39 protein-coding genes and 1 tRNA gene (1 of these 40 running past the window's edge) are annotated in these 41,614 nt (G+C 61.9%); 16 read left to right on the top strand and 24 right to left on the bottom strand.

From position 1 onward, the window contains the following. Positions 1-80 precede the first annotated feature (80 nt). Positions 81-153, bottom strand: a tRNA-Ala gene (locus CQ015_RS13305). Between the two features lie 193 nt (positions 154-346). Between CQ015_RS13305 and CQ015_RS13300 the strand changes: the two genes are divergently transcribed. Then, positions 347-781, top strand: a complete 435-nt coding sequence (locus tag CQ015_RS13300) for a VOC family protein (RefSeq protein WP_105552947.1) — start codon at positions 347-349, stop codon at positions 779-781. A 67-nt stretch (positions 782-848) separates the two neighbouring features. Here CQ015_RS13300 and CQ015_RS13295 read toward each other — a convergent pair whose 3' ends face one another. After that, positions 849-2,093: an MFS transporter gene (locus CQ015_RS13295; RefSeq protein ID WP_105552946.1), complete on the bottom strand. Its 1,245-nt coding sequence runs from the start codon at positions 2,091-2,093 to the stop codon at positions 849-851. Positions 2,094-2,263: 170 nt separating this feature from the next. Here CQ015_RS13295 and CQ015_RS13290 point away from each other — a divergent pair, with 170 nt between their 5' ends. Further along, positions 2,264-3,208 carry an endonuclease/exonuclease/phosphatase family protein gene (locus CQ015_RS13290; protein ID WP_181148404.1) on the top strand — a complete coding sequence of 315 codons (945 nt, stop codon included), beginning with the start codon at positions 2,264-2,266 and terminating at the stop codon, positions 3,206-3,208. Positions 3,209-3,212: 4 nt separating this feature from the next. On the opposite strand, the gene CQ015_RS13285 is transcribed toward CQ015_RS13290, so the two are convergent. Continuing rightward, positions 3,213-3,881, bottom strand: coding sequence for an alpha-ketoglutarate-dependent dioxygenase AlkB (locus CQ015_RS13285; protein WP_105552944.1), 669 nt, complete (start codon positions 3,879-3,881; stop codon positions 3,213-3,215). A gap of 56 nt (positions 3,882-3,937) precedes the next feature. After that, positions 3,938-4,660 carry a sirohydrochlorin chelatase gene (locus CQ015_RS13280; protein ID WP_105552943.1) on the bottom strand — a complete coding sequence of 241 codons (723 nt, stop codon included), beginning with the start codon at positions 4,658-4,660 and terminating at the stop codon, positions 3,938-3,940. A 501-nt stretch (positions 4,661-5,161) separates the two neighbouring features. Here CQ015_RS13280 and cobA point away from each other — a divergent pair. The 6 genes from cobA (at position 5,162) to CQ015_RS13250 (ending at position 11,848) form a co-directional block, all read left to right on the top strand. Beyond that, positions 5,162-6,175, top strand: coding sequence for a uroporphyrinogen-III C-methyltransferase (cobA, locus tag CQ015_RS13275; protein ID WP_105650321.1), 1,014 nt, complete (start codon positions 5,162-5,164; stop codon positions 6,173-6,175). Next, complete coding sequence (locus tag CQ015_RS13270; RefSeq protein WP_105650320.1) at positions 6,172-7,293, top strand: uroporphyrinogen-III synthase; 1,122 nt, start codon at positions 6,172-6,174, stop codon at positions 7,291-7,293. The genes cobA and CQ015_RS13270 overlap by 4 nt, the downstream gene beginning before the upstream one ends. 242 nt (positions 7,294-7,535) lie before the next feature. Next, complete coding sequence (locus CQ015_RS13265; protein ID WP_105650319.1) at positions 7,536-8,450, top strand: carbohydrate kinase; 915 nt, start codon at positions 7,536-7,538, stop codon at positions 8,448-8,450. 76 nt (positions 8,451-8,526) lie between these two features. Beyond that, positions 8,527-9,315 (top strand): IclR family transcriptional regulator, encoded by a 789-nt coding sequence (locus tag CQ015_RS13260; protein ID WP_105552939.1) that lies wholly within the window; start codon positions 8,527-8,529, stop codon positions 9,313-9,315. A gap of 101 nt (positions 9,316-9,416) precedes the next feature. After that, positions 9,417-11,087 (top strand): urocanate hydratase, encoded by a 1,671-nt coding sequence (gene hutU, locus CQ015_RS13255; RefSeq protein WP_105552938.1) that lies wholly within the window; start codon positions 9,417-9,419, stop codon positions 11,085-11,087. Positions 11,088-11,323: 236 nt separating this feature from the next. Next, complete coding sequence (locus CQ015_RS13250) at positions 11,324-11,848, top strand: hypothetical protein (RefSeq protein WP_105650318.1); 525 nt, start codon at positions 11,324-11,326, stop codon at positions 11,846-11,848. An 825-nt stretch (positions 11,849-12,673) separates the two neighbouring features. Here CQ015_RS13250 and CQ015_RS19025 read toward each other — a convergent pair. The 4 genes from CQ015_RS19025 to CQ015_RS13230 form a co-directional block, all read right to left on the bottom strand. Continuing rightward, the gene (locus CQ015_RS19025) at positions 12,674-12,826 is read right to left on the bottom strand and encodes a hypothetical protein (protein ID WP_181148400.1); all 153 of its coding nucleotides are present in this window, start codon (positions 12,824-12,826) and stop codon (positions 12,674-12,676) included. A gap of 20 nt (positions 12,827-12,846) precedes the next feature. Then, complete coding sequence (locus CQ015_RS13240) at positions 12,847-13,116, bottom strand: Rho termination factor (RefSeq protein WP_105552935.1); 270 nt, start codon at positions 13,114-13,116, stop codon at positions 12,847-12,849. Positions 13,117-13,289: 173 nt separating this feature from the next. After that, positions 13,290-13,799, bottom strand: coding sequence for a Dps family protein (locus CQ015_RS13235; protein ID WP_105650317.1), 510 nt, complete (start codon positions 13,797-13,799; stop codon positions 13,290-13,292). Between the two features lie 235 nt (positions 13,800-14,034). Next, on the bottom strand, positions 14,035-16,770 hold the full coding sequence (locus tag CQ015_RS13230) for an aminotransferase class I/II-fold pyridoxal phosphate-dependent enzyme (protein WP_258138506.1): 2,736 nt from the start codon (positions 16,768-16,770) through the stop codon (positions 14,035-14,037). A gap of 388 nt (positions 16,771-17,158) precedes the next feature. Here CQ015_RS13230 and hutH point away from each other — a divergent pair, with 388 nt between their 5' ends. Beyond that, entirely contained in the window at positions 17,159-18,703 is a 1,545-nt protein-coding gene (hutH, locus tag CQ015_RS13225; protein ID WP_105552932.1) for a histidine ammonia-lyase, read from the top strand. A 72-nt stretch (positions 18,704-18,775) separates the two neighbouring features. After that, the gene (gene panD, locus CQ015_RS13220) at positions 18,776-19,198 is read left to right on the top strand and encodes an aspartate 1-decarboxylase (RefSeq protein ID WP_096283085.1); all 423 of its coding nucleotides are present in this window, start codon (positions 18,776-18,778) and stop codon (positions 19,196-19,198) included. On the opposite strand, the gene CQ015_RS13215 is transcribed toward panD, so the two are convergent. Beyond that, positions 19,199-21,664 carry an excinuclease ABC subunit UvrA gene (locus CQ015_RS13215; protein WP_105650315.1) on the bottom strand — a complete coding sequence of 822 codons (2,466 nt, stop codon included), beginning with the start codon at positions 21,662-21,664 and terminating at the stop codon, positions 19,199-19,201. Between the two features lie 99 nt (positions 21,665-21,763). Next, positions 21,764-22,132 (bottom strand): hypothetical protein, encoded by a 369-nt coding sequence (locus CQ015_RS13210; protein ID WP_105650314.1) that lies wholly within the window; start codon positions 22,130-22,132, stop codon positions 21,764-21,766. Between the two features lie 165 nt (positions 22,133-22,297). On the opposite strand from CQ015_RS13210, the gene CQ015_RS13205 reads away from it, so the two are divergent. Continuing rightward, a complete protein-coding gene (locus CQ015_RS13205; RefSeq protein WP_096283087.1) occupies positions 22,298-22,795 on the top strand; it encodes a DUF6328 family protein in 498 nt (165 codons plus the stop codon). Here CQ015_RS13205 and CQ015_RS13200 read toward each other — a convergent pair. From CQ015_RS13200 to CQ015_RS13165, 8 genes are all read right to left on the bottom strand, one after another. Further along, positions 22,792-23,601: an oxygenase MpaB family protein gene (locus tag CQ015_RS13200; protein WP_105552930.1), complete on the bottom strand. Its 810-nt coding sequence runs from the start codon at positions 23,599-23,601 to the stop codon at positions 22,792-22,794. The genes CQ015_RS13205 and CQ015_RS13200 overlap by 4 nt on opposite strands. A gap of 101 nt (positions 23,602-23,702) precedes the next feature. Further along, the gene (locus tag CQ015_RS13195; RefSeq protein WP_105552929.1) at positions 23,703-23,894 is read right to left on the bottom strand and encodes a hypothetical protein; all 192 of its coding nucleotides are present in this window, start codon (positions 23,892-23,894) and stop codon (positions 23,703-23,705) included. A gap of 290 nt (positions 23,895-24,184) precedes the next feature. Beyond that, on the bottom strand, positions 24,185-24,568 hold the full coding sequence (gene rbsD / locus CQ015_RS13190) for a D-ribose pyranase (protein WP_096283090.1): 384 nt from the start codon (positions 24,566-24,568) through the stop codon (positions 24,185-24,187). Positions 24,569-24,600: 32 nt separating this feature from the next. Beyond that, the gene (locus CQ015_RS13185; RefSeq protein WP_105552928.1) at positions 24,601-25,524 is read right to left on the bottom strand and encodes a ribokinase; all 924 of its coding nucleotides are present in this window, start codon (positions 25,522-25,524) and stop codon (positions 24,601-24,603) included. Positions 25,525-25,588: 64 nt separating this feature from the next. Next, on the bottom strand, positions 25,589-26,527 hold the full coding sequence (locus CQ015_RS13180; protein WP_105650313.1) for a substrate-binding domain-containing protein: 939 nt from the start codon (positions 26,525-26,527) through the stop codon (positions 25,589-25,591). A gap of 47 nt (positions 26,528-26,574) precedes the next feature. Next, positions 26,575-27,543, bottom strand: a complete 969-nt coding sequence (locus CQ015_RS13175; RefSeq protein ID WP_105552926.1) for an ABC transporter permease — start codon at positions 27,541-27,543, stop codon at positions 26,575-26,577. Continuing rightward, entirely contained in the window at positions 27,543-29,057 is a 1,515-nt protein-coding gene (locus tag CQ015_RS13170; RefSeq protein ID WP_105650312.1) for a sugar ABC transporter ATP-binding protein, read from the bottom strand. The genes CQ015_RS13175 and CQ015_RS13170 overlap by 1 nt, the downstream gene beginning before the upstream one ends. Continuing rightward, positions 29,054-30,130, bottom strand: coding sequence for a LacI family DNA-binding transcriptional regulator (locus CQ015_RS13165; RefSeq protein WP_105650311.1), 1,077 nt, complete (start codon positions 30,128-30,130; stop codon positions 29,054-29,056). The genes CQ015_RS13170 and CQ015_RS13165 overlap by 4 nt, the downstream gene beginning before the upstream one ends. A gap of 225 nt (positions 30,131-30,355) precedes the next feature. Here CQ015_RS13165 and CQ015_RS13160 point away from each other — a divergent pair, with 225 nt between their 5' ends. Next, entirely contained in the window at positions 30,356-31,033 is a 678-nt protein-coding gene (locus CQ015_RS13160) for a metal-dependent transcriptional regulator (protein ID WP_105552994.1), read from the top strand. 19 nt (positions 31,034-31,052) lie between these two features. On the opposite strand, the gene CQ015_RS13155 is transcribed toward CQ015_RS13160, so the two are convergent. The 6 genes from CQ015_RS13155 to CQ015_RS13130 all read right to left on the bottom strand — a co-directional run bounded on the left by CQ015_RS13155 (position 31,053) and on the right by CQ015_RS13130 (position 37,843). Beyond that, entirely contained in the window at positions 31,053-31,931 is an 879-nt protein-coding gene (locus CQ015_RS13155; RefSeq protein ID WP_105552923.1) for a metal ABC transporter permease, read from the bottom strand. Further along, positions 31,928-32,668, bottom strand: coding sequence for a metal ABC transporter ATP-binding protein (locus CQ015_RS13150; protein ID WP_105552922.1), 741 nt, complete (start codon positions 32,666-32,668; stop codon positions 31,928-31,930). The genes CQ015_RS13155 and CQ015_RS13150 overlap by 4 nt, the downstream gene beginning before the upstream one ends. Then, a complete protein-coding gene (locus tag CQ015_RS13145; protein ID WP_105650310.1) occupies positions 32,665-33,633 on the bottom strand; it encodes a metal ABC transporter substrate-binding protein in 969 nt (322 codons plus the stop codon). The genes CQ015_RS13150 and CQ015_RS13145 overlap by 4 nt, the downstream gene beginning before the upstream one ends. 104 nt (positions 33,634-33,737) lie before the next feature. After that, positions 33,738-34,718, bottom strand: coding sequence for a formimidoylglutamase (hutG, locus tag CQ015_RS13140; protein ID WP_105650309.1), 981 nt, complete (start codon positions 34,716-34,718; stop codon positions 33,738-33,740). Between the two features lie 156 nt (positions 34,719-34,874). Beyond that, on the bottom strand, positions 34,875-37,037 hold the full coding sequence (locus tag CQ015_RS13135; protein WP_105650308.1) for an SH3 domain-containing protein: 2,163 nt from the start codon (positions 37,035-37,037) through the stop codon (positions 34,875-34,877). 152 nt (positions 37,038-37,189) lie between these two features. Beyond that, positions 37,190-37,843 carry a peptidyl-tRNA hydrolase gene (locus CQ015_RS13130; RefSeq protein WP_105552919.1) on the bottom strand — a complete coding sequence of 218 codons (654 nt, stop codon included), beginning with the start codon at positions 37,841-37,843 and terminating at the stop codon, positions 37,190-37,192. Positions 37,844-38,063: 220 nt separating this feature from the next. Between CQ015_RS13130 and CQ015_RS13125 the strand changes: the two genes are divergently transcribed. The 4 genes in view from CQ015_RS13125 to CQ015_RS13110 are tightly spaced (at most 2 nt apart) and all read left to right on the top strand, a layout consistent with a single transcriptional unit that may run on beyond the window. Beyond that, positions 38,064-39,533, top strand: coding sequence for a S8/S53 family peptidase (locus tag CQ015_RS13125; protein ID WP_105650307.1), 1,470 nt, complete (start codon positions 38,064-38,066; stop codon positions 39,531-39,533). Beyond that, positions 39,530-40,117, top strand: a complete 588-nt coding sequence (locus tag CQ015_RS13120) for an RNA polymerase sigma factor (RefSeq protein ID WP_105569635.1) — start codon at positions 39,530-39,532, stop codon at positions 40,115-40,117. Before CQ015_RS13125 ends, CQ015_RS13120 begins: the two co-directional genes overlap by 4 nt. Then, positions 40,114-40,596, top strand: coding sequence for a hypothetical protein (locus CQ015_RS13115; protein ID WP_105552917.1), 483 nt, complete (start codon positions 40,114-40,116; stop codon positions 40,594-40,596). Before CQ015_RS13120 ends, CQ015_RS13115 begins: the two co-directional genes overlap by 4 nt. 2 nt (positions 40,597-40,598) lie before the next feature. After that, positions 40,599-41,614, top strand: partial view of a CHAT domain-containing tetratricopeptide repeat protein gene (locus CQ015_RS13110; RefSeq protein ID WP_105650306.1) — the beginning only. 1,477 nt of this gene lie beyond the right edge of the window; the window shows 1,016 of its 2,493 coding nt (coding positions 1-1,016); the start codon lies at positions 40,599-40,601; its stop codon lies beyond the right edge, outside the window.

Below are 41,614 nucleotides of genomic sequence, written 5' to 3'. Positions count from 1 at the left end.
CGATGGCCGAGGGAATCCGATAAAAATTTGTAAAGCATGTCGCGACTCATCTGTAAACGATGTCTCGACTCTTCACACTGTGGAGGTAAGGGGATTCGAACCCCTGACCTTCTGCATGCCATGCAGACGCGCTACCAACTGCGCCATACCCCCAGATGAAGGTTTAGTTCTTGCGATCTTTTGGACCTCCGAACCGAGATATAACTCTACCGGAGCCTGCAGATAAATACCAATCGGGATTCCGAGAGGCTAATCACAGCGCCTCTTCCCATCCTCGAGTTCCGGTGGAAGAATGTGCCTCGTGGACGGATCAGTCCTACGAACTTCGGCGAAAGGTAACTTCCCAATGTCCGTTGCTATGACCCCTTATCTGCAATTTGGCGGCGTCGCCCGCGAGGCAATGGAGTACTACCACTCCGTTTTCGGCGGAGAATACTCCGCCATGACATTCAAAGAAGGAATGGATGACGGCAATCCCGCCACCGCCGACCTGATCATGCACTCTTCCTTATTCGTCGATCGCGGACTGCACCTGATGGGTTCCGATGCCATGCCGGAAATGAATGTGACCGGAAACGGCACCATTGCCCTGAGCAACGATGCCACCGACCCCGCAGATGAAGCGAAGCTCACCGCCTGGTGGGAGAAGCTTTCCGACGGTTCGCGCATCGATGAACCGCTGGCCAAGGCCCCGTGGGGTGACTCGTTCGGAATGCTGACCGACAAGTTCGGGGTGTGTTGGATGTTCAATATCGGTGCCGTAGGAAGCCAAGAGGGCTAACCAGTACAGATGAGTGCGGGGCGTGGATCCAATGGATCCACGCCCCGCACCTAGTTGCATTTGTTGTTTAGTGTTGTTCCGGCGCGTCGACCCGCTCGAGAACCGCTGCCGCGCCGATAACCAGGCCAAGCTTTTGGGCTCGGAGCTGGGTAATCCACGCGATCAATAAGCCCAAGGCCGCAAGTCCGGCCCCGACCACCGACGGCGCACGGTAGCCCAGGCCCGCGCTGATCACGATCGCGCCGAGCGCAGCGCCGAGGGCATTGGCCACGTTGAGCGCCGAGTGGTTCAGCGACGCAGCCAACGACTGCGCATGTGGGGCCGAATCCATCAGCAGCGTCTGCAGGCTCGGGATCAGCAGCGAACCGACGCTGCCCAGGACGAACACCATGATGAGTGTTGGGATCACCCACGAGGCAACGGCGGCAAACACCAGCATGCTGATAACCATGAGCACACTGGCCAGCTTGATCGCTCCGAACACCGACCAGTCGGCCAGCCGTCCTCCGATCAACGAGCCGACCACCATGCCCACCCCGTAGAGCGCCAGGGCCAGTGGAACCAGCACAATATCCAGCCCGGTTTCGTCGGTGAGGGTTGGAGAAATATAGGAGTAGACCGCGAAGAACCCACCGAAGCCTACGATGCCGGTTGCCATGGCCAACCAGACTTGCAGGCTTTTAAGCGCCGAAAGTTCGCGGCGCATACTTGCTCCCGCTTCGGCCCTGCGCAGCGGGACGAAAATAGTGATCAAGGCAAAGGTGAGCAGCCCCACCGCGGTGACCACAAGGAACATCGAACGCCATCCGACTTCCTGGCCCAGCAAGGTCACCAAGGGGACACCGCCGACGTTTGCCACCGACAGGCCCAGCATTACCCACGCGATGGCTCGCCCACGCATGCTGCCGGGCACCAAATTACCTGCCAGCACACCTGCCAACCCGAAGTAGGCCCCGTGCGGCAGTCCGGAAAGGAACCGGGTGAACAGCATGGTTCCGTAATCCGGAGCGAAGAATGAGGAAAGATTTGCCACGGCAAAGAGCAGGATCAGTAGCTGCACCGCACGCTTTTTCGGGATTTTTGCGGCGACCGCGGTCAACAGCGGCGCACCGACAACCACGCCGATCGCGTAGGTGCTGATCACGAGCCCCATCTGGGAATTCGTGACGTTCAGGTCCTCAGCGCCTTCCTGGAGCAGGCCCATCATGGCGAACTCGGTCACACCGATGCCAAAGCCACCCATGCCTAGGGCAATAATTGCGAAGAGCAGTGTCCTGCCTTCTAAATACCGCGGGGGCGCTAAACGGTTCATTGGGGGCCTCTTACTTTGCTGCGATTCGGGTGTGTTCATGGCACGGCTACGTTGGCGCCCGTATCAATCGTAATGACAATACCTCTCGGGTACCCAACAGAGAACGCGGCGCGGGTATTCCACGCTCAATCCACGGCTGGGCGAGGAACATGTGGCACTGTGGAATTCTCATGTCCCATGCAGCTCATAAACGCCTCACCGCCGGCCGGATGGCCGCCCGGTTATTGATAGTTCTTTTGTCATTGGCACTGACCATAGTGCTAGTTGCCCACCGCAGCTTCCCCGAACGCGGTGGGCTCGGACTGTTTCTGGACAATTTGGCTCCCTGGCTAGGCCTCGGCGTGCCCTTGTTGTTCTGCTGGGCGCTGGCGGCGCGTGGCCGCATCTCTTTTTTGGTGCTCCTGCTTCCGTTGGTGGCTTGGTCGTGGATCTTTGGCGCGGCGTTCCTGCCGGCCAATGCCCCCGAACCGGCCGCCAAATTTATTGTCGCCACGCAGAATGTGCACGAAGACGGGGCGCACAGCTCCGCACAGGGTCTCCTCGCCACGGGCGCAGATCTGATAAGCCTGCAGGAACTGGGTGAAGGACAGGCCCAGGAAGTCGCTGCACTGCTGGAAGAAACCCACCCGCACCAGTACACCGTGGGAACCGTGGGGGTCTACAGCAAGTATCCGATCCTCGACGAAGAGCCGCTGGACCTTGGGTTGGGTTGGTCCCGGGCGGTGAAGCTGCGCGTTCGAACCGACGCCGGGGATGTGACGGTGTACGCGGTCCACGTGGCTTCGGCCCGGCCCCTGGAGCATGCGGAACGCGACCTGATGCTAAGCAATCTTGGACGCACGCTCGCCGCCGATCGGAGCGCGAAAATTATTGCCTTGGGCGATTTTAATGCGACCAATGCCGACCGCCATTTCTCGCCGGTCTCGGAGCAGCTCAACAAGGTGCCGCATGAGGGCTGGGGGTTCGGGATGACCTGGCCGAACCGTCCGATGCCCATGTTGGGCATCGACCACGTGCTGGTTCGCGGCCTCGATACCGGCTCCTCGGACACGTTGGCGGTGGGAGATTCCGACCACCGGGCGGTCATTGCCACCCTCGATCTGGCCTCCGAATAGCGGCCTAGCCCATCCCCGTCTCACGCAGCGTGATGTTGATCCGGCCGCTGCCCAGCGACCAGCCGGCCGGAGCCGTACCCGGATAGATCTTCGTCACCGCATGGAAGGCCCACCGGGCGGGACCCTCGAAGACGAACAAGTCTCCGGAAGCCAGACGCACATCTTGGTAGGGCTTGGTGCGCGTCTCGTTGTTGCCCAAGCGGAAGTTCGCGCTCTCGCCAATGGACAGCGAGACGATCGGTGCGTTGATTTTCTCTTCGGCGTCTTGGTGCATGCCCATGGTCGAGCCCGGCGGGTAGTAATTGATGATCGCCACATCGGGGTTGTAGCCCGCGGCTTTTGCTCCGTCCCCGGTCGTTTCCAGCACCGCGCGCCGTCCCAGTGACGCCAGCCAATCGGGCATCGGTGGCACCGGCTGGCCGTTGAGGTCTTCGGCGGTGCGCGTGTAGGTGTAGTTTCCCCAATGCCAGCCCAGGCATACCGTCTTGACCTTCATCGGGTGTCCATTGACCAGCGTGGAATGCGGCGGGACCGGTCCATTGCCCCAATCCAGGAAGCGTTCGGTCATCCAGTCCTGCTGCTCGCGGGTTAGCCAGCTGGGCAGATGGACCGCGCCCGCGCGCACGGTATGGGGCCGACGCTCGAAGGCGCCGTCATCGAAAAGCGACTGCATGTTTACACTGTGCCGTTCTTGGCCCTTGCCGGCAAGTGCTGAAGGTTGGTCCGGGCCTAGGATAACGCCGCCAGGAAGCGATGCAATACGAGGTTCACCAATTCTGCGGGCACCTCAGCGTCCGGGGCAAGCAATGGATCGCTGACCAGATCTGCGCCGCAGCGCTCGATCAGGGACTGAAAGTAGCCGGGCGCCAACAGGTAACTGGCCACGACCACGCGGTGTTGCGGGCTCGCCGCCCGGGCCGCGGCGACCGCTTCCCCCAGCGACGGGGTCGCCGCGGCCACGAAGGCGGCGGTAACCTGCACCCCCAGCAGGCCGGCCAGCAGGTTGGCAACCTGTTGGCAGTCATGCACGCCCTGGGCCAGCCGTGTCCCCGCACCGGCGAGGATGACAGGTTCGCCGCGCCGCCATCCGGCCTGCACGAGTCGGTGCTCGATAACCAGAGCGAGCGACGGGTGCGGGCCGAGGGCCGGTGCAATGCGAGTATTGGGCCGAAGCGCCGCCGCCTCGGTGAGATCTTGATCCACGTGCACACCCCGCGAAAGCAGCAGCGGCACGAGGACCGCGTGCTGCTCTTCGTCCGGCAGCCCGAGGAGCAGCGTACTTGCCCGGGGCTCTTGGACGTCGACGAATGACTGGTGCACGGCCACTGAGGCCGCCCGGCGGATTTCCTCCACCAAGGAGTTGATCGCCCGTTGGCCTGCCGGATCGCTGGTGCCGTGCGAGACGGCCACCAGGGACTCGGTTCGCGGTTCGGTTGTTGATCCCCCGCTCATGCGGGCTGACCGGGCTCCGGCATTTCGCGGGCAATGAGTAGGCCCATGATTCTTCCCTTCGGTAGTTTCGAGGCTCGTTGTCACGAGCCTGTGGTTGCAGTCTACGAAGCGCCTGTTACGGCCGATCGCACGGTTCTGTTGCGCCCAGGTAAATCTCGTTTCACCGGCATTGGCCACGGCCAGGCTTCATTGCGCGGCGGCGCAAACACGACCCCCGTAGTTCTCGTCGAGTTTATGCATGAATTATTCCTATGGAAACAAATGGGAAATTTCGGGGCAAAGGTTCCTCGATAGTGTTGTCAGCATCGAGCCATCGAGAATCAAGTGGAGCTGACTTCCCATGTCAAACCGTTCAAATGATCAAACGACCCATACTGCCGGCGACTGCTTGCCCGCTCACCGCATCACCGAAGCGGCGAGCGGAAAAAAGGTTTTTGTTGGACAAGCAGGCTTATTCGGCGCCGACCACACGGCTTGCGAACTCGCGGCGGAGTCGATCCGATGAACGGTACAGCGTTCGAGGTCAAGGGTTGCACGCTGCTGCTCGCCGGCGGGCTGAGGGGTGCACGCGGGGCAGCGGAGCATTTCATCGCGCAGGGGGCGCAGGTACTTTCCGCGGATACCCCGGAAGGTGGACTCGTGGCGCTCGAAACCGCGAACCTGCTGGTCATCTGCGATGCCTTGCCCCAGCGCTTCCAGCCGCTGCGCGAAGCGGCCCAGCGGCGGGGACTGCCGGTCTTGACGCGCCAACCGGCCGCCGACTCCGGCCAAATCACCCTGGTCGGTGGTGGCCCCGGCGCACTTGATCTGCTGACCGTGCGAGCGGTCAGCGCCTTAGCCGACGCCGACATGGTCTTCGTTGACCGGTTGGGCCCCGGCGATCTCGTGCGGAAGCTCGCCCCGCAGGCGGTGATCGTGGATGTTGGCAAGCAGCCCGGGCACCACAAGATCAGCCAATCCCAGATCGAAGAGCAGATGCTGACCGCCGCCAAGGCCGGTTCAAATGTGGTTCGGCTCAAAGGCGGAGACCCGTTCGTGTTCGGCCGCGGATTCGAAGAGATGGCCGCGGCCTCCAAGGCAGGCATCGCCATCAGCGTGGTGCCCGGACTCAGTTCCTGCATCACGGTTCCCGCGGCCGCCGGCATTCCGGTCACGGCACGCGGTGTGAACCGGGTATTCTCGGTCATTTCGGGCCACGACCCGCTGGAAAGCCAGCAACTGGAGCAACTCACCGGGCTGGGCGGCACCATCATCATCCTGATGGGCATGGGAACCCTGGAAAGCACCGCTTCCGGCCTGCTGCGCCAGGGCATGGCGGCCACCATGCCCTGTGCAATCGTCGAATCCGGGACCACCGGCGACCAACGCACCACCTTTGCAACGCTGGCGACGCTGACGGCGACCTCCCGGGCGCGCGGTTGCGCGAATCCGGCGGTGATCGTCATCGGCGAGGTGGCGGCCCTGCCGCAGCGGCTGCTGGCCGAGGAAATGGCAAATTTTGGGGCCATCGCATGAGCGCGCTGGCTCTGCCATTGTCTGGTTTCAGGATCGCGGTGACCAGCGACCGGCGTTCGGCCGAACTCATCGAAGCGCTGGAGCGCCGCGGCGCCGAGGTCACGCACGCACCGTTGCTGAAGCTCGCACCGCTGGACGACGAGGCGCTGCTCGTGGAGCAGACCAGGAAGCTGATCGAGTTGCGCCCGGAAGCGGTCATCATTTCCACCGCCTATGGGCTGCGGCGCTGGTTCGATTCGGCCGAGGCCGCTGGTCTCGGCCACCAGTTGTGCCAGTCCATGAAGGCGGCGAAGCTCTACGTTCGCGGTGCGAAGGCCCACGGTGCGGTGCGCGCCCTGGGATTCCACGCCGCCGGTGTCGCCCAGGACGGCACCACCGCCGGGCTGCTTCCGCTGCTGGGGCCTTCGATCGCGGGGCAAACCGTGGCGGTGCAGTTGCATGCGGACAGCGACCATGGGCTCGCCCAGTCGCTGCGGGATCTGGGCGCGTCGCGGGTTTTGAAGGTCGAGCCGTACCGCTGGCTGGACACCAGCTCTGACCAGCACCTTTCGCTTCTGGTCGAAGGAATCTGCGCCGGGCATTTCGACGCGATCACCTTCACCAGCGCGCCGAGCGTGCATGCGCTGTTCGCCGCGGCCCGCACGCGCAATCGCTACCAGGCGCTGATTCGCTCGCTGAACGAACGAGTTGCGGTGGCAACGGTGGGCCCGGTGACGGCGGCCCCGCTGCAGTCCTCCGGTGTGCACGGCGCGTTGGTTCCCGAACGCCACCGCATGGGCGCGATGATTCTGCAACTGGTCGAGCATCTGGGCGCGCTGGGCACGCTCAGCGCGCCGACGGTCTTCGGGGAATGCGAACTTCGGGGACGCACATTGAGCCTGAACGATGAGCGCTGCGAGCTCACCCCGGCACAGACCGAGATCCTGCGCTGCCTGCTGGAGGCCGGAGGGTCGGTCGTCTCGCGCGACGAGCTCGGCGCTGTGCTGCCCACGGTGTCTTCGAAGCACGCACTGGACATGACGCTCAGCCGGCTGCGGCGCACGCTCCCGCACCCGGACCTGATCACCACCGTTATCAAGCGCGGCTACCGGCTGAATGTCGAGGCCGCGCGCTATTGAGTCCGCCGGCCTGCTGAATCCCGGAAACGTTCAGGATTCAGCGGGCCGGGACTTCCTGCCCCGCCGGTTCAGGGCCACGGTGCCGAAGGCGACTCACGACGGCGGTGGTTCCTGGTTGCCCAGCGCGAATTAGCTCACCGATTTCCCACGGTCCTGCATTGCATTTGTGAGGTACCGCGCAATAAGCGCCGAACCCACGCCCCGGAAATGGCTATTTAAGTGAATTTCCGTAGTATCGAGTCATGGCACAGATACAGGTGGTTGGCGAAGCTCTAGCCGATATCGTTGATGACGTGGCTCATCCAGGTGGCTCCCCGATGAATGTCGCGGTGGGTCTAGGACGCTTGGGCCATCAGGTCACATTGCATACAGAGCTAGGCGAAGATGCGTACGGCAAGTTGATCGCCGCGCACCTCGAAGATTCCGGTGTAGCGCTCGCGGCCGGCAGCGTCGCGCAGCGGTCCACGAACACCGCCACAGTTTCCGTCGACGGAGTTGGCGACGCGAGCTATGAATTCGATTTGTCCTGGGAACTTCCGGGCGGCGTTCCAAGTTCCGAGGCGCAACTCCTGCATGCAGGATCTATCGCCGGATGGCTGGCACCGGGATGCGAGAAAGTATTGGAAGCATTCCAAGGCTCTCCGGCAACGCAATTGCGCAGCTATGACCCAAATCTGCGCCCGCAGCTGATTCCCAAGCGCGCCGCTGCGCTGAAGCAGGTAGAAAAACTGATGAGCCTGTCCCATGTGGTCAAGCTCAGCGATGACGATGCCTTGTGGCTCTACCCCGGTTGGGACTGCCAGCGAATCTTGGATCATATTCTGGAACGCGGCGCCAAGCTTGCCATCATGACCTTCGGGGCTCGCGGCGCCACCGCCCGCACGAAGAACACCGAGGTACTGGTCCATTCCCGTGCGGTGAAGGTCGTGGACTCAATCGGCGCAGGCGACGCTTTCATGTCTGGCTTGCTTCATGGGCTGCTCAATAGCTCGTTGGCGCAGGCGCTCACCACGAAGGGTGGAGCTCTGGACCAGAAAGAATTGGAGTCTGCGCTGACTCAGGCGACTCGTTGTTCGGAGCTGACAGTACTGGTTTCCGGGGCCAACCCGCCAAGGCTTGAACAGCTTAACGAGTCTTTTCAAGACCAAATTTCCTAGGGAAGAAAACGCTTCTTTGCTCAGAGACTTGCTAGAGTTCCCTAGCAGATAAGCGTTTTCGACTAAGGGGTCACTCATGGGCAGCAAGGTTCCGGCAGCGGAAAATACGCTCCGTGTCTTGCGATTACTCGCAAGCCGGAAGTCGCCGACCCCGGCGGCAATGATCGCCAAGCTGCTGGAGCTGCCCAGATCCAGTGTGTACCAGCTGCTGAATGTGATGCTCGAACAAGGTTTTATCGCCCATTACCCCGAGGAGAAGGCCTACGGTTTGGGGGTATCGTCCTTCGAGCTCTCCAGTGCCTACACCAGACAGGAACCTCTGGCTAGGTTCGGAGCACCGCTGATTGCGCAACTCGTGGACAAGGTAGGCGAAAGCGCCCACCTGGCAGTGCTCCACGGGCCTGATGTGCTCTATATCGTAGAGGAACGCGCCAAGGGTCGCCCCTCGCTGGTCACCGACGTCGGTGTGCGCCTGCCTTCGCATTTGACCGCCTCGGGCCGCGCGATTCTGGCTGCCCTGCCGAAGTCGCAGGTTCGTGCGCTGTACCCGGGCACATCAAGTTTCAGCAACCGCGCGCAAGATAGCGGGATCAATTCCTATCAGCAGCTACGCCGCGAGCTGGACCAGACAACAAAACGCGGGTTCGCCGTAGAACGCGGGGATGTCACGGCGGACTTCCATTCCCTTGCCGTGGAAATACAGGATGCGAATGGTTGGCCGGTAGCCGCGGTTGCGGTGACGTTCCTCGGTGATCGGGTCCCCGAGGAACGTTGGGATCCGTTGCTCGAACAGATTAGGCAAACCGCCGGGCAGCTGACCAGCCGGGTGCATGGGCGACGCCTCGCTCCGGTACGCCCAGTCTGAAATTCCGGACACCACCCTCTGCTAGGGCGTACCCTCCTAGCCCACTTTGGCCAATGATGGAAGGTAGAAAGTTACTTCCGCTGCTGCCAAAGGAGCCCATCATGAATCATGAACCACGAGTCGTCCGCGCCCCGCGCGGTACCCAGCTAAACGCCAAGTCTTGGGCAACCGAAGCCCCGCTGCGCATGCTGATGAATAACCTCGACCCAGAAGTTGCCGAGCGCCCCGAAGACCTCGTCGTCTATGGGGGAACCGGCAAGGCAGCACGCTCGTGGGAAGCATTCGATGCAATTGTCGAGACGCTAAAGGACCTCGAAGAAAACGAGACCTTGCTGGTCCAGTCGGGCAAGCCCGTCGGCGTCTTCCGCACCAACAAGTGGGCACCTAGAGTGCTCATCGCCAACTCGAATCTGGTGGGCGACTGGGCGAATTGGGAGCACTTCCGCAAGCTAGAGGCCGAAGGCCTGATGATGTATGGCCAGATGACCGCCGGCTCGTGGATCTACATCGGCACCCAAGGCATTTTGCAGGGAACCTATGAAACTTTTGCTGCAATCGGCGCGAAACGATTCAACGGTACGCTGGCCAACACGCTGACCCTCACCGGCGGTTGCGGCGGTATGGGTGGTGCCCAGCCATTGGCGGTGACCCTGAACGATGGGGCCTGCCTGATTGTGGATGTGGACGAGTCGCGTCTGCGCCGACGCGTTTCGAAGCGTTACCTGGATGAGGTGGAGCTGGATCTCGATAAGGCTCTAGCCAAGGTAGCAGCGGCTAAGGCCGAAGGCCGTGGGCACTCGGTAGGTTTCGTCGGCAACGCGGCGGAAGTTTTCCCGGAGCTATTGCGCCGCCAGAAGGCAGGCGAGATCTCGATTGACGTCGTCACCGATCAGACGAGTGCCCACGACCCGCTGAGCTATCTGCCGGTGGAATACACGCTGGACCAGTGGGCCCCCGCTGCGGCCGCAGACGCCGCCGATTTCACCTTCAAGGCCCAAGCATCGATGGCCAAGCAGGTACAGGCGATGGTCGAGTTCCAGGACCTCGGCGTCGAGGTCTTCGACTACGGCAACTCAATCCGCGATGAAGCACGCAAGGGCGGGTACGAGCGTGCTTTCGAATTCCCTGGCTTCGTTCCGGCTTACATCCGTCCGTTGTTCTGCGAGGGTCTAGGCCCATTCCGTTGGGTTGCGCTCTCCGGCGATCCAGAGGATATTCGCGTAACTGACCAAGCGCTCAAGGAACTGTTTCCAGAAAACGATCACCTGCACCGTTGGCTGGATGCCGCGGCGGACCGTGTCGAATTCGAAGGCCTGCCTGCACGCATCTGCTGGTTGGGCTACGGGGAACGCCACAAGGCGGGCCTGCTATTCAACCAGCTGGTCGCCGAAGGGAAAGTCTCTGCGCCAATCGTCATTGGACGCGATCATCTGGACTCGGGTTCGGTGGCTTCCCCATACCGGGAGACCGAAGCCATGGCCGACGGCACGGATGCCGTCGCCGATTGGCCGCTGCTCAATGCCCTGACCGCGACGAGCTCCGGTGCTTCGTGGGTTTCGATTCATCACGGCGGTGGCGTGGGCATGGGACGCTCGATCCACGCTGGTCAGGTGTCCCTAGCCGACGGCACGGAAATGGCCGCCGCAAAGCTAGAGGCCCTACTAACCAACGACCCTGGGATGGGGGTCATCCGCCATGTTGATGCTGGCTATGACCGCGCAATTGAGGTTGCCGCCGAACGCGGCGTACGCATACCGATGAACCAGAAATAGCAATATATAGTTTGTTTTCGAGAGCCACGGGGATCTTCAGCGCTAATGTTGAAAGTTCTCGTGGCTCTCTATTGTTCATTGGAAATTTGCCGTTCCGTTAGGCAATTCGAAACAAAGGTGAGCGTTACCTGACCGTTACATAGCATTTCACGGTTAGAACTTGCACATACCTTGTGCACTGCGAATGTGGGGCCATAGCGTGGGACTCGTCAGGAACCACGATCAAGGAGGACTCCATGTCCGAGCACGATTCAAGTGAGCAGTTCGGGAACTTCGACAACAACAATGCTGAGGGCACCAGCCACTCCGACTCTCAAAGCGGCTATGAGAATAGCAGTGGCAACGACGAAAGCCAGACCTATTCCGAGAACAGTGCTAACGAAGGCAATGATTTCGGTAACGACGGTGGACAGTCATCCTACGGCGGCGGTAGCGGCCAAGAGTCCGGCCAGGAATCCTACGGCAGCAACAGCAACCAAGAATCCGGCCAGGAATCCTACGGCAGCAACAGCAACCAAGAATCCGGCCAGGAATCCTACGGCAGCAACAGCAACCAAGAATCCGGCCAGGAATCCTACGGCAGCAACAGCAACCAAGAATCCGGCCAGGAATCCTACGGCAGCAACAGCAACCAAGAATCCGGCCAGGAATCCTACAGCGGCGGCGCCAACGAAGAAAATGAGTTCGGTTCAACAGAATCAGTCAACCGTGGCAATGATTTCGACAGCGAAGATGGTGAACACAACCAATTCGGAAACTAGAATCGCAATGATCTGCGACTAGTTTGAACGCTCATCGGCTGGTGAAGCCTCAAGGGGCAACGCCCAGTAGTAGGAATAGAAGCAACCGATACTTCCACTACGGCGTGGCAAGGCACGCAGATTGCCTGCCTGCGGTTTAACGAAGCCACTGTGCCACTTCGATTTGAAGTGGCACAGTGGCTTCGTTTTTCTAAGCTGTGCGCTTGTGTTCCGGCTCTGGGCAGAAAACACCGGCTCCTAGGCTAAGAGCCTGCGCTGGTACCGCCGTTAAGATGGTCTAGGCTGCTGGGCCCGGCAATCAACCGGAAAACACCCCAACACATGAGCATCGCGCCCCATGCGACAACGATCCACATGGGATTCATGCTGGGAATGAGTCCCATGGGAACCCAAAATATGATGGCTAAGAACATGGCTGCAAGCAGGGCACCGCCCGCGGCTAGTCCCAAACCCAAATGTTTACTGTGCGGTCTGGACGCTCCGTGAATTGTCGACATGGCGTCTCTCCTGTTCTTACCGGTATTCCCGGCATAGAATCGGCTATCTTCCATTGGGTTGGCGGTGCAGCAAGAATGGCTCCGCCTGCGAAGCGAAAAGGCCTCGACGTGAATATCGTTAATTCACGATGAGACTCGCGAATTACGTCGATGACCTAGTCACCGTCGTTGTTTTGAACTCCCATATTTTGGTCCCTTCCGGGTGAGTTTTCGACCATTAAATGGTCAAGCAGCCATGCCATCCGAACACGGCCACTACTTACTACGATACTCCCGAAAAGACGTTCCAACGAGGGTTCACACAGATCCATCAGCTACCGGAGCTGAATTAACCGGCGTCGAATCTATCGTCGTTGGCGTCTTTCTCTAGCTCCTCGACCGACGGGTGGTGAATCGGACCTCGACGGGCAACATACTGCTCCTTGAGTTCCTCTCCTTCAATCGGCTCGGACTGGTCTTCGATGATGCCGTCGTTACTCATGACGCGACGTCCTTAGTTCACTAGGAGTTTCGAAGGGCCTGGATCAAATCGGCCTTTCGTTTGTCGGAGTAGTCCGTCAGACCGATCTCTTTCGACCGGCGTTTGAGCTCTTCGACCGTCCAGTCCTCGTAATTGCCAGACTCGCCTCCGCGTTCCCCGACGGTCGATCGGCCGTCCCGGGCGGCGGCATTGGCAATGCGCGCAGACTTTTGCTTGGAGTTCCCTTCTTCCCGCAATTTCTCGTAGAGTTCTTCGTCCTTAATTGGGTTTGAACCGTTGTCCATAGCCATAGATGAATCGCCTCTCAATTGACGTGTAGACGTTGCGAGAACACCCCGTCTATCTTCAACGGTAGGCTCTTCGCGCTGCAGATTCTAGGGGTATTTCGAGTTTCCGATCGGCACCCGAAAACCGCGAGGGAGCCGACGCAACAATTGCCTCGGCTCCCCCTAAATCAGTGATGCTATGGTGTGCGATTTTCGGCGCTAATGAACCACGCCTGTTGTTCAAGGCCAGCAATGTACCCGTGCAGGATGTCAGCGCTGGTCGGGTCTTCCTCATCGACTGCGTCATGTACGTCTCGGATGACTCCGACGGTGTTCTGCAGGGCTTTGACCACCATATCCACGGCCTTGGTCGTCAGAATCTCGCCGTTGTTTGGTTGCTCGAGTTCGCTGTATTTACCTATGGTGCCGGCCAGGCCATCCGGAGTGATGTGCATAGCGCGCATACGCTCTGCAATTTCATCCGAGCCGCGGCGAGCGATATCCACGATCTCATCGAGGTTCTGGTGCAGGTCGCGGAAGTTCGGGCCGACAACATTCCAATGGATCTGCTTGCCAACAAGCTGCAAGTCCAGCAGTTGCACCAACACGGACTGCAAGGCATCTCCGAGGGCAGCGGTGGCAACGAAACCACCTTCAGCGTTCTCCTTCGAGGTTTTGCTTGCCGGTGTGTTCTTGGTTTTTGTCATAGATCCTTCTCCTTTTACAGTGAAGTTACCGTACATCTGACTCAGCCATCGGGGCCGAGCCCTCATTACGGACGCTACCCGCAACGCGTCAATGAAGCCAGCTCAGACCAATTACTCACACGTCCCTCTGACTAATTTCACAGTTGTCAGTGCCAGCTTCGAAGAGCTGCATGTACGGCGATGGGCTAAACGTATGGGCAGGAATCTCAGCTGAGATTCCTGCCCATACGAAGAATCAAGACTTCTTCGCTGCCACCTCGGCCAATGCTTCACGGGTAAAGACCTGGTACCCGTAGTCACGGTGGTATCCGTGGATTTCTCGGGTATCGAGCACATCCATGTAATCGAGGATCTCCGTCGACACGACCTGCCCCGGAACTAATACCGGGAATCCTGGAGGATATGGAGTAACGAACGCCGCCGAGACTACCTGTTCGCCACTTTGAATTTTTTGACGAATCTCTGGTGAGAAAATGAAGTGCGTAGCCGGATCCTTATAGGTCAGATAGTAGGCCGAACGCATATCGCCGCTGCCACCGCCGCCGCTGAACTCCTCGGCGAAATAGCTGAAATCTGGCATTGGGATCTGCGTCGGAGGAACCTTTTTCCCGTCCGCTAGCGCCCGGCCATCCAATCGGCGTTTATGCTCCAGCTCTTCGGCGATCTTGACCAGCACCTCAATCAGGTGGGCCACCGCCGAACGGTTAGTGCCGATGTTGGTCATCAACAGGACCGAGGTGCGGCTGGTCTTGTTGACCTGAATTGCATGACCGTCCATCAGATAGGTGTGCTTGAAGGTGTCTCCATCCACTCCTGTGCGGCTGATGTCCAGGGTCAATCTTGATGGGTCAACGACGAATTCATCTTCAGACCAAGACCTGTCCCAAACTTCCAACCCGTCACGAACTGGGTTGCCGGTGTCGCTGCAACGGTATTGCTGCGGGATCAGGTCCCTCGTATCGAGTACCTGGAAGTACTTGCTGAGCAGCTTATTGCGTGACATCGCCCGGACGATCGATTGAGCCAAGTCAACCTGGCGCTGCACCAACGCATAGCCCTCCAACTCAGCCTGGCGCCGCCCGATATCAAGCGAGGCGAGGATCTGATAGTTCGGCGAGGTCGAGGTGTGCGTCATATAGGCCTCGCGGAACGTATTGCGGTTACGTTCTGCGAAATCTTGATCGTGAATGTGAATCATTGACCCTTGGCGCAGTGAGGTCAGCGTCTTATGCGTGGACTGTGTCGAATACACGCGCAGGCGGGTCTTGGCAGGATCGGCGAGCAGTCGCGTCTTCAGCCAGGCATCATCGTTTGCCGGGTCATCCAGCGTTCCTGGTTCGGGCAGTTCGGTACGCTGCGCGGCAAAACGCTCACGATATTCAGATGTCTCAAACGCCGTTTGCATGCGTTGGGCCGCAGACATACCGGTGCGTTGACGGTAGACAGGATGGAATCCGGCGAAAGCGAACCACGCTTCATCCCATAGGAAGACCAGATCTGGCTTGATGGCCAAACACTCTTCCATCACGCGACGCGGATCGTAAATAATCCCGTCGAAGGTGCAGTTGGTCAATGTGAGCATTTTGACCTTGTGCAGCAGGCCTTCGCGGCGCAACTGCAACAGCCGTCCCTTGATTTCTTCCAGCGATACGGCACCATACATGGAGTGCTCGTTCAGCGGGTAGGCCTCCAGGTAGCTGACGCTTGCACCGGCGAGCACCAGGGAGTAATGGTGTGATTTATGGCAGTTGCGGTCAACTAGCACGATGTCACCGGGCGCAAGGATCGACTGGTGAACGATCTTGTTCGCGGTGGAAGTGCCGTTGGTGACGAAGTAGGTGCGGTGGCTGTTGAAGGCGCGGGCCGCCAGCTCGTGGGCTTCCTTGATGGAGCTCTGCGGATCCAAGAGGGAATCCAATCCTCCGGAAGTGGCAGAGGTTTCGGCCAACAGCAGGTTCTTCCCGTAGAAGTCCACCAAGTCTCGTGCCCATGGCGAGTTCTGCACCGACCCGCCGCGAGAAATCGGCATCGCGTGGAATACCCCGCCGGGGCGTTTGGCGTACTTTTGTAGCGCGTGGAAGAACGGAGTGTTGTAGCGTTCGAGCACCTCGGCGATGATCGACAGATGCAGATCCATGCCGTCGTTGCGTGAGAAGATGCGCTTGAAGCGACCGGTAATCTCGTGCGCGATAGATTCAAGGGCAACGCCGGCGATCAGGTAGACCGGGATCTCTGGGCGGAGCAGATCGATGATCTCTTCCAAATCCAAGATCCGGTCGATTTGCCTTGCCGTGGAAAAGTGTCCGGCTGTATGCCGTGACACGTACTTTCCTAGGGTGGAGCTCAGCCGGCGCCGAGTGTCCAATTCGAAGCGGGCGGTGAGCACAACCGCCTGAATGGTCGGGTTGATGACAATCGCGGCCAGCGCGTCCTCGACGCTGGGCACGACAACGAAGCTGTAGTTGAATGAATCGGTTCGCTGACGCTGTTCGAGCATCTCGATCTTGAATCGCTCAATCTCATCGGATGGACCATTGTCCACCAACAGAATTTCGACCTTGGGGACGAACTTCCGATGGATTGCTCGTGGTTCACCACCGCCCAGCTCGTTGCTTTGGGCAGCAGCCTCGGCTTCCTCCGCGTCGCTGTCGTTGCTTTCGCCGTCGATGTATTGGGTCTGCGTCCGGAAGGACTGATTCGCCAGATATACCTTGCTCAGCGCATCACGGAAGTGGCCTTCGTGCATCAACGTTTCAACTTCGTTGAAGTAGTCTAAGCCCGGCGTGGCCCAGTAGGGTTCGATGGCAGAAAGGAGGCTCAGTAGTTGCGTAGCCTCGTGCTCATGCTGCTCGCCGGAGACCTTGTCGTCGATACCGCGAATGATCTCGCCAAGTACATATCCCAGGTGCTCCCATGCATCCTTGCGCTTTCGCCAAGCGCTTTCTGGTGTTGCTGTTACTTGATTCTTCATTGTGGTCAACCTTGCGCTCACGGTTGCCGGTCCTTCGCTCGTTCTTCGTTGCATCGTTAACCGGTTTGTTAACAAAGCCATGTCACGTCTTTGTGCTTTGGTCTCCAGAGCTTACGTCAACTTCAACATAGTTTTGGTATTCATGAAGTCAATTCGCGAAATTCTCGTAACTATCACTCACGCTTTCTGCCACAGAATGAAATATGCGAAATTAGGGAATTGATTTGCGACAACGAGGTGAACATTTTTGAAATTTATAAATCTAGAATCCGCTTCGCCGCTATGTCCGAGATACCAGACAGATGAGCACCAGAGTACGAGAATCTGTGAGGTATCTGGCGAAGAATAGATGGCAGAGACAACTTCACGAACGAACGGAAGAGCTTCAATGAATTCCAACCAACCTTCGGTGACGCTTCGCCTATCGAACGCCACCGCACAGGATGTATTGCGCGTGGCTCGTCAGGATATCCACGTTGATATTTCAGCTGAAGTCAGCGAGAAATTGGCCGAGGTTCGCGCACATATCGATGCGTTGGCTGCATCCGAAACTCCGGTATACGGGATTTCCACGGGCTTTGGTGCATTGGCCACCCGGCACATCGCTCCGGAAGACCGCGCCAAGCTGCAGCGCTCGCTGATTCGCTCGCACGCTGCTGGCATGGGTGCACCGGTGGAACGTGAAGTGGTTCGTGCCTTGATGTTCTTACGCGCCAAAACCCTGGCGAGCGGCCACACCGGTGTGCGCCCGATAGTTCTAGAGACCATGGTGGCGCTGCTTAATGCCGGGATCACACCGCTGGTGCGCGAATACGGTTCGCTGGGTTGCTCCGGTGACCTCGCACCGCTGTCGCACTGTGCGCTGGTGTTGATGGGTGAAGGTGAGGCCACCGATAAGCATGGAGTGATCCGTCCGGTTCCCGAACTCCTTGCAGAAGCGGGCATTACGCCTTTGGAGCTTGCAGAAAAGGAAGGTCTTGCGCTGGTCAACGGCACCGACGGAATGTTGGGCATGTTGCTGATGGCATTGGCCGATCTGGAAGATTTGGCTGACATTGCCGATCTCAGCGCTGCGATGAGCGTCGAGGCCCAGTTCGGCACCGATCAGGTGTACCGCCCCGAACTCCACGAACCATTGCGGCCGCACCCCGGCCAGGCAGTGAGCGCCGCCAACATGTTCGCCGCGCTGGACGGCTCCGAGCTGGTCGCCTCGCACCGCGAGGGCGATGGCCGGGTGCAGGACGCCTATTCGTTGCGCTGCTCTCCGCAAGTCACCGGGGCCGTTCGCGACACCATCACCCACGCCCGCATGGTCGCCACCCGCGAATTGGCCGCCGCCATCGACAATCCGGTGGTGCTGTCAACCGGTGAGGTTTCTTCCAACGGAAACTTCCACGGTGCCCCGGTTGCCTACGTATTGGATTTCCTGGCAATCGCCGTGGCCGATCTAGGGTCCATCGCCGAACGCCGCACCGACCGAATGCTTGATCCGGCACGTTCGCGGGACTTGCCAGCATTCCTCGCCGATGATCCCGGAGTTGATTCGGGCATGATGATCGCGCAGTACACGCAGGCCGGACTGGTTGCGGAGAATAAGCGATTGGCTGTGCCAGCGAGCGTTGATTCGATTCCGTCTTCTGCCATGCAGGAAGACCACGTGTCTTTGGGTTGGCACGCGGCCCGCAAGCTGCGCACCGCGGTAGACAATCTGCGCCGAGTGCTGAGCATCGAATTAGTGGTTGCCGCGCGGGCCCTGGACCTGCGCCAGCCGCTGACCCCGGCACCGGTCACCGGAGCCGTGCACGACGTTTTGCGCACCAAAGTTGCCGGCCCCGGCGAGGATCGGTTCCTCTCCGCAGAGCTCGAAGCGGCCTACGGATTGGTAGCCGACGGAACGGTACTTGAGGCCTTGCATCGCGCACAGGGACGATAGCCCACAGGAAGTTTGCCGTGCCGGGTAGTAAACTGGCACGGCAAACCTTCTTTTAGATTGGGAACTCGTTCCATGCAACGCACCATGTTTAAGTCCAAAATCCATCGCGCGACCGTCACCCAGGCCGACCTGCACTACGTCGGCTCGATCACCATCGATTCCGAACTGCTTGCGGCCTCGGATATCCTGCCAGGCGAACTAGTCAGCATCGTGGATGTCACCAATGGGGCACGTCTGGAAACCTACACCATTGCCGGCGAGCCAGGCAGCGGCGTGATCGGCATCAACGGTGCCGCCGCCCACCTAGTTCATCCGGGAGACCTGGTGATCATCATCAGCTACGCGCAGATGCAGGACGCCGAGGCCCGCGCCTACGTGCCAAGCGTGGTCCACGTGGATGGTCAAAACAAGATGATTCATCTCGGTGATGACCCAGCCGAAGCAATTGCCGATGGCGTGCAGAGTCCGCCGTACGCGCAGCTTCGCGGCAACTAATTAACTGTCGTCTCCGGCCAGCCGAAGTGCGAGGAATTGCGCGGTCCGGCTCGCCTGGTTCTGCGCCACCTGGTGCGGTGTTCCCGCGGCGATAATTCGTCCGCCTCCGTCCCCTCCGGCTGGCCCCAAATCGATCACCCAATCGCTGGCTGCGACGACATCTATATGGTGTTCCACCACGATCACGGTATGTCCTTGGTCCACCAGCTGGTGCAGTTGCGCCACCAACAGCTGCACGTCGGCAGGGTGCAACCCGGTGGTCGGCTCGTCCAGCAGATACAGGGTATGACCACGGCGCTGGCGTTGCAGTTCGGTGGCCAGCTTGATCCGCTGGGCCTCACCACCAGACATTTCGGTGGCCGGCTGTCCCAATGACAGGTAGCCCAACCCGACCTCCCGCAAAGTCGCCAGCGCACGGGCCGCGGCCGGAATTCCGGCCAGGAATTCCTCTGCCTGAGCAACGCTCAGCTCCAACACCTGCGCAATGTTCTTCCCTTGGTATTCGACCTCCAAGGTCTGTTCGTTGTACCGGGTTCCCTGGCACTGCGGACATGGTCCATAGGTGCCGGGAAGGAAGAGCAACTCGATCTCCAAGAAGCCCTCGCCCAGACAGTTCTCGCAGCGGCCGCCGGCGACGTTGAAGGAAAACCGGCCTGCCCCGTAACGGCGTTCACGCGCCAGTGGCTGGTCGGCGAAGGTCTTGCGGACTGCGTCGAACAGGCCGGTATACGTGGCCACGTTGGAACGCGGGGTACGTCCGATGGGTTTCTGATCCATCAGCACCACCCGATTGATCTGACCCGCCCCGGTCACTTCCTTGATGACAGCCTGCACCGGTGCATCTTCGGGTTCATCTTGGGCTGGTACGGCCGGACCGCCCGCGCCTTGGGCCAGCGCCCCGGAGACCAGACTGGATTTTCCCGAACCTGATACACCGGTCACCGCGCAGAAAACACCCAAGGGGAATTTCGCGTCGACATCCACCAGGTTGTGCAGGTTCACCCCGCGCAGTTCCAGCCAGTCGGTGGCGTTGCGCAGGTTGCGCGCCGGTGCCGGAGAAGCGTCCAAGAACCGGCGAGTCACCGACTCTTCGACCTGAGCCAGGCCGGCGACCTCCCCGCTATAAAGCACCTGGCCACCACCGCTGCCCGCCCCGGGTCCCACATCAACGATCCATTCGGCGCGGGTGACCACGTCCATATTGTGTTCCACCACGAACACCGAGTTGCCCTCGTCTTTCAAGGCGGAAAGCACCTCGATCAGGGGTTGCACATCGGCCGGATGCAGCCCCGCCGAGGGTTCGTCCAGCACATAGATGACGCCGAATAATCCGGCACGCAGCTGCGTGGCAATGCGTAGCCGCTGCATCTCCCCCGGTGAAAGGGTTGGAGTACTGCGGTCTAGGCTCAGGTACCCCAGCCCGAGTTCTAGGAGCACTTCGATTCTGGCGAGCAGGTCGATGCTGATCATGCTCACCACATCGGCTTGGGCCTCGCCACCGGCCACGGTCGCGAAGGGGCGCAAGAGCTCAGCCAAGGATTGCAACGAGCGCGCGTTGAATTCGGCAATGTCCAGCTCGGCGAACTTCACCCGAAGCGAGTCGCGGCGGAACCCCGTCCCGGAGCACTCGGCGCAGGGTTGCGAATGCATGAAGGCCAACGCCTTGGCGCGTAAATTCTCGCTCTTGGAGGTCGCCACGGTATGGCGCACATAGCGTTCGGCGCTCCAGAACCGTCCCTTATATGGTTTTGCTACACGATCTCTTTCGGGGGTCACCTCGACCACCGGTTGCTCCTCGGTGAAGAGCAGCCAGTCACGCGTTTCCTTCGGCAAGCTGCCGAAGGAAACGTCAATGTCGTGGCCGAGGTGGGTGGTGATATCGCGCAGGTTTTTACCCTGCCAGGCTCCCGGCCAGGCGGCAATCGCGCCGTCCCGGATGCTCAGCGATGGTTCGGGAACCAGCGACTGCTCGCTGACCGAGTGCACCGTGCCCACTCCATGGCATTGTTGGCATGCGCCGACAGCGGTATTCGTGGAGAAGGCATCCGAATCGAGCCGGGCCGCTCCTTGCGGGTAATCCCCGGCACGTGAGTAGAGCATCCGCACCGAGTTGGACAACGTGGTCAGCGTCCCGACGCTGGACCGGGAGCTGGCGGTCCCCCGACGCTGCTGCAAGGCGACCGCCGGCGGCAGACCAGAGATGAATTCAACCTTCGGGGCATGGCCTTGGGCGATCAATCGGCGCGCATAGGGCGCTACAGATTCGAGGAAGCGCCGCTGGGATTCGGCGAAAATTGTGCCAAAGGCCAAGGAAGACTTTCCTGAGCCGGAGACCCCGGTGAAAGCCACAATCGCGTCGCGCGGTATCCGCACTTCCACGTTATCCAAGTTATTCTCGTTTGCGCCGCGCACATGGATGTATCCGTCATGGTTTGCCGCCGCCTGGCTCGGTGCAATACTCTTCATCTTCCCCACAGTATGCGCCGCGAGCCTCACCGCCCAATTTCACGCCGTGCGATTGGCTCTTGTGAACGCTAGTTACCCGAACCTGTCCGGTCGCTCTGGCTAGTCATCGCCACGGCACTCTGCCGCCGGGCAGCCTTGCCAGGTTTTCGAGAAGTATCCGACGATATCGATCCCTTCGGCGAACGGATATTCCTCAGCTACGGTGCCGTGGATAAATTGTGTCGCTTCGTTCAAGGCGAGGTGGAAGAAACGACAAACCGCTTCAAAGTTCCATACCTCCATGGTGAGTTCAACCAGCTGGGGGTGCGTCATCGCCCCACGTGTATCCAGCCTGAGCGCTTCGGCGAATCCGTACACAATGTCGGCGCTGAGTTCATGCGCCGCGCCGCAGTCGCACCACGAGAGTCCTTTGTCAGGCATGGTCCAGATATCTGGCTGAATGCGTGCTTCGTTCTCGAGTTTCATCATGACCTCCCTTATAGTTTTCCTACTGGGATACTCAAATTACCCATGAAGGCCGACAGTTTGGAAAGTCTGCAACCCGACGTCTTGTCTAGTTTCAAGAAAATTGGCGTAGCCTCAGCTGGCGAACCTGTTCCGCTGGCGGTCGCCTTCTGATCGAGGAGAGCTGTGATGAATAAGCGTTCCCATCCAGATACCAGCGATGGTGCCCCGCATCGCCAATGGAACGAATTGCTCCAGGAAATGCGCGTGATGCAGACAGGTCTGCAGATTCTGGCAGCTTTTTTGGTGGTCCTGCCTTTCCAGGCGAGATTTGAAGTGCTCACCCACAAGGATGAAATTGTTTACGTCGTCTTGCTGGTCGCTGCGACCCTGCTGATCCTGCTACTGATTACCCCCGTGGCCGTTCACCGCTTTTTCTTTGGCCAGCGGCTGAAGGAAAAAACGGTAAACCTTGGCCATATCGTGCTAAAAATCGTGGGTATCGGGGTGGGATTGCTTGTCTCTGGCTGCGTCTGGTTCGTGTTGCAGGTATTCTTCGGCTGGGAAACCGGTGCTTGGATCGGTGGCTCGTTGATCCTGGTGACGTTGTTCTTGCTGCTTGCCTTGCCACGCATCCTGTTTCCAGGCAGACTCCAAGATGTTGGCCAAGCAAAGACCGGCGGCTAGCCCATCCGGTCCACATGACGTAGCATCCATCGCATTGGCGCGTGCCTGATAAATTTGGGCAATATCCGCGTGGCCAACCGCACGAAGGAGATGGCTCGCGCGTTGCGTTTGGCGGCCTTCGCGGAAAGCTCGTAGCCGAATTGTTCGCGCACCGTGGGTGGAAGCTGGGCGATGGTCACATCGCGCATCAAGGGCAGTCCAATGCGGATCCACCACGGGGCGTTGCTACCCAAAAAGAGTTCATCGGCCAGGCGACGAGTCTGTGGAGTGACGCTCAGCGTGTTGAGGGTTCGGTCGAAATACTCATCAAATTCGCCAAGGCTGTCCGGCCAGAAGTGAGCCGGCATTTGCAGAGCATCACCCAGAGCGGCGTACTGCCGGTACAGGTTCTCGTTGTCGCTGGATTCAGCCATGGGGAGGATTTCGGCGGCGATAACCCGTGCCGAGTCATAGAGGGTTGCGGCAACCCACATCTGCAATTTTGGGTCCATCGCCGAGTAGGCCGGAGTTTCCCGATCGGGGTTTCGCGTACCGTGTACCGGTTGATGCGCGGTGTTCACGTAGTCGATGATGGTTCTTTGCTGTTCTGGGGTCCCGTTGCTCAGCGCGTAAATATAGCCAAGGGTATGGATCAACCGGCCGAGCGGATTCGAAGCAAAATCAGAATGCTTGGCGATGGCCAAGCCAATCTGCGGGTGGGCGAGTTGCAGCAGGATCGCCCGTCCGGCGCCGAGCAAGAGCCCGGCTTCGGGCGCAATAAGGGAAAAAACCTCACCGTGTCGTCCTGCCATCTTGCGTTGCCTCATGAGGCCAATTCTAGGGACCAGCTTGTGAAACAACTATCTGGGCTTCCCCCGCGTAGCCGGCAAACATGAGGAAGCCCTGTCAGAATCTGGGAACAGAAGCATCAAGCTTCGTTCGTGGCCACGTACTTCAGCAGCTTCACGATGGTAAGCCCAGCCAAGAATATTATTCCCGCCCAAATTACCAAGCCTGCTTGCAACTGGCTAGGTTCATGGAATAGTGCTGGCACGGTCAGGATCACAGTTGCCGCGCCGATCGCCATAGCAGCAAATGCTGCATAAAAAGCTATCTTCATTGGCTATCCTCCATAAAAGATCGGCATGACGCTAACACCATGCTCATTCCGGTGCGCTTGCGAGTGAAGCGCTGTGCGCGATGCTAATCCAAGCTCCCGTCAACAGCAGCTCGTCTCGACTAACCCACCAGAAGAGAACCAAGCACATATCCCCTTACTGAGCTACCGGGTGCACGCGAATTAGGTTTGCCGTGGACTGCCGATCAGTTGATGTTCCAATGCATTTCTCTGTCTGGCAGACAGCAAAGCCGGTGCCGGCAGGCTGTTGGCACCGACTGGAAGCTGGTCGATCAGAAAGCCACGCCGCAGTGCAGAATCACGTTTGCGTAGGGGGTCGCTTCCCCGGTGCGCACAACGATCTTGGCCTGGGGCAATGCGGCTTTCAGCTCCTCATGGGAGATGAACCCCGGCTCGAGCCCCCGCGACACGCACAGTTCCTGGACCACCCCGCCCTCGGCCTCTGCAGCCAGGGTGCTTTGCTCAATCACCATGTTGCGGCTCAGCACCTGAAGCACCTGCTCGAAGCTGAGCAGACCCGGAGTCAGCGCCAGATCGATGACCACCGGACCTTCCGGAATCGGCAGGCCGCAATCGGCGATCACCACGGTGTCGGTGTGCCCGCACTTGGCCAGTGCGCCAAGCAGCGGGGCGTTGAGGATTTCGGATTTCAGCACGAAGGCTTCCTTAGGTCTTGCTCGAAATGGTCTTAGAGGTTCTCTAGCGAACGCGGGTAGGAGGCCTGGGCACCGTGCGCCTGCACGGTCAGGGCTGCGAACTTGCCCGCAAATTCTGCGGCTTGAGCCAAGCTATCGCCGTTGGCCAAGCGGGCGGCCAGCGCACCGGTAAAGGCGTCGCCGGCACCGGTTGTGTCCACGGCCTTGACCTTGACCGCTGGCAGCACGCGAACTTGGACTCCGCCGTTTTCTATTGGGACCCGGTCGGCGACCAGGCAACCGTTGGCACCGAGCGTGATGACCACGCTGGCGATGCCCTCATCAACCAGCATTCCGGCGAGGCGCTCATATTTGCTGTCGAAGCGGCGGGCAGGGTGCGGGTTCAGCTGCTGCAGCACGGCTTCGGCCTCATGCTCGTTGACCACCAGCGGGTTGGCCTTCAGCAGGTACTCGCGGTCCAGTTCGATCACCGGCGCCAGGTTGAGCACAACCCGGTCGGTGGCCGAATCCATGGCTGCCTTGATGCCGGAGGCAGGGATCTCGCCCTGCAGCACCAGGATCCCGTGCAACTCGCCGGCCGCGCTGACCGCGTCCGCGGTCACCGTCGAGTTGGCTCCGGAAACCACCGCGATGGAATTCTCCGCGGCCGCATCCACCTGGATGATCGCCACACCGGTGGGCTCGCTGGCGCGGGCCACGCGATCCAGCTTCACCCCGGCCTCTTCGAGCTGCCCCAGAGCGATTTCGGCGTGGGAGTCGTTGCCAACGGCGCCGATGAATTCGGTGGCGGCGCCGGCCAGCGCAGCGGCCAGCGCCTGGTTGGCCCCTTTGCCGCCGGGCGAGAGCTGGTAGGAATCGGCCAACACGGTCTCACCGGGGCCGGGCAGGCGGTTCATCAGTGCGGTGATGTCCACATTGCTCGATCCAACGATGGTGACTTGTACGTTGTCCTTCATGATTTTTCCTTAGCTTGTTGTAGCCGCATTGGCTCTCGACCGACGAAAGGGGTGCTGCCTGGAATTACTTGGTGGCGTACTCGGCGACGTTTTCGGTGTCAACGGTGTCTACCGCGACCTGAACGGTCTCTTCGACGGCTTCGTCCTTCATGGTCTTGGCCAGGATCTGCACCGACTGCTTGCCCAGCTCGGCTGGGTTCTGCGCGATGGTGGCAACGAGGGTTCCTGCCTCGACTGCCTTGAAGCCGTCCTCGGTGCCATCGAAGCCGACAACCTTGACGTCCTCGCCGGCCTTGTCGCCCAGCGCCTGGATGGCTCCGAGGGCCATTTCGTCGTTCATGGCCAGCACGCCGGCGGCGTCCGGGTTGGACTGCATCAGGTTGGTGACCACGTCCAGTGCCTCGGCACGGTCGAAGTTGGCGGTCTGGCTGGAAACGACCTCGATATCTGCGAATTCCTTCAGGCCCTTGGTGAAGCCTTCGCCGCGCTCGTTGGTTGCCGAAGCCCCTGGCACACCCTCAAGGATGATGATTTTGCCCTTGCCGTCGAGGGCTTCCGCCAGTGCCTTGGCCGCCTGCTCGCCGCCGGCGACATTGTCCGAGGCGACGAAGGAAGCGACCTTGGTCTCTCCCACCGAGCGGTCAACGGCGACGATCGGAAGCTCGGCCGCGACTACCGGAGCCAGACCGGCTTCCGCGGTTTCGGTGTCCACTGCGTTGATGATGACCCCGGCGCTGCCGTCGGTGGCGGCGGTGGCCAGCTGGTTCGCCTGGCTGGCCGAGTCGTTCTGCGCGTCGACCACCGACAGCTCGATGCCCTGCGCCTGGGCCTCGGCTTCTGCGCCGTCACGCAGGTCTACGAAGAATGGGTTGTTCAGGGTCGATACGGCCAGGGTCGCCTTGCCGCCCTCGGCGGCCGCTTCGCCGCGGCCACAGGCGCTGGCGCCGAGTACGAGGGCTAGTCCCAGGGTCAGGGCGGTGGTCTTGCGTACGATGTGCTTCATCGGGTTCTCCTTTGAACTAAATGTTGGGTGGTTGATCAATAAAAGTCTTAGTGGCGCACGTTCTTGCGGCGCAGCACGTCGAAGCCCACGGCGATCGCGATGACCAGGCCGATGACGACCTGCTGCCAGAAGGCGGAGACCGAGAGCAGGTTCAGGCCGTTGCGGATGACCGCCAGGACCAGCGCGCCGATCAGCGTGCCGGAGATGCGTCCGACGCCGCCGGATAGCGAGGCGCCGCCGATGACTACCGCGGCGATGGCATCCAGCTCGTAGCCGCTGGCGAGGGTCGGCTGCGCCGAATCCAGGCGTCCGGCCAGGATCATGCCCGAGAGCGCGGCGAAGATGCCGGAGATGACGAAGACGGTGACCAGCACGCGCTTGACCGGGATTCCGGAGAGCCGGGCGGCTTCGGTGTTGCCGCCCACGGCGAAGGCGTTTTTGCCGATGATGGTGCGGTTCAGCACGAACGCCGCGACCAGGCCCGAGACGATCAGGATCAGGATCGGCACCGGCATGAAGCCCAGGTCCCCGCCCAGCCAGGACACCGCGTCGCCGGTGGCGATCGGCCGTCCGTCGGAGATGACCAAGGTCAACCCGCGCACGATGGTGAGCATCGCCAGCGAGGCGATGAAGGTGGGCAGCTTGCCGAAGGCGCTCATCGCCCCGGTGACCCAACCGCACAGTCCGCCGATGGCCAGGCCGACGATAATCGACAGCCCGTCGGGCAGTCCGGCGGTGGTCACCCAGTAGGAGGAGGTCATCGCCGAGATCGCGGCGATGGAGCCGACGGACAGGTCGATGCCGGCCGCGACGATCACGAAGGTCATGCCGAAGGCCATCACCGCGATGGTGGAGACCTGGATGCCGATGTTCATCAAGTTCGGCCCGGTCAAGAAGCGCGGGGTCGCGATGAACATGGCAAGGCAAAGAACAACCAGGCCGACTAGGGCACCGTTGTTGGCAAGGAATGCCTTGAAGTCAAAGCCCTTCTTGGGGGTGGTGGCTACGCTGCTCATTACTTCTTTCTCATTTCATCTTCGCGGTGCACATTGCTCACGGCCAAGGCCATGATGCTGTCTTGAGTGGCTTGTTCGGTGGCTAGTTCCCCGGCGATGCGCCCCTGGCTCATCACCAGGACGCGGTCGGACATGCCCAGCACTTCGGGCAGTTCGCTGGAGGCCATCAGCACGCAGCCCCCGGAGGCGGTGATCTCATTGATCAGTTCGTAGATCTCCACCTTTGCCCCGACGTCCACGCCGCGGGTTGGCTCATCGAGCAGCAGCACCTTCGCGCCGGCGGAGAACCAGCGTCCGAACACCGCCTTCTGCTGGTTGCCACCGGAGAGCGAGCGGATCGGCTGGTCGATATTTCCCATGCGGATGCGCAGCCGGGCGGCGACGGACTCGGCGCGCGCCCGCTGGCCCTTGCGGTCCACCAGCCCGCCCTTGGCGGTGGCCGCCATCGTGGCGTAGCCGATGTTCTCGGCTACCGAGGCGTCCAGCACCAGCCCCTGGGTTTTGCGGTCCTCGGGCACATGGCCCAGGCCCGCGCGGGTGGCTGCCGCGACGTCGTTGCTCGGCAGTTTCTTGCCGGCGACCTTCACGGTTCCCGAAGAGTACTTGTCCGCGCCGGCGATCGCGCGGATCAGTTCGGTGCGCCCGGCTCCCATCAACCCGGCCAGGGCGACGACCTCGCCGGGGCGGACCGACAGCGAGATGTTCTCCAGCGCGCCGAGGGACAGGTTTTCCACGCTCAGCAGCGCGGTGTCCCCGGGGACGGTTGCCTGGCGCGGGAACTGGGCGTCGATATCGCGGCCGACCATCAGGCGCACCAGTTCGCTCTCGTCGGTGTCCGCGGGCACGGTGGCGATGAATTTGCCGTCGCGCAGCACGTTGACGAAGTCGCCGATCTCGGCGATCTCATCCAGGTGGTGGCTGATGAACACCATGCCCACGCCCTTGGCCTTGAGCTGGTTCACTACCTCGAAGAGGCCTGCGATTTCCGCGTTGGTCAGCGCCGCGGTCGGCTCGTCGAGAATCAGCACGCGGGCGTCCAGGGACAGTGCCTTGGCGATCTCCACCAGCTGCTGCTCGGCCAGGCCGAGGTCCCCCACCGGGGTGTTCACATCGAGGTTCAACCCCAGCTGGTCCAGAGCCTCGCGGGCGATGCGGCGCATCTCGCGGCGGTTGATGATGCCAAAGCGGCGCGGCACTCGGCCCAGGGTGATGTTCTCGGCGATGCTCATCGAAGGCACCAGGTTCAGTTCCTGGTGGATGGTGGCGATGCCCAGGGCCTCGGAGGCCTTGGTATCCGGGATCTTCACTTCCTTGCCGTCCATCAGGATGCGCCCGGAGTCCGCGGTGTGCACTCCGGCGATCATCTTGATCAGGGTGGACTTGCCCGCGCCGTTTTCGCCGAGCAGGACCGAGACCTTGCCGGCGTGGACCTCCACTGTGACTTCGTCGATCACTTGGACGGGGCCGAACGATTTGCAGACCCGGTCCAGGACCAGTAGAGCGTCATTACTCATGGGCGTGGCTTTCCTTCCATCACTTGTGTTGCTTGAGCGGCCACCGAGGCGCGCGCGGTAAATTTGCTTTGCAGCTCGTGGGGTGCCGGGTTCTCGCCCTGCATGACCGCGGTCAGGGAGGCGACCGCGAGCTTTCCCATAAGCCCCAGATCGTGGCTGATCGTGGCGATCGGCGGGTCATGCAGCAGCATCGCGTCGACCTCATCGAAGGTGATCACCGACAGCTCGGCGCCCACGCGGAGGCCCGCTTCGCGCCAGACGGTGAGCGCGCCGATGGCCATCGGCGCGTCGGCGATGATCACGGCGCTTGGCTTGGCGCCGTGGTTCAGCAGCCAGCGCGCCGCCTCGGCACCGGAGGCGGGCTTGAAGTCGCCGACGAAGTGCAGCGCTTCGTCGTGCTGCAGGCCGTTCGCGGCAAGCGCCGACTTGAAGGAGCTGTAGCGTTCCAGCGCGGTGGAAGCGTGCTTCGGCCCGCCGATGAACGCGATCTTGGTGTGGCCCAGATCCTTGAGCGTGGCTACCGCTTGGTGGACCGCCTCGGTGCTGTCCGTGGTGATTGCCGGGACGCTGCTTCCGCGCAGCGCGCGGTCCACGAAGACCGTGGGGATGCCGCTGGAAAGGACGCGGTGCATCATCAAGCTGGGCGCATCGGCTTCTTCGTCCAGGCCTTGCGGGACGATGATCAGCCCGTCCACGCGGCGCGAAAGCATGGTTGCCAGGAAGTCGTCTTGCTGGGTGGAGTCTTCGTTGGCGTTGCCCATGAAGGTCATCAGGCCCGCGGCCCGCGCATGCTGTTCCACAGAGTGCGCCAAGTCGGAGAAGTAGGGGTTGCGCACATCGGAGATGAGCAAGGCGATGGAGTCCGTTTTAGTGGAGCGCAGGGAGCGGGCTTGCGCGTTGGGCATGAAGCCCAGCTCGCTGGCTGCTGCCTCGACCTTGGAGCGGGAGGCCGGAGAGGTGGCCGGGTGACCGGAGAGGACGCGCGAGGCGGTGGCAACAGATACACCTGCTGCGCTGGCGACGTCCTTGATGGTGACCGCATTCATGGCCGATAAGCTCCCTTGCTTACTCATGTAATCGATTCCATGGAATCGATTACACAGTCTTCCCTACGAAAGATTTCTAGTCAAGGCCGGCCCTGCGTCATCCACATGAGCAAACCCGGCGCGCACCGGGGACCCGCCCACGACCAGCAAGTTTCGAAGGAAGCACGAATTGGTCACCGAAAAACTCAGATTTATTCCGCCGGATCGGCGGCTCCCCTGCGCCCGGTGCGCGCAGTTGACTATGATGAAAGCGTGTCGGTAACTCAGCTTTCGGATAGTGCGCAGAATTATCTCAAGATCATTTTCAGTCTGAATGAATGGTCTGATGAGCCGGTGACCCCAACCGTCATCGCCGAGAAGGCCGGGGTGAAGCTGTCCACGGTATCCGGTGCCATGGCCAAGCTGCGTCAGCAAGGCTTATTGGACCACGCGCCCTATGGCGCGGTCTCGCTGACCGCGCGCGGCCGTGAATACGCCGTCACCATGGTGCGCCGGCACCGGTTGATCGAGACTTTCCTGGTGCAGATGCTCGGCTACCGCTGGGACCAGGTCCACGATGAGGCCGAGCAACTTGAACATGCGGTTTCGGAATTCATGATTCAGCGCATCGACGAGCTGCTCGGGCACCCGACCCGTGATCCGCATGGGGATCCGATTCCCACCGCGGAGGGCGCGGTCTCCACTCCGGTCGCAATCCTGCTCGCCGAAGCGCAGCCGGGGCAAAAGGTGACGGTGGAGCGGATCTCCGACTCGGATTCCGAACTTTTGCAGTATTTCTCCGAGAACGGCATCACGGTCGGCGCGCGGCTAACCATCGCCACCGGCGCCCCGTTTTCCGATACCTTGGAGGTCTCGGCGAACGGCAGCGACTCGGTGATCCGGCTCGGCACCCGGGCCACCGAATCGGTCTGGGTTTCTTCCCTGCCCTGATCCGTCGCCGAATGCGCCGCTATTTGGCGGCGGCTTCCAAGGTTTTGCGGCGGCGCAGCAACATGAGCCGGTGCGCCACCAGTCCCTGCCGCGGGCTGAACAGGTAGACCAAGACGAAGATCGCGCCCTGCGAGAGCACCACCATGCCACCGGTTGAAGCATCCACGTAGTAGCTGACGTACACTCCGATGATCCCAGCCAACGCGGCAAGGCCCGGAGCGATGATCAGCATCTTGCCGAAACTGTTGGTCAGCAGATAGGCGCTGGCCCCGGGGATGATCAGCATCGCCACCACCAGGATGACCCCCACTGCCTGCAGGGCCACCACCGAAGTCATGGCGAGCAGGCCCAGGAGCACCGCCCCGATCAACCGCGGATTCATCCCCAGCGCGTGCGCGTGGGTCGAGTCGAAGGCGTACAAGGTGAAGTCCTTGCGCTTCAAGACCAGAATCAGGAAGGTCACGGCCCCAAGGATGATGACCTGCCAGAGATCTGCGGCCGAGACTCCCAGCAGATTCCCGAAGATGATGTGGTTCAAATCCAGATGGCTCGGGGTGACCGAGATCAGCACCAGGCCGAAGGAAAAGAGCGTGGTGAAGACGATGCCGATGGCCGCGTCTTCCTTCAGCCGGGAGGTGTCCCGGACTCCCCCGATCAGCGCCACGGCTAGGAAGCCGAAGACCAGGGCCCCCAAAGCGAAGGGCGCGCCGACAATGTAAGCGAGCACAACCCCGGGCAACACCGCATGGGAGACCGCATCTCCCATCAGCGACCAGCCGATCAGCACCAGCCAGCAGGAGAGCACCGCGCACAGGATCGCCGCGATGACCGTGACGGCGAGCGCTCGCACCATGAAGGTGTAGCTCAGCGGTTCGGCTAATAACTCGATCAGATTCATGCTGCGCCGCCTCGGTTCATCGGATCCAGGCCAAAGGCCATGGCAAGATTTTCAGGTTGCAAGACCAATTGCGGGTCTCCTTGCATCAAGACCTTGCGCATCAAGAGGATCGCTTGGTCCGCCAAGGTCGGCAAGGCGTGCAGGTCATGGGTTGAGATCAGCACGCTTCCGCCCTGGTCCGCCACCTCGCGCAAGAGCTTGGTGATTGTCGCTTCGCTGCGCTTATCCACTCCGGCGAATGGTTCATCCAGGAGCATGATGTTTGATTCCTGGGCAATGCAGCGGGCCACGAAGGCGCGCTTCTTTTGCCCGCCGGACAATTGCCCGATTTGCCGTCCCGCATGCTCGGCCAGGTCCACGCGTTCGAGCGCGGCGTCCACCGCGATCTGGTCCGCCTTTTTCGGACGCCTGGTGAAGCCCATATGCCCGTAGCGTCCGGTCATCACGACCTCGCGCACCGAGATCGGGAAGTCCCAGTCGACCGCCTCATTCTGCGGGACGTAGCCGATAGCCCCGGATTTCCGCGCCTGCAGCGGGCTGGACCCGTTGACCAGCACCTTGCCGGTATCGGGCTTGAGCAACCCCATAATGGTTTTGAATAGCGTAGATTTTCCGGAACCGTTCATGCCGACCAATCCGCAGACGGATCCGCGCTCCAATTGCACCGAGGCCTTATCGAGGGCGAGGACCGTTCCATAGTGAACCGTCGCTGCGTCAACGTCGATTGCAAGTGTCATTTGAGTTCTCCTCGGAGGGCACGGGCGATGGTTTGCGCGTCATGGGTGATGAGGTCCAGATAGCTGGGCACCGGACCGTTGGGCTCGGAGAGGGAATCCACGAAGAGCGTTCCGCCATACGCGGCGTCGGTGGACTCGACCACGCGCTGCATGGCGGAATCGGAGACCGTCGATTCGCAGAAGACCGCGGGAACCTCGTGCTCGCGAATGTAATCGATGGCTGCCGCGACCTTGCGCGGGGTGGCCATGGATTCGGCGTTGACCGCCCAGAGATATTTTTCGCGCAGTCCGGCATCGCGGGCCAAATAGCTGAAGGCCCCTTCACAGGAGACGAGCACGCGTTGCCGCTCCGGCACTTGGGCGAGGTCTGCCGCTAGCTGGTCCTGGACCGCTTGCAGCTTGTTCTTATAGATTTCGCCATTTGCGGCAAAGTCCGCCGCGTGCTCGGGATCGAGTTCGCTGAAGCCTTGGACCATATGGTCCACATAGATCTTGACATTCAGCGGACTCATCCAGGCATGCGGGTTGGGTTTGCCGATACCGGCATCTTCGGCGATGGAGATGACCTCCACCCCGTCGCTGACCGTCAGGTGCGGTGCCGGATTGTCGTGGACAAATTGCTCGAACCAGGCTTCCAGATTCAGCCCGTTGTCGAGGATCAGATCCGCGTGGGAGGCACGTCGCAGGTCGTCCGGGGTTGGTTCGTAGCCATGGATTTCGGCCCCCAGCTTGGTCACCGATTCCACGCGCAGATGTTCGCCGGCAACATTTTCTGCGATGTCCGCGAGGACCGTGAAAGTCGTCAGAACCACCGGGCGGCCATCGTGCACGGGCTCCGGTTCCGACTCCGCGGATGCGCTGCATCCGCCGAGCACCAGCACTAAAGCGCAGGTCAGGGTCAGGGCGCGCAGAAGCCGCGACCCAGGTCGTCTACTTTGCGCTGTTTGCACCGTTGCCCACACCATTTCACATTTGATCGCCACGAAAAATCCGCTTGCTCACAGCATAATGTTTGTGGGGTCAAACATTCAAATTTGGTGACGCGATTAGTGTGGAATATGAGTGGTTTTTAGACCCCTGCAAGCGCGTTGATCAGCCGCGCCGCGGTGCGCGCGGTACGTCCGTCCAGATCAAAGCGCGGGTTGAGTTCCACCACATCGACCAGGGCAAGCTTTCCGCTTGCGGCTACTTGCCGGCAAACCGCATGGATGACCTCCAGTGGGACCCCGTAGGCTGCCGGCGCGCTCACCCCGGGCGCAACCGCGGCGGGCAAGACGTCGAGATCGATCGTCAGATACAGTTGATCGATGCCCTGCAGGAAGCGATCTACGAACTCGGCGACCTGCCCCAAAGATCCTGCCCCGCATTGCTCGTCGAGCAGATACGTGACGCCGAGGGCCTTTGCCTCTTCGAATAGCAGCCGCGTGTTATTCGGCTGGCTGATGCCAAGAACCGCATAATTGAATTCTCGTCCGGCGGCGTGCATATCGTTGGCTATGTCCTTGAACGGTGTCCCGCTGCTTCGCCGTGGTGCGCTGCGCAGGTCGAAGTGCGCATCAAGATTGAGAATTCCGATGCGGGCATCCGGCTGGTGCTGAAGCCGATCAAAAAGGCCGCCGAAGGATCCGTAGGCCGTCTCATGCCCGCCCCCGAGGACTACGGGAAGCATCCCGGACTTGAGCAGCTGGCTCACGCTCTGGGCTAGTCGCCGCTGGCCTGCCTCAAGCTCGTCGCCGACCACCACGATGTCACCGGCGTCGCACACCATGCGCGATTCATGGATGGCAAGCGAGCTGAGCGCTGCACGCAGGGCGGCTGGCCCTTTGGCTGCGCCGATTCTTCCCTGGTTTCGCAGCACTCCTGCATCCGAGGCGAAGCCGAGGAGGGCCACCGGTCGGACACCTGCCTGCGGCGCGGGCATCCCGGAGGGCCCGGTGGCGACGTGCTGATGCCAGCGCAGGTGCTGCCTGCCGGTCCCATCGATGCGACCGCTCCAGCCTGCGGCTGGTCGGTCTACCTGAATTTCCGGATTGTGCACAAATTTGTTCATCTCACCAGCAGACCAGATGCATGACGGCGCGCACTAGGCCTGCCACCGTTGCCAGTCCGAGATTTCGGACTACCCTTCTTGGGTTGGCTCCTCGCAGCACTTTTGGGGCCCTCGGCGGCAATGCCGCGAGCCCCTCCGGCGGAGCAGCTTTCACGCTCAGCGTCGCAGCGCGCTGAGATCCAGCCTGCCGTCGGTGCCCGAATCCCCGTAGACCTCGACGTGGATGTGGTCCAAATGCAGGGTGGTGTCGTTCCAGTTATTCGAGAACTGGTTTCCGTACTTGCCGGACCCGGAGTACGCAGTCCAGCCTGTCGTCGGAAGCCAAATCCGGTCCTGCCAAATGAGGTAATAGATACCCAGTTGAGCGCGGTTGTCGATCAGGAACTGGGCCAGCTCATCGCCTTCAGCGATCCGGCGCTTGTTCTTGTAATCCCGGATCATCAAGTCCACTGCTTTGCCTGCGCTATGCCCGGCCGAGCCGCTGCGAATCGTGTGGATGCCGCTGACCGTGTCGCGGAATCGGCCGTCGATTGCCTTCATGACGCGTCGCGCATCCGGCTGGAGGGCCGCCGGGGCCCGCCGTGATAGGTAGCTTTCTTTGATCCATCCGCTGCCTCTGGAAGTTTTCACCTTCGCCCAGCCAGTGCTGGACGTCAAATATGTGACCTTCTCGCCCGAAGGCACGACGCCTTTGCCCCGGTGGTGGACCCCGGCGCCAGCCCGTAGGTTGACGTTGGCTGTTGTCCATCGGTAGCTGTTGCTCTGCTGCTTGTCGGGCGCAGGCTTCGTGGGCTCGGCAGCCGAGAGGTAGCCGGAGCTGATCCACCCGATGCCTTCGGAGGTGCTCACCCGCGTCCAGCCGTTGGCACTTCCGTGTGCGGTGACCGGCTGGTGCAAGGTGATCACCCCCAGGGACTGGTGTGCTCTGGAGTAGCCAGCGCGCAAGTGCACGTTGCTTGTAGTCCAGCGTTTGAGCCTGTTCAGCGGTTTGTAGGCGCTGTTGACCAGCGCGCTGGATGCTATCCAGCCGGTGCCTCGGGAGGTTTTCACCTTGGACCACGAGCCGCTGGCGGTGTAGAACCCAACCTTCTGCCCGGCACGGATGGTGCCAGAGGATTTGGCTTTTGCCGAAGCGCTGGCGCGCACCGCCACGGATTGCACCGTCCAACGATGGCCTTTGAGGACGTTGCCGACGGGCTTGCTCGCGGTCAGGTCCCGGGTGGCCACCCAGCCGGTACCCTTGGATGATTTGATTCGGGACCAACCGTGGGAGGTGCCATGCAGGGACACCTTTTCGTTTTTGGCCACGGTGCCTAGCCGCCGGCTCGATCCAGCGTTGCCCGAGCGCAGTGCCGTCTGCTTCACGGTCCAGCGGGATGCGGCGGAATGGGGCTTGTAATAACTGCTCACGAGGCTGCTGGTGGGCACCCAACCGGTCCCGCGCGTTGTCTGCACCTTGGACCAAGACCCCTTGCTCAGGTAGAGGCCGACCTTGTCGCCGGCCTTGATCGTCCCCAAGGATTTGGCCTTGTTCCAGTTGCCCTGGCGCACCACGGTATGAGTGATCATCCACCGATTCCCAATGACCTTATCGACCCTTGGCTTCGTGCTGGATAGCTGCTTTGCCGATATCCACCCCCTGGCACCGGACACGGAGACGTAGGCCCAGCTTCCCGAGGTGCGCAACCATTCGAGCTTTGCACCGGCCCCGACACGGGCGACGGTGGATGCCTTCGTGGAAGCTGATTTGTAGACCGTTTGCGCGGACTTCGTGTACCGATGCACTGCGGCCGGAAGGGACGTGGAAAGCTGGTTGGTCGGTACGAACCCGATCGTGCGTCCGGCCTTAATGCGTGTCCAAGCTCCCGAAGACCCGAGTCGTTGAACCTTGGTTTTACGGATCACACCGGTCAGCGAAGGTGCTGCGGCAGAGGCCTTCTGACGCAGGGGCTGGAAAGACTTCAGGTAGCGATAAACGCTTGCCTTGGGCTTGGACTCGCTGGGAACCCCAACCGTGGTCAGGTATTTTGATGAGACCCATCCGGTCTTCTTCGCATAACTTACTTGGTCCCATCCGGAGCTGCTCCGGATCACCGATAGCGTGGTATTTTTCGGAATCACCAGCTGCGCGGCGGATGTGCTTGACGCGGTTTTCCGCAGAATCAAATTCGCCGTGGTCTTCTTGGAGATCTTCGCTTTCACCGCGGAAATTTCCACCGCGGATTCCGGCCGAATCTGCGCTGAAGCGGCAGCCGGCATTCCCAGCCCCACGGTTAATACCGCTGCGAGCGCAAGACTCAGTACACGGTTGGCATGCATGAAATTATTTACCTTCGTGACAAGGCATTTCTGCCGATCCTCAGTGGCTCACGAAAGTGAACAGCCATCCGCTGTGGTGACATGACTGTTACCGCCAAAAAGAATCATGACACACAAATGAGGCTCGCGGATACCCGAGCTAAAGCTGAGCTCTACGACTCAGCGCAGAGAACAAATGCGGTGGTCGAGCCGGGTTCAATTTCGGTTCGCCCGGCGTCCTGGATCACCGGACCGGACGCTTGAGCGGAGAGCCGATCAAACTCGTTGCGCGGCAGCTGCTTGATGCCAACCGGCGCGTGGACTTTGAGCCAACCTTCGATGATGGTTGGCCGTGCCTCGGTCAGCCAGGCGAAGAGCGCATGGGCTGCTTGCGCGGCGGCTTTGCCCGTAGACATGTCCAAGGACTTGTTCAGCACGATGTTCACCGAAGCGACCAGCGCCTCGTCGCTTTTTGGCAGCTCGGTTCCGGAGACCTGCAGCTTGGCGATCAGCTTGGGCAAGTCCGTGGCGGGAAGCGGTGGCAACCCGACGGCTTGGGCCTTGCCCACCTCGCTGATCATCTGTTCGGGGAACATTTCCAAGACCTTGGCGAACATCTTCGGATTCGCGCGGCGCACCGATTTCGCGAAGGCCTGGCTAGCCCAGGTCTGCCATTCCGGGTTCTGCGGATTCTGCAGGTATGCAATGACCGCGGCCCGGGCCACCGCCGAGATCCCTTCATCCTCGGTAGACGGATCTTCCTTATCGATCCGCAAGATGATGGGTTGCACTAATTCGAAAAGTTCTCGTTCAGTTTGCTCGCTCACCACTTCATTCTATGTGCGGCGCCCCTGCCCTGCTCCGCTAGCCCATTGCATGGGCCGGGGCTGCGCCTTGAGCAGGCGCTCCAGCGGTGCGCGGAACCCGGATCCGGCGTAGGATGCAGGCATATTGGAATGGTGCCGAAAATTCTGTTCCAGCATTGATGTATCACCGCGGAGCCTCATCCCTCCTAAGTCTCAAGAACTCGACCTTGAGAGGACCATCATGACCGAGCACTTGACCGTCGCCAGCAATCCCTTCCCGCACCTTGACCCGCTGGTCGCAGCGGCCTGGAACTTTCGCACGGTGGTGCCGCATTCCGGCGGTGCGACCGCCTATGTGGCCAATTCCCTGCTGCTCCTAGCGGAGCCGAGCACGATCGCCGGCCGCCTCGCAGCCATCAACAAGGTGGCCGGTGAGCTGGGGATCAAGGTGGAGGCCACGCCGCTGGGCATCGAGCCCGGCCGGGAACAGGCCCCGGTGAAGCTCGCACCGCCGATCAGCCGGCTGGTGCTGCATGGCGACCCGGAGGATGTCGATGCCTGGCAGCTGCTGAGGCGGCTGCGCCGGGCGGGGGCCGCTGACGGGGTGGCCCTGGACCACGCGCTGGTCGCCACCCCGTACTACGCCGGGGTGCCCTACTATGCGGGCGTGCCTTATTACGCTGGCGTCGCCGGGGCGCCGGCCACCAGCTACGGAGCACCGGGGATGGGCGGTCGGACCCCGGTGTCGGTGGTGCTGCCGGACCCGCTCGACGGCCGCCCGCGCACCAAGCGCGCACCCGTGGTGGTCGTGCCGGACACCGGCCTGGAGCAGCATCCCTGGTTCCAGGACCCGGCCACCGCGACCGCAGAGGTCCACGTCGACGGGCAGCTGCTCGGGCGGCACGGGACTGTACCGGGCTGCGCGGTCCCCGAACCGGTGCGCAACCCGCTGGACGGCACGCTGCCGCCCTTCGCCGGCCACGGGACGTTCATCGCCGGGCTCATCCGCCAACGCTGCCCCGAGGCCCGCATCCTGGGCATCCCGGTCATGGCCGACGACGGCGTGGTTTCCGAATCCTGCCTGATCGCCACGCTCCAGGCGCTGCGCACCGGCCAGCTCTCCGCCCTTGCGTCCGGAGACCAGGCGGAGCTCATCGACGTGCTCAGCCTCTCGCTGGGCTACTACCACGAGGCCCCGGCGGACCGGCTTGCCGATGCCCCGCTGCGCACGCTGCTCGAGGACTTCGGCCGCCTCGGCGTGCTGGTCGTCGCCTCGGCCGGCAATAACTCCACGACCGCCCCGATGTACCCGGCAGGCTTCGCCGCCGGACCTGCCGCCGCCGGGCTGCTTCCGTTGTGCTCGGTCGGCGCGCTGAACCCGGACGGCAGCGTCGCCTACTTCAGCAACGCCGGGCCATGGGTCAGCTGCCACCGCCCCGGCGCGGCGCTGGTCTCCACGATGCCCACGCACCTTGGCGGGGACCGGCAGATGATCGCCGCCCTGCAGAATTCCGGGCTGCCGCGCGCCACGCTGGACCCAGATGACTTCACCGGCGGCTTCGGGGTGTGGAGCGGCACCTCCTTCTCCGCCCCGGTGCTCGCCGCCGAGCTCGCCCGCGCCCTGGCCGAGACCGCCGCCACCGGGCTGGCCGAACGCCTGGAACGCGGATGGACGGCACTGGGAACCACGCTGGGCTGGAAACGGCCATGACCGGGGATACTGACCTCGTCGATCGGGCCGCAACCCTCTTCGAAGAGTTCCGCGGCGGCCGGCGCGAACTGCTCGAAGAGCTGGTGCGGCTGCTGAATCCCACGCTGTGGCATCTGGCGCGCAGCTGCCGGCTCGAGCGCGCCGACGCCGAGGATGTGGTCCAGACCGCCTGGCTGCGGCTGGTGGATCGGGCGGAGACCATCCGGGACCCGCAAACCGTGCTCGCCTGGCTGGGCACCACGGTGCGGCGCGAGGCCTGGCGCGTGGCCCGCGAACGCGGGCGCACCCAACCCTGGGAGAACCCGGAACCCGGTGCAGCAGACCTCGGCCCCGGTCCCATGCCAGGTCCGGTCGAGGCGCTGCTGCGCGATGAGGCCCGGCGCACGCTCTGGGCGCACTTTTCCCGGCTGACGCCGCGCTGCCAGGCCATCCTGCGCGTCATCAGCCGCGGCGGAGCGCCGGACTACGCCGCCCTCTCCGCGGCGCTGGGCATCCCGGTCGGGTCCATCGGCCCCACCCGCGGGCGCTGCCTGGACACCCTGCGCACCTACCTGACCGCCGACCCGGCTTGGAGCACCCAATGAACGAGCAATTCGAGCCGCACCAGCGGCCCCTGGACGGGCTGGATACCGCGATCCTGGAGCAGCTCGCGGCGATCTATGACACCTTGGACCCGCCGCCGCCCACGCTGGACGACACGGTGCTCTTTGCGCTCTCCCTGGCCACCCTCAATGCGGAGCTTGCCACATTGCTGGAAGGCCAGGCTCCGGCGCTGCGCGCCGCCGAAACCAGCGCCACCGACTCGGTCACCTTCACCAGCTCGGCCTTGCAGCTGATGGTGTCCACCGCGCCGGAGCCGGACGGGTCGCTGCGCGTGGATGGCTGGGTGACCGGCGGCGGGCTCGACGTGGCGCTCTACGCGGGCAGCACCGCGCACTGGGCAACCTCGGATGTGAACGGCCGGCTGCTCTGGCGCTCGATCCCGCACGGGCCGATCCGGTTCCTGCTGCGGCCCGCGGACCCGGAGGCGAAGCCGGTGCTGACACCAGTCATCGAGTTCTAGTTATGCCGCTTGAGGACCACCTGTCGGCGGCAACCGAAGCCTACCGGGGCGCCCGGGCGGCCATTGCTGCGTACCGGCTGCCCGAGGCAGGCGCGCTGCTGGGCACCGCCCGCCGGCACCTGGCCGCGCTGCCCCGGCCCGAGCGCATGGACCTCGATCAGCGGATCCGGCTCACCGAATCCTGGCTGATCTGCGATGCGCGCGGGCTTCCCGCGGCGCTGGCGCAGATCGAGGCGGTATTGCAGGAAGCCGCCACCGCCGCAGACGACAATCTCGTGGCGCTCGCCCGCATCCAGGCCGGGGTGCTCCACGCCAGAGCCGGAAACTTCGAGGAGGCACTGGAACAGCTGCGGCCCGCGGTGAAGTACGCAACACGGCTCCCGCTCGATGACCGCGTGCGGCTGCTGCTGAACAAGGGCACCATCGGTTCGCAGACCGGCGCCCTGGCCGAGGCCGCCGCGGACCTGCGCGCGGCGGCGGAGCTGGGCAAGGACCTGCCGGCCTACCGGTTCATGGCGCTGCACAACCTGGGATTCGTCGAGTATCTGCGCGGGGACCTGCCAGCGGCCCTGCAGCTCATGGCACAAGCCGACGGGCTCGAGGTCGAGGTGGACCGTTCCGTCGCGCGCCACGACCGCGCGCGCGTGCTGCTGGAGGCCGGGCTCATCGAGGAGGCCACCGAGCTCTTCGAGCAGGCCGTGGCCGAGCTGCAGCTGGCCGGGCTGGCCGAAGAATGGGCCGAGGCCCGGCTGGACCAGGCCCGCTGCGCCGCGCTCGCCGGAGACCCCGGCCAGGCGGTCCGCCTCGCCGAGGGGGTCCTGGCGCAGGCCGCGGGGCGCGGCGAAACGGCCCGCACCCAGGAGGCCCGGGCCGCACGGCTCGAAGCGCTGGTCTTGGGCTCCGGGCCCGGGAAAGCGCAGCTTGCGGTGCAGGCCGCGGCCCTGGCCGCCGACGCCCGAGCCACCGGACGGCCCTGGCTCGCGGATCGGGCCGCCGCCCTGCAGCTGATCGCCGCCGC

The sequence above is a fragment of the Arthrobacter sp. MYb221 genome (genome assembly GCF_002979835.1).
Taxonomy (GTDB): Bacteria; Actinomycetota; Actinomycetes; order Actinomycetales; family Micrococcaceae; genus Glutamicibacter.
This window is presented reverse-complemented; position numbering and strand designations above follow the sequence as displayed.

Bases quoted from the DNA above. Each gene is read 5' to 3' on its own strand.
- CQ015_RS13145 (WP_105650310.1), bottom strand. From the start codon at position 33,633: ATGGTGTGGGCAACGGTGCAAACAGCGCAAAGTAGACGACCTGGGTCG.
- CQ015_RS13230 (WP_258138506.1), bottom strand. From the start codon at position 16,770: ATGAAGAATCAAGTAACAGCAACACCAGAAAGCGCTTGGCGAAAGCGC.
- CQ015_RS13200 (WP_105552930.1), bottom strand. From the start codon at position 23,601: ATGAGGCAACGCAAGATGGCAGGACGACACGGTGAGGTTTTTTCCCTT.
- hutU (WP_105552938.1), top strand. From the start codon at position 9,417: ATGAATCATGAACCACGAGTCGTCCGCGCCCCGCGCGGTACCCAGCTA.
- CQ015_RS13125 (WP_105650307.1), top strand. From the start codon at position 38,064: ATGACCGAGCACTTGACCGTCGCCAGCAATCCCTTCCCGCACCTTGAC.
- hutG (WP_105650309.1), bottom strand. From the start codon at position 34,718: ATGAACAAATTTGTGCACAATCCGGAAATTCAGGTAGACCGACCAGCC.
- CQ015_RS13165 (WP_105650311.1), bottom strand. From the start codon at position 30,130: ATGAGTAAGCAAGGGAGCTTATCGGCCATGAATGCGGTCACCATCAAG.
- CQ015_RS13215 (WP_105650315.1), bottom strand. From the start codon at position 21,664: ATGAAGAGTATTGCACCGAGCCAGGCGGCGGCAAACCATGACGGATAC.
- CQ015_RS13155 (WP_105552923.1), bottom strand. From the start codon at position 31,931: ATGAATCTGATCGAGTTATTAGCCGAACCGCTGAGCTACACCTTCATG.
- CQ015_RS13240 (WP_105552935.1), bottom strand. From the start codon at position 13,116: ATGGCTATGGACAACGGTTCAAACCCAATTAAGGACGAAGAACTCTAC.
- CQ015_RS13300 (WP_105552947.1), top strand. From the start codon at position 347: ATGTCCGTTGCTATGACCCCTTATCTGCAATTTGGCGGCGTCGCCCGC.
- CQ015_RS13180 (WP_105650313.1), bottom strand. From the start codon at position 26,527: ATGAAGCACATCGTACGCAAGACCACCGCCCTGACCCTGGGACTAGCC.
- CQ015_RS13290 (WP_181148404.1), top strand. From the start codon at position 2,264: ATGTCCCATGCAGCTCATAAACGCCTCACCGCCGGCCGGATGGCCGCC.
- CQ015_RS13175 (WP_105552926.1), bottom strand. From the start codon at position 27,543: ATGAGCAGCGTAGCCACCACCCCCAAGAAGGGCTTTGACTTCAAGGCA.
- CQ015_RS13260 (WP_105552939.1), top strand. From the start codon at position 8,527: ATGGGCAGCAAGGTTCCGGCAGCGGAAAATACGCTCCGTGTCTTGCGA.
- CQ015_RS13285 (WP_105552944.1), bottom strand. From the start codon at position 3,881: ATGCAGTCGCTTTTCGATGACGGCGCCTTCGAGCGTCGGCCCCATACC.
- CQ015_RS19025 (WP_181148400.1), bottom strand. From the start codon at position 12,826: ATGAGTAACGACGGCATCATCGAAGACCAGTCCGAGCCGATTGAAGGA.
- CQ015_RS13235 (WP_105650317.1), bottom strand. From the start codon at position 13,799: ATGACAAAAACCAAGAACACACCGGCAAGCAAAACCTCGAAGGAGAAC.
- panD (WP_096283085.1), top strand. From the start codon at position 18,776: ATGCAACGCACCATGTTTAAGTCCAAAATCCATCGCGCGACCGTCACC.
- CQ015_RS13205 (WP_096283087.1), top strand. From the start codon at position 22,298: ATGAATAAGCGTTCCCATCCAGATACCAGCGATGGTGCCCCGCATCGC.
- hutH (WP_105552932.1), top strand. From the start codon at position 17,159: ATGAATTCCAACCAACCTTCGGTGACGCTTCGCCTATCGAACGCCACC.
- CQ015_RS13170 (WP_105650312.1), bottom strand. From the start codon at position 29,057: ATGAGTAATGACGCTCTACTGGTCCTGGACCGGGTCTGCAAATCGTTC.
- CQ015_RS13120 (WP_105569635.1), top strand. From the start codon at position 39,530: ATGACCGGGGATACTGACCTCGTCGATCGGGCCGCAACCCTCTTCGAA.
- CQ015_RS13250 (WP_105650318.1), top strand. From the start codon at position 11,324: ATGTCCGAGCACGATTCAAGTGAGCAGTTCGGGAACTTCGACAACAAC.
- CQ015_RS13150 (WP_105552922.1), bottom strand. From the start codon at position 32,668: ATGACACTTGCAATCGACGTTGACGCAGCGACGGTTCACTATGGAACG.
- CQ015_RS13195 (WP_105552929.1), bottom strand. From the start codon at position 23,894: ATGAAGATAGCTTTTTATGCAGCATTTGCTGCTATGGCGATCGGCGCG.
- CQ015_RS13295 (WP_105552946.1), bottom strand. From the start codon at position 2,093: ATGAACCGTTTAGCGCCCCCGCGGTATTTAGAAGGCAGGACACTGCTC.
- CQ015_RS13265 (WP_105650319.1), top strand. From the start codon at position 7,536: ATGGCACAGATACAGGTGGTTGGCGAAGCTCTAGCCGATATCGTTGAT.
- CQ015_RS13135 (WP_105650308.1), bottom strand. From the start codon at position 37,037: ATGCATGCCAACCGTGTACTGAGTCTTGCGCTCGCAGCGGTATTAACC.
- CQ015_RS13270 (WP_105650320.1), top strand. From the start codon at position 6,172: ATGAGCGCGCTGGCTCTGCCATTGTCTGGTTTCAGGATCGCGGTGACC.
- CQ015_RS13115 (WP_105552917.1), top strand. From the start codon at position 40,114: ATGAACGAGCAATTCGAGCCGCACCAGCGGCCCCTGGACGGGCTGGAT.
- CQ015_RS13210 (WP_105650314.1), bottom strand. From the start codon at position 22,132: ATGATGAAACTCGAGAACGAAGCACGCATTCAGCCAGATATCTGGACC.
- CQ015_RS13280 (WP_105552943.1), bottom strand. From the start codon at position 4,660: ATGAGCGGGGGATCAACAACCGAACCGCGAACCGAGTCCCTGGTGGCC.
- CQ015_RS13185 (WP_105552928.1), bottom strand. From the start codon at position 25,524: ATGAAGGACAACGTACAAGTCACCATCGTTGGATCGAGCAATGTGGAC.
- cobA (WP_105650321.1), top strand. From the start codon at position 5,162: ATGAACGGTACAGCGTTCGAGGTCAAGGGTTGCACGCTGCTGCTCGCC.